Source organism: Caulobacter sp. GW821-FHT12A07 (assembly GCF_058807655.1).
The window spans coordinates 109,407-163,239 of the sequence record NZ_JBXAQX010000002.1; the positions used below are offsets into that span (position 1 = coordinate 109,407).

Consider the following 53,833-nt stretch of genomic DNA (forward strand, 5'->3'; position numbering starts at 1 on the left):
CCAGCGCCTGCTGGCCTATGTCTACGGGCCGCGCATGCCCGGCTCGTTCTTCTTCTACGACAAGCAGGCCAAGCGCTTCGAGGCGCTGGGCGAGCGCCAGCCGTGGCTGACCGAAGCGCGCCTGGCGCCGATGGAGACCCTGGACGTCGCCACCCGCGACGGCGTCAAGCTGCGCGCCTACCTGACCCGGCCGCTGAAGCCCGGCCCCCATCCGCTGGTGGTGCTGCCGCACGGCGGGCCGGAGATCCGCGACAGCGTCGAGTACGACCTCTTCGTCCAGAGCTTCGCGGCCCAGGGCTGGATGGTGCTGCAGGTCAATTTCCGCGGCTCGTCCGGCTATGGCCGCGCCTTCGTGGAGGCCGGCCGGCGACGCTGGGGCGACCGCATGCAGGAGGACATCGAGGACGCCGTCGAGCAGGTGGTCAAGGCCGGCGGCGTGGCGCCCGGCAAGGTCGCCATCTGCGGCGCCAGCTACGGCGGCTACGCGGCCCTGATGGGCGCGGTGCGCAAGCCCGAGCTCTACAAGGCCGCCGTGTCGATCGCCGGGGTGAGCGACCTGCTCGACATGCTCTCCTACGAACGCGAGGACGGCGACGACTCCCCGTCCTACAAGTACTGGGTCGAGACCATCGGCGATCCGGCCAAGGACAGGGCCATGCTGGAAGCCGCCTCGCCGGCCCGCAACGCAGCCAAGGTGGCCGTTGCGGTGCTGCTGATCCACGGCGCCGACGACTGGATCGTGCCGGCCCGGCAGTCGCGGATCATGGCCAAGGCGCTGCGCGACGCCGGCAAGACCGTGCAGCACGTCGAGCTGCGCGACATCGGCCACCGCAACTGGGACGAGGCCGCCTTCAAGGCGGTGCTGAACCCCGCCATCGCCTGCCTGAAGACGGCCTTCGCCTGAAGACGGCGATCGCCGCACCCTGTAATTGCAAAGCTTGCGAAAACTCGCGAGTGTGCCGACGCGCGGATCGTATCGGTTCGCGCCTGTATCCAGTCGCGACCGGGGGGCCGCCGCTTTGCTTACTCGACGTCACCTGATGGCGGCCGCTTCGGCGGCCCCGCTGCTCATCGATCGCGCCCTGGCCGGCGACGACAAGACAGCCAAGGCAGCGCCGGTTCCACACAGCATCGACGACCTGCTGAAACCGCCGGTCATGCTGGACGTCGCGCTGTCGCCGGACGGCACGCGGCTGGCCTTCCTGGTCGAACGCCGGCTCGGCGACAACAAGCGCGACCTGCAGCTCGTCTATCGGCGGACCGTGGAGACCGAGGCGCCGAAGGGTCCGATCAGCGTGGGTGATTTCGCGGGCGAGAAGATCGTGTGGGCCAGCAACGACCGGCTGCTGGTCTGGCTGCGCAGAGAATTCGAGATGCGCTATTCGAAGGGTCGAACCAACGCGTTCGGCTCCTATGTCGAAAAGAGCTACACACAGCACGTCATGGCCATCGGCGAGAACGGCGCCGACCCTGTGCTGCTGCTCTCGCCAGGGAACGGAGGGACTGTCTGGCTCGGCGACAGAGGCAAGGTCGCCGACATGATGATCGACGATCCGCGCCATATCCTCATGCAGCCCGGCAACAGCCTGGTGAAGGTCGATATCCTGACCGGCGCGACGGAAGAATTCGAACGCGGAACTTCGGACACCGTGGGCTGGGTGACCCAGCGGGGCACGCCGATCATCCGCTACGACACCAACAACACCGGCTCCAAGCTCGCGGTGATGACCCGGCCGCCCGGCGCGAAGGCGTGGAAGCACTACCGCACCATCCGCCGCGACGAACGCTACGAAGCGCCGGAACTGCGCTTCATCGCCCCCACGGCCGAGCCCGGTATGCTGCTGGTGCTCGACAATGACGAGACCGCCGACCTGCCGGCGATCCGGCTGTTCGACACCCGGACCATGACCATGGGCGAGGTGTTCGCCCACCACAACAAGCGCCCTATCACCGGCCTGTTCATGGACGACGAGAACCGGCCGATCAGCATCAGCGTCAGCGACGACCGGGCCAAGGACTGGTTCGTCGACCCCGACCTGGCGGGCCACTACGAGCGGGTCGTGGCCACCTTCGACAAGACCGAAAGCGTCAGCCCCTACGAGGTCAGCCGCGACCGCAAGTGGCTGGTCTTCGCGGTCAGCGGGCCACGCAATCCCGGATCCTTCTGGCTGTACGACGTCACGCGCGGCTCCCTGAAGTTCCTGGCCGACCGCCAGCCGTGGCTGACCGCCGAACGCCTGGCGCCGATGGAGGCGTTGCGGGTCGAAACCCGGGACGGCGCGACGATCACCGCCTATCTGACGACGCCGATCGTTCCGTCGGACAAGCCACGCCCGCTGGTGGTGTTGCCGCACGGCGGACCCGAAGTGCGCGACACCCTGGCCTTCGACATCTTCGTCCAGGCCTTCGCCGCCCAGGGCTGGATGGTGCTGCAGCCCAACTTCCGCGGCTCGAGCGGTTATGGTCGCGCCTTCGCCGACAAGGGCCGCCGCCACTGGGGCGACCTGATGCAGGCCGATGTCGAGGATTGCGTGGCCAAGGTCCTGGCCTCGGGCGCGGCGGATTCGAACAAGGTGGCGATCTACGGAATGAGCTACGGCGGCTATGCGGCCCTGATGGGCGCTGTGCGCAAGCCCGACCTCTACAAGGCCGTGGTCTCGGTGGCCGGCGACGCGGAACTCTCCAAGACCCTGTCCTTCGCCCGCCAGCAGGAAGGCTACGATTCCGACGCCTACGCCTACTGGATCCGGACCATCGGCGATCCCAAGACCGACAAGGCCATGCTGGCCGAGGCCTCGCCCGCCCTGCGCGCTGGCGAGATCAAGGCGCCGGTGCTGCTGATCCACGGCGTCGACGACACCATCGTCGGCGTCGAACAGTCACGGATCATGGCCAAGGCCCTGAAGGCGGCCGGCAAGCCCTGCGACCTGGTCGAGATGAAGGGCGTCGGTCACCGCGACTGGGGCGATGAAAATCTCAAGATGGTCCTGGAGAAATCCATCGCCCACATCGGCAAGGCCTTCGCCTGACGCTTAGGACCGCATCGACCCCGTCTCCATGAACCGCTGGTGCCACGACAACGCCTCGCCGGGCAGGGTCGGGGTCTGGCGGCCGTAGGCGCCGGCCTGGGCGCGCTGGAAGTAGTCCTCCAGGCCCGGGCGGAAGTCGGGGTGGGCGCAGTTGTCGATGATCACGCGGGCCCGCTGCTTGGGTGACAGGCCGCGCAGGTCGGCCAGGCCCTGTTCGGTGACGATCACTTGGACGTCCTGGTTGATGTGGTCGACGTGGCTGACCTGCGGGACGATGGCCGAGATCTTGCCGCCCTTGGCCGTCGACGGGGTCATGAAGATCGAGACATAGGCGTTGCGGGCGAAGTCGCCCGAGCCGCCGATGCCGTTCTGGATGCGCGAGCCCATGACGTGGGTCGAGTTCACCGCCCCATAGATGTCGGCCTCGATCAGGCCGTTCATGGCGATGCAGCCCAGGCGCCGGATCAGTTCGGGGTGGTTGGAGATCTCCTGCGGCCGCAGGATCATCTTGTCGCGGAACCGGGCCATGTCGGCGTTGAGGCCGGCGGCCGCCTCGGGGCTCAGCGAGAACGCCGTGGCCGAGGCCATGCGCAGCTTGCCTGCCGCCAAGAGGTCGAGCATGCCGTCCTGGATCACCTCGGTATAGGCGGTCATGTTCTCGAACGGGGCGTCGACCAGACCGGTCAGCACGGCGTTGGCGATGTTGCCCACACCCGACTGCAGCGGCAGCAGGGAGGGCGGCAGACGGCCCTTGGCGACCTCGTGGGCGAAGAATTCCAGCAGATGGCCGGCGATCGCCAGGGCCGAGGCGTCGGGCGCGGCGAAGGGCAGGTTGCGGTCGGGCGCGTCGGTCTCGACCACGGCGACGACCTTGCTGGGATCGACCCGGAAATACGCCTCGCCGATACGGTCGTCGGGCTTGACCAGCGGAATCGGCACGCGGCTGGGGGGCAGGGCGGTGCCGTAGTAGATGTCGTGCATCCCCTCCAGCGCCGGGTTCTGCCAGGCGTTGACCTCAAGGATGATCCTGGAGGCACGGTCCAGCCAGGTCTTGTTGTTGCCCACCGACGAGGACGGGATCAGCGAGCCGTCGGGACGGATCCCGGCGATCTCGACGACGGCGGTGTCGAGCGGACCGAGGAACCCCTGCCAGGCCATCGGGGCGACCTGGGACAAGTGCATGTCGAAATACTCCATCTCGCCGCGATTGATCTTCTCGCGGGCGATGGGGTCGGAATTGTAGGGCAGGCGGAACTCGACGCCGTCGCTCTTGGCCAGGGCGCCGTCCAACTCGGGACCGGTCGAGGCGCCGGTCCAGACCTTGACGCGGAAGGGATCGCCGGCGGCGTGGGCCGCCTCCATCCGCTCGGCCAGCGCCATCGGCACGGCCTTGGGATAGCCCGAGCCGGTGAAGCCGCTCATGCCGACGGTCGAGCCCGGCTCGATCAGGGCGGCGGCGTCCTGGGCGCTCATCGCCTTGGCGGCCAGGCCCGGATGGGCGATGCGGGGGTTGGTCATCGGTCTCTCCCTGCGGCCGACCGGCGCGCGAGGGGAGGTCCGCCGGGACCGGCGGCGGCGAACCTAGACCAAACGTCCCAGGCCCTCACCTACGTAAATACCCGTAACGACAAGGTTTTCGCCGAACGCCGCTATCGTCCGCAGCTGGGGCAGGCCGGGTCAGCGCCGATCCGCACCGTGCGGGTCTCGGCCGCCAGGGCGTCGTAGATCAGCAGGCGCCCGGACAGCGGCTGGCCCGCCCCGGCGATCACCTTCACCGCCTCCAGCGCCATCATCGAGCCGATGACGCCCGCCAGGGCCCCAACCACCCCGACCAGGGCGCAGGTCTCGGCGTCGGGCGGAACCTCGGGAACCAGGCAGCGATAGCAGGGCTGGCCATGGAACACCCCGACCTGGCCGGTCCACCGGCCCAGGGCGCCGCTGACCAGGACCTTGCCCTCGGCCAGGCAGGCGTCGCTGACGGCGAAGCGGGTGGAGAAATCGTCGGTGCCGTCCAGCACGATGTCGTAGTCGCGCACGATCTCGCGGGCGTTGGCCGCGTCCAGCCAGACGGGGTGGGGCACGACCGTCACGTTCGGATTGAGTGCCGCCAGATGATCGGCGGCCGCCTCGACCTTGGGCTTGCCAACGTCGGCCTCGGCATAGAGCACCTGGCGCTGCAGGTTCGACAGCGACACCGCGTCGGCGTCGGCGAGACCAATCGTCCCCACGCCGGCGGCGGCCAGGTAAAGGGCGGCGGGCGCGCCGAGACCACCAGCGCCGACCAGCAGCACCCTGGCGGCCTTCAGCTTCTGCTGCCCCGGTCCGCCGATCTCGCGCAGCACCAGATGGCGGGCGTAGCGCTCGACTTCGCGTTCCGAAAAGCTCATGGCGCTTGACCCTCCAGGCCGGCCTCGCCACATGCGAAGCCATGCAAAGCTCGAACTCGTTCCCCGACTGGCACGGCACCACCATTCTCGCGGTGCGCAAGAACGGCCAGACCGTGATCGCCGGCGACGGACAGGTCTCCATGGGGCCAACCGTCGTCAAGGGCAACGCCCGCAAGGTGCGCCGCCTGGCCGGAGGCGCGGTCGTCGCCGGTTTCGCCGGGGCCACGGCCGACGCCTTCACCCTGATCGAGCGGCTGGAAGCCAAGCTCGAGCAGTATCCCAACCAGCTGGCCCGGGCCTGCGTCGACCTCGCCAAGGACTGGCGCACCGACCGCTACTTGCGCCGCCTCGAGGCCATGCTGCTCGTGGCCGACAAGGACGCCATCTACACCGTCACCGGCGTCGGCGACGTGCTGGAACCGGGCGAGAGCCCCGGCGGCGGGGCCGTGGCGGCCATCGGCTCGGGCGGCAACTATGCGCTCGCGGCGGCCAAGGCGCTGATCGACCAGGACCTGACGGCGGAAGAGATCGCCAGACGTGCGATGGCGATCGCCGCCGAGATCTGCGTCTACACCAACGGCAACCTGACGGTGGAAGGCCTCTAAACCCAAGGAACCTCCCCCTCTGGGGGAGGCGGCCGTAGACCGGAGGGGGGCCGTTTTCAGCTTCCGAAACGCCGGCCGATTTCGAAACCTCTCCCCCCACCGATCGCTGCGCGATCGCCTCCCCCAAAGGGGGAGGTTCCTCGCGACCGGCGACGCGCTAGGGTGAGGCGGCAGGAGGCCCGACCATGTTCAAGCTTCTTTCCCCCGCCCTGATCGCCATCGCTCTGGCGACCCCCGCGCTTGCCCAGGAGATCTCCGCCGCTCCGGTCGAGGCCGCCGAGCGCGCCTTCGCCGCCGACGGCCTGGCGCTGGGGATAAGGGGCTCGTTCCTCAGGCACATGGCCGACGACGCCATCGTCTTCGCCCCCGGCCCCGTGAACGCCCGCGAGTTCTACGAAAAACGTCCGGGGACCAACGAGCCCAAGCTGTTCTGGTGGCCGCAGAAGGTGGTCATCGCCCGCTCGGGCGATCTTGGCCTGTCGCTGGGCCCCTGGAGCATCGACGACAAGCGCGGCGGCTACTACGCCACCATCTGGCGCAAGGGCGCGGACGGCGTGTGGAAGTGGGTCTATGACGGCGGGGCGCAGGCCGATCCCGGCAAGGCCCCGGGTCCCGACGCCGCCGCCCAGGCCGGTCCGCTCGCGCCCGCCGGCGCGGAATCCCAGGCCAAGGGTTTCGAGGAAGCCCGCGCCGCCGAAGCGGCCCTGGCCTTGGCGGCCGCGACCGACGCCCCGGTCGCCTACAAGAGCGTTCTGACGGACGACGCCTGGCTGCTCGGCCCGAAAGAGACCAAGGCCCTTGCTGGAAACGATCTTTCCGCCCGCCTGGCCCTGCGTCCGGCCGCCATCGCGCTGCGCCCGCAAGGCGGCGGCGCGTCCGGGGCCGGGGACCTCGTCTGGACCTATGGCGAAGCCAGTTGGGGCGGACCGGATAACAAACCCGTGGCGGCGCACTATATGCACGTCTGGCAAAGGCGCGCCGAAGGTTGGCGCCTGATCTTCGAGACCCTGATCAACGACACATGACCGAGTTCTCCCCCCGCGAAATCGTCTCCGAACTGGATCGCTTCATCGTCGGCCACGCCGAGGCCAAGCGCGCCGTCGCCGTGGCCCTGCGCAACCGCTGGCGCCGCCGCCGCACGCCGGCCGACCTGCAGGACGAGATCACCCCCAAGAACATCCTGCTGATCGGCCCCACGGGCGTCGGCAAGACCGAGATCGCCCGGCGCCTCGCCCGCCTGGCCCAGGCGCCGTTCCTGAAGGTCGAGGCCACCAAGTTCACCGAGGTCGGCTATGTCGGCCGCGACGTCGACCAGATCGTCCGTGACCTGGTGGAAAGCGCGCTGGGCATGGTCCGCGACAAGCGGCGGGCCGGCGTGAAGGCCAAGGCCGAGGCGGCCGCCGAGGATCGCATCCTCGACGCCCTGACCGGTCCTGGCGCCACCGCCGCCCGCGACAGCTTCCGCAAGAAGCTGCGGGCCGGCGAGCTGGACGACAAGGAGATCGAGCTGCAGCTGGCCGACAGCGGCGGCGGCGGCATGTTCGAGATCCCCGGCCAGCCGGGCGCCTCGGTGCTGAACCTGTCGGAGATGATGAAGTCGTTCGGCGGTGGCCGCACCAAGACCCACAAGACCACGGTCTCGGGCGCCTGGGCCCCGCTGATCGCCGAGGAAAGCGACAAGCTGCTCGACCAGGAGGCCCTTACGCAAGAAGCCCTGTCCCTGGCCGAGAACCACGGCATCGTCTTCCTCGACGAGATCGACAAGGTGGCCAGCTCGTCGCAGCGCTCGGGCGCCGACGTCTCCCGGGAAGGCGTGCAGCGCGACCTGCTGCCGCTGATCGAGGGCACGACGGTGTCGACCAAGTACGGGCCGGTGAAGACCGACCACATCCTGTTCATCGCCTCGGGCGCCTTCCACGTGGCCAAGCCCAGCGACCTGCTGCCGGAGCTGCAAGGCCGCTTGCCGATCCGCGTGGAGCTGAAGGGCCTGACCCGCGACGACCTGCGCCGCATCCTCACCGAACCGGAAGCCAACCTGCTGCGTCAGCACCAGGCGCTGATGGCCACGGAAGGCCTGACGCTGGTCTTCACCGACGAGGCCATCGACGCCCTGGCCGACGCGGCCGTGGCCGTGAACGGCTCGGTCGAGAACATCGGCGCCCGCCGCCTGCAAACGATCCTGGAAAAGGTGGTCGAGGAGATCAGCTTCTCGGCGGCGGATCGGGGCGGCGAGACAGTCACCATCGACGCGGCCTATGTGAAGGAACGGGTCGGGGCCCTGGCGGCCAACGCGGATCTGAGCCGGTATATTCTCTAGAATCCCTCTCCCCTTGCGGGAGAGGGTGGCCTCCGAAGGAGGTCGGGTGAGGGGTCTACAGGCCTGTCCGCCGCGACGGCGGAACGACCAAGCGCGACCTCAACCTTTTGAGAGACCCCTCATCCGACGGTCTTCGACCGCCACCTTCTCCCGCAAGGGGAGAAGGAACACAGCACGAAGAAAGGCCCGGGCGTCGCCGTCCGGGCCTGAAGTCAGAGGGGACTTACTAGGGGGATACGAGGGTGAAATGCGCATGGCCGCGCTTTCGTTCCACAACCCCTGCGACATTAAGTCTTTGTTCTCAAACCGCCCCGACGGCTCGGCTCGGTAAACGGCTCTTAACCAAACCGGCCCACAAGATCGCTCCGTAGGACTCTGGAGTGGTTCATGGCGCGAGTGGCGCGGCGATCGAATGTGGAGCTGGTCTGGGAGGCGGTCCGCTACGGCTGGGCGCAACCCTGGACGGCCCGGTTCCGGGGCGGCGTGCTGGCCGTGCTGGGCGCTGGCCTGTTGCTGTCGCTGGCCACCTATGACGCGGCCGACCCCAGCTTCAACGCCGTCAGCAGCGCGCCCGCGACCAACGCCCTGGGCGGGGCGGGCGCCATGGTGGCCGACGTGGTCGTGCAATCGCTGGGGCTGGCCGGCTGGATCGCCGCGATCATGATGCTGGTCTTCGGCCTGGCGCGCACCGCCCAGCCCGATCCCGACGCCCACCGCAAGGAACTGCGCGTGCGCGCCGGCGTCGGCGTGGCCGGCCTGCTGGCCCTGGCCGGCTTCCTGACCATCCTGGCGCCGCCCGCCGTCTGGCCGCTGGCCAAGGGCCTGGGCGGCTTCTGGGGCGACGGCCTGTTGAACCTGATCGGCGGGATCTTCGGCTTCGCCCACATTCCCGGCGCGCGGATCATCGCCGCCCTGCTGCTGCTGGTCGGGGCCGTGGTCGGCGTCGGCTACGCCCTGGGCGTTCGCCGCGTCGATCCCGAAAGCCTGATGGCCCTGATCGCCCGCCTGACAGCGCCGCGTGAACGCGCCCCGCGCCAGCCCGAGCCCGAACCCGTCCGCGCGCCCCGCACCAAGACCGCCGCCTCGCCCCGCCGCGCCGTGCGCGACGCCATCGAGGCGATCGACGATCAGCCCGCGCCGACCCAGCGTCGCGGCGCCCGTGCGCCCGCCCCGGTAGAAGACGACGCCGGCGACGTCGCCGCCCTGCCCCAGCCCGCGCCCCGCGCCGCCAAGGCCGCTCGCCCGGCCCCGCCGCCGGTGGACGACGAGGACGATTTCGCGCCCAGCTTCGACGCCCGCCCGCTGGCCATCCGCCAGCCCAAGGCCCCGGCCGCGACCAGCAACCGCGAACTGCGCGAGCAGCAGAAGACCTTCGATTTCGAAGAGGACGAAGACGGCTTCCAGCTGCCGGAACTGGCCATGCTGGCCAAGTCCAAGCCGCGTTCCTCGGAATTCGACGAAGGCGCCCTGCGCCAGAACGCCCGCCTGCTGGAAAGCGTGCTGGCCGAGTTCGGCGTGAAGGGCCAGATCGACCAGATCCGCCCGGGTCCCGTCGTGACCATGTACGAGCTGGTGCCGGCCCCGGGCGTCAAGACCGCCCGCGTCGTTGCGCTCGCCGACGACATCGCCCGCTCGATGAGCGTGATCTCGTGCCGCGTGGCCGTGGCCCAGGGCCGCAACGCCATCGGCATCGAAATGCCCAATTCGCGTCGCGAGACCGTCTATCTGCGCGACCTGCTGTCGAGCGCCGACTACGACAAGGCCAGCTCGATCCTGCCCATGGCGCTGGGCGAAACCATCGGCGGCGAGCCCTACATCGCCGACCTGGCCAAGATGCCCCACCTGCTGATCGCCGGCACCACCGGCTCGGGCAAGTCGGTCGGCGTCAACGCCATGATCCTGTCGATCCTCTACAAGCTGCCGCCCGAGAAGTGCCGCTTCATCATGATCGACCCGAAGATGCTGGAACTGTCGGTCTATGACGGCATCCCGCACCTGCTGGCCCCGGTCGTGACCGATCCCAAGAAGGCCGTCGTGGCGCTGAAGTGGACCGTCCGCGAGATGGAGGACCGCTATCGCCGGATGTCCAAGATCGGCGTGCGCAACATCGGCGGCTACAACGAGAAGGCCAACGAGGCCCTCGAAAAGGGCGAGCACTTCGAGCGGACCGTGCAGACCGGCTTCGACGACGCCGGCCGCCCGATCTACGAGACCGAGCAGATCCGCCCCGAGGCCATGCCCTACCTGGTCGTGGTCATCGACGAGGTCGCCGACCTGATGATGGTCGCCGGCAAGGACATCGAAGGCGCCGTCCAGCGCCTGGCCCAGATGGCCCGCGCCGCCGGCATCCATCTGATCATGGCCACCCAGCGCCCGTCGGTCGACGTCATCACCGGCACCATCAAGGCCAACTTCCCGACCAGGATCAGCTTCCAGGTCACCTCCAAGATCGACGCCCGCACCATCCTGGGCGAGCAGGGCGCCGAACAGCTGCTGGGTCAGGGCGACATGCTCTACATGGCCGGCGGTGGCCGCATCACCCGTCTGCACGGCCCGTTCGTGTCGGACGGCGAGGTCGAGGCCGTGGCCAAGTTCCTGCGCGACCAGGGCATTCCCCAGTACCTGGAGGAAGTCACCGCCGGCGGCGACGAGGAGCAGGAAGAGGCCATCGAGGGCGCCTTCGCCGGCGAGGGCGGAGCCAACGACCTCTACGACCACGCCGTGGCCGTGGTCACCCGCGACCGCAAGGCCTCGACCAGTTACATCCAGCGCCGCCTGCAGATCGGCTACAATCGCGCCGCCTCGCTGATGGAGCGGATGGAGAAGGAAGGCGTGGTCGGCGCCGCCAACCACGCCGGCAAGCGCGAGATCCTGGCGCCCCCGCCACCGGCTCTTTGATCCCTCTCCCCTTGCGGGAGAGGGTGGCCTCCGAAGGAGGTCGGGTGAGGGGTCTCTCAGAACTCAAAGCCGCGTGCAGCGGTCAGGCCGGGTGGAGCGTCTCATGTTTGAGAGACCCCTCATCCGTCGGCTTCGCAGGCCACCTTCTCCCGCAAGGGGAGAAGGATCCGAACGAAACCTCCACCGTCCCGCCGACGTTCTCCCCAGCCCCAACCTGAACGGCCCTTCATCGCAGCGCCGGAAAACGGCCGCGCCATGGCCTTTCCCGCGACGCGCGCACAGGGCAAAGGTGGAGCTGAAGGAGTTCGCATGACCCAGACGACCGATCAGAACCGTCGATCCCTGCTCGCCGCCGGCGGCGCGGGCCTGCTGGCCGCCGTGATCGGCGCGCCCGCTTTCGCCCAGACGCTGTCGGACGAAGACAAGGCGCTGATCGCCAAGGCCACCGCCTATATCCAGGGCCTGTCCAACGCCAAGGGCCGCTTCGTGCAGACCGATCCGCGCGGCGTGACCACGCAAGGCACCCTGTGGCTGCAACGTCCCGGCAAGGCGCGGTTCGAATATGACGGTCCGGGCGGCCTGCTGGTGGTCAGCAACGGCAGCAACGTCAACATCTTCGACAGCCGGCTGAAGACCTTCGAAAGCTATCCGCTGAGCCGCACGCCGCTGGCCCTGCTGCTGGCGCGCGAGGTTCGCCTGGATCGCGGCGTGAAGATCACCGGCGTGCGCAAGCTGGCCGACGGCTTCACGATCGTCGCCCAGGACGCCCGCCGCCAGACCCTCGGCCGACTGGAGATGAACTTCAGCAACGAACCCGAACTGATCGGCTGGACCATCAGCGACGTGAAAGGCGGCCAGACCCGCGTGCGGCTGTCGGGCCTGGAGAAGGTCGGCGCGATCGACTCGAAGTTGTTCGTCCTGACCGATCCTCGCCGCAGGGTGGGTAAGGGGCCGACCGGATAGGCTTTGGACCGGTCGGTTTTGTGACATTCTCACAACATGCAAGTATGAAGCGCTTTTTCCCTTGAACTAAAAATTTCGACGTGGCACTTTTACCACGCATGGCGATGAGCGCCCGACCCGCTCTTCGCAAACCGTGCCGGATCTATCCCCTCCCGGCGGCGGCATGAGAGACCTGACTTTCGCCCGGACGCCTCGTGCGTCCGGGCGTTTTTCTTTGTGGTCCGCCCACGGCGAGGGTAGGGGAGCGGCATGCGCCTCCGTATCGCCACCTGGAACGTCAATTCCGTCCGCCTGCGCGCCGAACAGGCCGCCCGCTTCGTCGACGAAGCCGCGCCCGATGTCCTGTGCATGCAGGAGATCAAGTGCCAGGAAGGCGAGTTCCCGCGCGAGGCCTTCGAGGCCATGGGCCTGCCGCACCTGAAGATCGCCGGCCAGAAGGGCTGGCACGGGGTGGCCATCGCCTCGCGCCTGCCGATCGAGGACGTCCCGACCCTGATGAACTGCCGCGAGGGCCACGCCCGCTGCGTGGCGGTGAAGGTGGCCGGGGTCGAGATCCAGAACTTCTACATCCCGGCCGGCGGCGACCTGCCCGACCGGGCCGCCAACCCGAAGTTCGACCACAAGCTCGATTTCTACGAGACCCTGACGGCCGCCCTGAAGACGCGCGATCCCAAGGCGCCGCTGATCGTCACCGGCGACCTGAACATCGCGCCGGGCGAAAACGACGTCTGGAGCCACCGCCAGATGCTGAAGGTGGTCAGCCATACCCCGGCCGAACTCGAGGCCTTCGACACCTTCATCAAGTCGATGGACCTGCTGGACCTGCCGCGCCTGGCGACGCCGGAACCGGAAAAGCTGTTTTCCTGGTGGAGCTACCGCGCCGCCGACTTCCGCAAGTCCAACCGCGGCCTGCGCCTGGACCATATTCTAGCAAGCCCCGGCCTGCGCGAGGCGGCGATCGTCGACGGCAAGGTCTCCTCGCGCGTCCACGACAACGTCCGCGAATGGGAACGCCCGAGCGACCACGCGCCGGTGACGGCGGATTTGAAGATCTAACCCTCTCCCACAGGGAGAAGGATTACTCGGAGGCCGGGGCCAGTTCCGGCAGGTCGAACTTCAGCCAGACGGCCTTGTCCTTCAGGGTCGACTTGACCCAGTCGGCGTGCACCGCGCGTTCCGCATCGGTCGAGCGGAAGGGCAGGGGACGCGGGCGGGCGCCGTAGCCGCCGGCGCGGGCGGCGCTGACGGCGTTCACCGCCACGGCGTGGGTCAGCTCGAGGGCGCGCTCCTTGCCGCCCTGCAGTTCGAGATAGACCTCGGCCAGCAGGTGGGAGTCGATCAGCGCCCCGTGCTTGTCGCGGCTGTCGAGGCTGATCTTGAAACGCTTACAGAGCGCGTCGAGCGAGTTGTACATGCCCGGGAAGCGCTTCTTGGCCATGGCCAGGGTGTCGACCCAGCGCTCTTCCGGCAGCGGCGCGCGGCCGCACTTTTCCAGCTCGAAATTGACGAAGCTGCGGTCGAACGAGGCGTTGTGGGCCACGACGACGCTGTCGCCTACGAATTCCAGGAACTTGTCGGCGATCTCGTGGAACTTCGGCTTGCCGGTCAGGAAGGCGGCCGACAGGCCGTGCACCTTCTCGGCCTCGGCCGGCATGTCGCGCAGCGGATCGCAATATTCGTGGAACGAGCGGCCGGTGGGCATGAAGTCCACCACCTCGATGCAGCCGATTTCGACCAGGCGGTCGCCCGTCTTCGGATCGAAGCCGGTGGTTTCGGTGTCGAGGATGATTTCCCGGGCCATGGCCTTTCAATGGGCCGCTTCGAGTCGCGCATCAAGCGTGGGCGGAGGTTCTCAACAGGGTCAGGATGTCGCGCACCTGGTCCTCGGCGGCCTCCAGGCCTCGGCCCGTATCGATGACGAAGTCGGCGCGGACCCGCTTTTCGGCGTCGGGCAGCTGGCGGGCCAGGATCGCCTCGAACTTCTCCGCCGTCATGCCGGGCCGGGCCAGCACCCGCTCGCGCTGGATATCGGCGGGCGCGCTGACCACCACCACCTTGTGGACGTTCTTCTGACCGCCGGTCTCGTAGAGCAACGGCACGTCGAGCACGACGATCCCATGCCCGTCGGCCTGCGCCTTCTCGAAGAAGCCGATGCGATGGGCGCCGACCAGCGGGTGGACGATGGCCTCCAGCTTCTCCAGCGCCTCCGGATCGCCGACGACCTGGGCGCTGAGCCGCGCGCGGTCGATCGCGCCGTCCAGGACCACGCCCGGAAACGCCGCCTCGACCGGCCCCACAGCCGCCCCGCCAACGGAATACAGAGCGTGCACGGCGGCGTCGGAGTCGTAGACCGGCGCGCCCTGGGCCTCGAACATCTTGGCCGTGGTCGACTTGCCCATGCCGATGGAGCCGGTGAGGCCGAGGATGATCACTTCACCGAAGCTCCCAGATGCGCCAGGGCGATGGCGCGCACGTCCACCTGCGCCGGCGGCGCCTGGCCGAAGAAGGCCTCGAACGACGGCACGGCCTGCAGCAGCAGCATCTCCAGGCCGTCCACGGTCGCACGGCCGGCGGCCTGCGCGCGTTGCAAGAACTCGGTGAGCAGCGGCTTGTAGACCATGTCCATCACCACGCAGCCTTGCGGGGTCAGGGAAAGGTCGGCCGCCGGACCTTCGCCGCCGCCCAGGCCAAGCGAGGTGGCGTTGATCACCAGGCCGGCGTCGGCCAGCAGGGCGGGCAGAGCGTCCTCGCCGGCGGCAGAGACCTTGTCCCCAAGCGCGTCGGCGACGGCCTGGGCCTTGGCGAGCGTGCGGTTGACGATGCGCACGGCGGGCGCGCCGGCCAGCAGCAGGGCCGCCGCCGCGCCCCGCGCCGCGCCGCCGGCCCCGAGGATCACGACGGGCGAAGCGGTCACGTCGAAGTCCGGCGCCTGGGCGGCGATCGCGCCCAGCAGGCCGGGGCCATCGGTGTTGTCGGCGAAGATCGTGCCGTCATCGCGGAAGCGCAGAAGGTTGGCGGCGCCGGCCAGGCGGGCCAGATCACTGGCCTCGTCGGCGCAGGCCAGGGCCCGCTCCTTGAAGGGAATGGTGACGTTTAGCCCCCGGATCACACCGCCACGAAAGCCGTTCACGAAGGCCTCGAACCGGTCCTCGGCCGGGCCCATCGGCACATAGGCGCCATCGATCCCCGCGGCCGCCAGCCAGGCGTTGTGCAGGATCGGGCTCATCGAATGGACGATCGGCTGGCCGCAGACGCCGGCCACCAGGGCCGCGCCCGTGATCGCCTGCCCGTGTTGAGAACTCATGCCTGGAGGGCTCCGTGCAGGCGCAGAAAGTCGAGCAGGCCGGTCATCGGCAGCCCGAGGATGGTGAAATAGTCGCCGTCGACGCGGTCGAACATCTGCAGGCCTTCGCCCTCCAGCATGTAGCAGCCCACCGATGAGAGGATCTGCTCGCCGTTGCGCTCCAGATAGCCGTCGAGCCAGGCGTCGCTGAACGGACGCACCGACAGCTTGGCGGTCTCGACCACGCGCCAGATCGGCCGGCCGTCGCGGGCGACGACAACGCCCGAATGCAGCTTGTGGACCTCGCCGCGCAGCTCCAGCAGGCGCGCGCGGGCTTCTTCCACCGTGCCGACCTTGTCGAACAATCGGCCTTTCAGCTCCAGGGTCTGATCCGAGCCGATCACCAGGCCCGGCCGCTTGCCCGAAACCTTGACCGCCTTCATCTCGGCCAGGGCGTCGGCGATGTCGCGCGGGGAGACCTCTTCGGCCAGCAGGCCGGCCTTGGCGGCGTCTTCGTCCACACCGGCGGCGACGGCTTCGAACGGCACGCCGGCGTTCTTGAGGATCGTCTGGCGCGTCCAACTGGTGGAGGCCAGCGTGATGGGGGTAGGGGAGGCGCTCATCCCAGCACCTCGACCTGGCCGCGCCCGCCCGAGAGCAGGTTGATGATCGCCGCCGCGGTTTCTTCCACCGACCGGCGGGTGACGTCGATGATCGGCCAGCCGTTGCGTTCGAACAGGCGCCGGGCGGCGATGATCTCGGCCCGCACGCTGTCGGTGTCGATATAATCGCTCTCTCTATTCTCCTTGAGGGAGAGCAGGCGGTTGCGACGGATCTGGATCAGCCGTTCGGGGCTGGTCATCAGACCGACGATCAGGGTGTTCTTCAGCTCGAACAGCTGGTCGGGCGGTGGACGGCCTGGAACCAGCGGCACATTGGCCGCGCGCACGCCGCGATGGGCCAGATAGATGCAGGTCGGGGTCTTCGACGTGCGCGACACCCCCACCAGGATGACGTCGGCCTGGGTCAGGTCCTGGCCGCCCTGGCCGTCGTCGTGGGCGATGGCGTAGTCCAGGGCCTCGATGCGGTCGAAATAGTCGTTGTTCAGCGCGTGCTGCGCGCCCACGCGCGTGGAGATCTTGGCCCCCAGATAGCGCGACATGGCGCTGACCACCGGGTCCAGCGCGGCGATGCACGGCATTTCGAGCTTGCGGCAGCCTTCTTCCAGGGCCGCGCGGAGGTTCGGGTCGATGATGGTGTGCATGACCACGCCCGGCGCGCCGGCGATCTCGTCGAGGGCGCGATCCAGCTGACGCGTGGAACGAACCAGCGCGTAGATGTGTTCGATGGGCAGGATGTCGGTGAAACGGGCGCAAACCGCGCGCGCCATGGCGTTGAGCGTCTCGCCCGTGGAGTCCGACACCAGGTGGATGTGGAAGTAGGTGGCGAACCGCGCGGTGTGGCGATCGGTCTCAGCCGAGGCGCCTTCCTGTGGATCGTCCGTTAAAGATTGCTTTACCACTCTGGGCGCCCTCTGGGGACAAGCGGGCGCCAAATACGCCCTGCCGCGGCCACGCGCCGCGCCCCTGTGATAAACGGCCTCATTGACGCCGGACAATCCCCAGCTTGAACCTGCCCTTCAGGACATGTGCCTGAGCGTTCGTCCACGCCTGTGGAAACTCCTAACAGATGGTTAATTTCGCTTTTACCAGCATCTGGGTTCCTTAGGGATTCCAGGGCCCTGGCGGCTTGTCCACGGAGTTCACAAGGTATGACCCCCATGTGGACCAAGCTTGGGCATACCGAGTAGGGCCTGTTGGACTCCTCCACACGGGCGGACTTATCCCCGTGTTGCACTTGCCCTCCTCCTTCCTCCTACCTTTCTAAGAATCTTATTTTTAAGAAGAATAAGAGGGTACGGGGTCTCCCGGACTTGAGTGGGAAGGCTCGCCGGGATTTAACGCCGGTATGACGAGCGCCCCGATCCCGAAGTTTCTCTCCGTGCTGGCTGGCGAGACCGCCGAGCGTCCCCCGGTCTGGTTCATGCGCCAGGCGGGACGGTACCTTCCCGAGTACCGCGCCGTGCGCGCGACGACCCCGGACTTCATCAGCTTCTGCCTGAACCCCGAAAAGGCGGCCGAAGTGACGCTGCAGCCCCTGCGTCGCTTTCCGTATGACGCGGCCATCGTCTTCGCCGACATCCTGCTGATCCCGGGGGCTCTCGGCCAGAAGGTCTGGTTCGAGGCCGGCGAGGGTCCCAAGCTCGGCGAGCTGCCCGATCTGGACGCCATGGCCGACAAGGTGGGCCAGGCGGGCGAGGCCCTGAAGGCCGTTGGCGAGACGCTGTCGCGGGTTCGCGCTGACATCGATCCCTCCAAGGCCCTGATCGGCTTCGCCGGCGCGCCATGGACGGTGGCCACCTACATGATCGAGGGCGGCTCCAGCGATCGCTCGGGCGCGCGGACCTTCGCCTACCAGCACGCCGACAAGCTGGACCGGCTGATCCAGATCCTGGTCGACGCGACGGTGGACTACCTGGCCATGCAGGCGGCCTCCGGCGCCCAGGCGCTGAAGCTGTTCGAGAGCTGGGCCGAAGGCCTGTCAGAGCCGCTCTTCGAGCGTCTGGTGACTAGGCCCCACATCGCCATCGTCGAGGGCCTGCGCGCCCGCGGCGTGACCGTGCCGCTCATCGGCTTCCCCCGCGGAGCCGGAACGCTCGTAGAAGCCTACGCGCAGGCCGTACCGGTGGACGCGGTGGCGCTCGACACCTCGGCCTCGGCGAAGCTGGGTCAGACGATCCAGAAGACCAAGACCATCCAGGGCGCCCTCGATCCGCTGCTGCTGCGGGCCGGCGGGGCGGCGCTGGACGAACGCGTCGACCAGATGCTCGCGCAGTGGGGACAGGGCCCCTATATCTTCAACCTGGGTCACGGCATTCTGCCCGACACGCCGATCGCTCATGTCGAGCAGGTGCTGAAGCGGGTGACCGGCCAGTGAGCCAGCAGAAGAACGGTCGCAAGATCGCCGTCGTCCTGTTCAACCTGGGCGGACCCGATCGTCAGGAGGCCGTGCGGCCGTTCCTGTTCAACCTGTTCCGCGATCCGGCGATCATCCAGGCGCCGTTCTTCGTCCGCTATCCGGTCGCGGCCCTGATCTCGACCACCCGGGCCAAGTCGGCGCGCGCCAACTACGCCCTGATGGGCGGCGGCTCGCCCCTGCTGCCGGAAACGCAGAAGCAGGCGGCGGCGCTCGAGGCGGTGCTGGCCCAGCGGCTGCCGGGCGATACGGTCAAGATCTTCATCGCCATGCGCTACTGGGATCCTTTGACCGGCGAGACCGCCAAGGACGTGAAGGCCTTCGGGCCCGACGAGGTGGTGCTGCTGCCGCTCTATCCGCAGTACTCGACCACGACGACGGCCTCGTCGCTGAAAGCGTGGAACCGCGCTTGGCGCAAGGTAACGGGTCGTAAAGGCCCGGGCCGGACGACGACCGTGTGCTGCTATCCCACGGCTGAAGGGTTCGTGCAGGCGCACGCGGATTTGATCCGCCAGGACTATCTCAAGGCCGGCGCGCCCAAGCCGGCTCGGATCCTGTTCTCGGCCCATGGCCTGCCCGAGAAGGTGATCATTGCCGGTGATCCCTACCAGCGCCAGGTCGAGGCGACGGCCACGGCCGTGGTCGCCAAGCTGGGCGACATCCTCGGCGAGGGCGTCGACTGGAAGATCAGCTACCAGAGCCGGGTCGGTCCGTTGAAGTGGATCGGTCCGTCGACGGACGACGAGGTCAAGGTGGCCGCGCAGGCCGGTCTGGCCCTGGTGGTCGCGCCGATCGCCTTCGTCTCCGAGCACATCGAGACCCTGGTCGAACTCGACGTCGAGTATCGCGAGCTGGCCTACGAGCACGGCGGCTCGATCTATGTCCGCCCGCCGGCCCTGGGCGTGACGCCGGCGTTCATCGATTGTTTGGGGACTCTGGTCACGCAGGCGCTTGCTGATCCGTCGTCGCTGATCTGCGAAGAAGACCAACCCTGCCCCAAAGTCCATTCGGGAGCCGCCGCGTGACCGACTTCCTGGTCGAGCATTTCAACCTGATCCGCGGCCTGCACATCCTGGCCGTGATCGCCTGGATGGCGGGGATGCTCTACCTGCCGCGCCTCTACGTCTACCACACCGGCGCCACGCTCGGCTCGGAGATGGATGCGACCTTCAAGGTCATGGAGCGCCGGCTGCTGCGCGGGATCATCAACCCTGCGATGGTTGCGGCCCTGATCTTCGGCCTGGGCCTGATCATGGCCGACGGCGCCATCCGCGGCTGGGACTTTCTGCTGAAGCCCTGGATGCTGGCCAAGCTTGCCGGGGTGTTCTTCCTGTTCGGCTGGCACGGCTTTCTGTCGAAGGCCCGCCGCCAGTTCGAGGCCGGCCAGAACACCCGCTCGGAAAAGTTCTGGCGCGCGACCAACGAGCTGCCCTTCGTGGCGGCGATCGTCATCGTGCTGTCGGTGACGACCAAGTACCTGAACTAGCGGGAAGGGGGCCTGGCCCCCGCAATCTCCCACCTTCATCCTCAGGCAGGATGACGAGCGCCCACAGGACTGCTCCGGTAGCGCTTGACCCCGGGGCCGCCTTGTGGTTCCCGTCTTGGTCAGACGTTGCGGTCATACCGCTGCGTTCCCGCCTTTCACGGATCGCGCCCGTCCTGGTGCGCCTCATGATCCGTTCCCCTGATCGATCCGCGCCGTCGTCAATGGCGCGACCCCATCGCCGCTTCCACGTGGAAGCCGGCTGAATTTCTACCCAAGCCCGGATCGTATCCGGGCCACCGTGAGTCCATGCATGTCTGAAGAGACCGACCCGCAAGTCCCCGCCGAGCTGGAAACCTCGCTCGACACCGTCGAAACGACGGAAGACGCCGCGATCGACACCACTGCTGAAGCCTCCGCCGACAACGCCGCCGAAGGCGACGCCGGCGACGAGGACGACAACGCCGAGATCACCGCGGCCATCGCCGCCATGGGCCTGACGCGCATGTCGCTGCAGGAACTGAAGGAAAAGTCCCCGGCCGACCTGCTGGCGTTCGCCGAGACCTTCGAGGTCGAGAACGCCAATTCCATGCGCAAGCAGGACATGATGTTCGCCATCCTGAAGACCCTCGCCGAAGAAGGCGTGGAGATCTTCGGGTCGGGCACCATGGAAGTGGTCCAGGACGGCTTCGGCTTCCTGCGTTCGCCGGAAGCCAACTACCTGCCGGGTCCGGACGACATCTACGTTTCGCCCTCGCAGATCCGCAAGTTCGGCCTGCGCACCGGCGACAGCGTCGAGGGCGCGATCCGTTCGCCCCGTGAAGGCGAGCGCTATTTCGCCCTGACCAGCGTCTCGAAGATCAACTTCGAAAGCCCCGAAAACGTGCGCCACAAGGTGCACTTCGACAACCTGACGCCGCTCTATCCCGAAGAGCGCCTGAACATGGAACTGCCCGATCCGACCATCAAGGATCGCTCGGGCCGGGTCATCGACATCGTCGCCCCGCTCGGCAAGGGCCAGCGCTGCCTGATCGTCGCCCCGCCGCGCGTGGGTAAGACGGTGATGCTGCAGAACATCGCCAAGTCGATCGAGACCAACCACCCCGAGTGCTATCTGATCGTCCTGCTGATCGACGAGCGCCCGGAAGAAGTCACCGACATGCAGCGCACGGTGAAGGGCGAGGTCATCGCCTCGACCTTCGACGAACCGGCCACGCGCCACGTGCAGGTCGCCGAGATGGTGATCGAGAAGGCCAAGCGCCTGGTCGAGCACAAGCGCGACGTCGTCATCCTGCTGGACTCGGTCACCCGTCTGGGCCGCGCCTACAACACCGTGGTGCCGTCGTCGGGCAAGGTCCTGACCGGCGGTGTCGACGCCAACGCCCTGCAGCGCCCCAAGCGCTTCTTCGGCGCCGCGCGCAATGTGGAAGAGGGCGGCTCGCTGTCGATCATCGCCACGGCCCTGATCGACACCGGCAGCCGGATGGACGAAGTCATCTTCGAAGAGTTCAAGGGCACCGGTAACTCGGAAATCGTCCTGGACCGCAAGGTGGCGGACAAGCGCATCTTCCCGGCCATCGACGTGCTCAAGTCGGGCACCCGCAAGGAAGAGCTCATCACCCCGCGCGACCAGCTGCAGAAGACCTACGTGCTGCGCCGGATTCTCAATCCGATGGGCGCTTCGGACGCCATCGAGTTCCTGCTCGAGAAGCTGCGCCAGTCGAAGACGAACGGCGATTTCTTCCAGAGCATGAATACTTAAGCTTGGTGTTTCACGTGAAACACGAGAAAGGCCCCGGAGCGATCCGGGGCCTTTTTTGTTGGTCGGTGGGGATCAGATCCTCCCCCTTGGGGGGAGGTGGCCCGGAGGGCCGGAGGGGGACTTCCACGGCTGGCGCCGCCCCCTCAGTCGCTCCGCGACAGCTCCCCCAGAAGGGGAGCATCTTACGGAACCAGCACCGTCGCCCCGGTCGTCTTCCGCCCTTCCAGCGCCTCATGCGCCGCCCGGGCCTCAGCCAGAGGGAAGCGCTGGCCGATCTCGATCTTCACCGCGCCCGAGGCCAGGACATCGAACAGGGCCGCGGCGCTCTCGTCGAGCTCTTCGGTCGTGACGATGTAGTCGAACAGGCGAGGGCGGGTGATCCAGGCCGACTTGGCGCCCAGCTCCAGCGGGGCGAACGGCGGCACGGGTCCCGAGGCGTTGCCATAGGTCACCAGCACGCCGCGACGGCCCAGGCTCTTCAGGCTGCCCTGGAAGGTGTCCTTGCCGACGCCGTCATAGACGACCGGCACGCCGGCCCCGCCGGTGATCTCCGCCACCCGGGCGGCGACGTCCTCGTGGTCGTAGAGGATCACGTGGTCGGCGCCGAGGTCGCGGACGATCTGCGCTTTGGCCTCCGAGCCGACCGTGGCGATCACGCTGGCGCCCAGGGCCTTGGCCCACTGCACCAGGATCTGGCCGACCCCGCCAGCGGCGGCGTGGACCAGCACGGTCTGGCCGGCCTTCACGGGGAAGCAGCGACGGACCAGGAACTCGGCCGTCATGCCCTTCAGCAACACGGCGGCGGCGACCTCCAGGTCGACGCCATCGGGAACCTTCACCGCCCGGTCGGCCGGCACGACCGACGCCTGGGCATAGGCGCCCATCGTGCCGTTGTAGGCGACGCGATCACCGATGGTGAAACGCGTGACACCGTCGCCAACAGCTTCCACGTGGCCGGCGGCTTCCAGGCCCAGCACCTGCGGGTACTTCAGCGGATAGAGGCCGGAGCGGTGATAGGTGTCGATGAAGTTCAGACCGACGGCCGCGTGGCGGACGAGGATCTGGCCGGGGCCGGGGGAGGGCAGGTCGCGCTCGACGACCTCCAGCACTTCGGGGCCGCCGGCGGCCTTGGCTTCGACGGCCAGCATCAGGCGAGGGTCTTCTTGAAGAAGGCCAGGCTGCGGCCGTTGGCGAGGGACGCATCGGCGGCGTCATAGTGCTCACCACCTTCACGCGCGAAAGCGTGGTCGCGGCCGGCGTAGGTATGAAGCGTGATCTGCGGGTGATCCTTCAGCGCCGCGAAGATCACCTGCTGGGCTTCCTTGGGCACGAACTTGTCCTCCTCGGCCACGTGCAGCAGCAGCGGCTTTTCCAGCTTCTCGGCCTCGCCGACGTGCTTCTCCAGGCCGACGCCGTAATAGGAGACGCTGGCGTCCGCGTCGGTGCGGGTGGCGGTCAGAAAGGCCAGTAGGCCGCCCAGGCAGTAGCCGACCGCGCCGACCTTGCCCGACGACTGCGGGCGGATGGCGTCGATGGTCGCGTCGATGTCGGCGACCCCGGCGTCCACGTCGAACGCGTTGAAAAGTTCGAAGGCCTTCTTCCACTCGGCCTCGGACTTGTCGGTGATGTCGATGCCGGGCTCGATCCGCCAGAAGAGGTCGGGACATACGGCCAGGAAGCCTTCGCCGGCGAGCTTGTCGCAGATGTCGCGCATGACCTGGTTGACGCCGAAGATCTCCTGGATGACGACGATGGCCGGCGGCGCGGCGTCACCCGTGGCGGGACGCGCCACATAGGCCATGAAGTCGCCGTCGGGCGTGGTGATCGTGAGGGTCTCGCTCATTGGGCTTTCTCCGTACTCAAGGCCACCATGGGGGCCACCCTTGGGCCGTCGATTGGGACTTTCGACCGAAGCGCTCTAACCTGTGGCGAGCAGGGTGCGACGTCACAATCTCGTGGCCCGCCGCCAGGGAACCTTTTCGATGAAGATGACGATCGAGATCGACTGCACCCCGGTCGAGGCGCGGGCCTTTCTGGGCCTGCCGGACGTGAGCCCGCTGAACGAACATCTCGTGAAAGAGATGCAGGCGCGCATGGACTCCAACATGGCGATGCTGGCTCCGGAGGAGCTGCTGAAGAACTGGATGGCGTTCGGGGCCGGCGCCCAGGACAGCTTCCGCAAGCTGATGACGGCCGCGGCCGGAGCGGCGGTCGGCAAGCGCGACTGATCTGATGGTCGATACGATCTACGCGCCGGCCACGGCGGCCGGTCGCGCCGCCGTGGCGGTGATCCGCGTCTCCGGTCCCGCCAGCAGCGACGCCGTTCGGGCGCTCACGGGAAACCTGCCCAAGCCGCGTCAGGCGGCCCTGCGCAGCCTCCGCCACGACGGCGTGGCGCTCGATGACGCCCTGGTGCTGTGGTTCCAGGGGCCGGCCAGCTACACCGGCGAGGACGCCGCCGAGTTTCACGTGCATGGCGGCCGGGCGGTCGTCGAGGCGCTGCTGTCGGCGCTGTCGGCCCTGGGCCTGCGCCTGGCCGAACCCGGCGAGTTCACCCGGCGCGCCTTCCAGCACGGCAAGCTCGACCTGGCCCAGGCCGAGGCCGTGGGCGACCTGATCGACGCCGAGACCGAAGGCCAGCGCAAGCAGGCGCTGGGTCAGCTGGGCGGCGCCTTGGGCCGCCGCTACGACGCCTGGCGCGATCTGCTGGTCCAGGCCCTGGCCATGCTGGAGGCGGCCGTCGACTTCCCCGACGAGGAACTGCCGGAGGACGTGGCGGCTCGCGCGCGGCCGGGGCTGGAGACCCTGAAGGTCGAAATCGACGCCGCCCTGGCCGATGTCGCACGTGGCAGGCGGGTGCGGGACGGCTTCCGCATCGCCCTGGTCGGCGCGCCCAACGCCGGCAAGAGCACCTTGCTCAACGCCCTGGCCGAACGCGACGCCGCCATCGTCACGGCGACCCCGGGCACCACGCGGGACGTCATCGAGGTTCCCCTGGTGCTGGGCGGCTACAAGGCCTTGCTGGCCGATACTGCCGGCATCCGCGAGACCGCCGACGACATCGAGGCCGAGGGCGTGCGCCGGGCGCGGGCCTGGGCCGAAGACGCCGATCTGCGTCTGTGGGTCGTGGACGCGGCGGAGTTTCACGTGAAACATTCCGAACACCACGCAATAATCCGTAGCGGCGATTGGATGGTGGTCAACAAGACCGATCTGGTAGCGCCAGACGTCGTGGCGGCCATACGCGCTGAGGCCGAGGCGCTGGGGTTGCACGTGGCGGCGCTGTCGGCGCGGGAGGAGGGGGCCGATCCCATCCGCGCCGTTCTGACCGATCACGTGGTCGAGGCGCTGTCCGGCGCGGAGTTCCCGGCCGCCACCCGGATCCGTCACGCGGAACGTCTGGGAGAGGCGAGGGCCTATCTGGAGCGCGCTTTGGCTGAAACCGACGACGTGGAACTGGCCGCGGAGGACGTTCGGCTGGCCGCCCGTGCGCTTTCCCGGATCACCGGCCGGATCGACCCGGAAGACGTGCTTGACCGTGTCTTTTCAAGCTTCTGCATTGGGAAGTGAATGTTTCACGTGGAACACCGCCTTGAACGGTCCACAGGCTGACCACAGATACGCACACGGCGTTTCACGTGAAACGCGCCGGTCTCGACTCGCCCACAGGGCGGCTTGCGGCTATAAGTCTGGACACGCCCCCGCCGCGACGGGGGCGTTCCGCATTGAGGCGCTTCTCCCTTGTCCACTATCTCGCCCCCCAATGGCCAACAGGCCTGGGACGTCATCGTCATCGGCGGCGGTCATGCCGGCTGCGAAGCTGCGGCTGCCGCGGCGCGCACGGGTGCGCGCACCCTGCTGCTGACCCACAAACGTGAAACCGTCGGCGAGATGTCGTGCAACCCGGCCATCGGCGGCCTGGGCAAGGGCCACCTGGTTCGCGAGATCGACGCCCTGGACGGCCTGATGGGCCGCATGGCCGACAAGGCCGGCATCCAGTATCGGATGCTGAACCGCTCCAAGGGCCCCGCTGTACGTGGCCCGCGCTCGCAGATCGACCGCAAGCTCTATCGCGAGGCCATGCAGGCCGAGCTGTTCGCCTATCCGAACCTCAACGTCATCGCCGCCGCCGCCGAAGACCTCATCGTCGAGGACGGCCACGTGGCCGGCGCCGTGGACGGGGAGGGGAGCGTCTATCGCGCCCCCAAGGTCGTGCTGACCACCGGCACCTTCCTCAAGGGCCTGATCCACCAAGGCGAGACCCGCATCCCGGCCGGCCGCGTGGGCGACCAGCCGTCCATAGGCCTGTCCGACCGCCTCTACGGCCTGGGCTTCGACATGGGCCGCCTGAAGACCGGCACGCCCGCCCGTCTCGACGGCAAGACTATCGCCTGGGACCGCCTGGAGATGCAGGCGGCCGACGAAGAGCCCGTGCCGTTCTCCTTCCTCAACGACCGTATCGATGTGCCGCAGATCCGCTGCGGCATCACCTATACGACCGAGGAAACCCACAAGATCATCGCTGAGCGCCTGGGCGAATCCGCCGTCTATGGCGGCCGCGCCACCGGGATCGGCCCGCGCTATTGCCCGTCGATCGAGGACAAGGTCGTCCGCTTCGCCGACAAGACCAGCCACCAGGTGTTCCTGGAGCCCGAAGGCCTGGACGATGACACCGTCTATCCGAACGGCGTCTCGACCTCGGTCTCGGCCGAGACCCAGCTGCTCTTCCTGCGCACCATCCCCGGTCTCGAGGCCGTGGAGGTGATCCGCTACGGCTATGCGATCGAATACGACTATGTCGATCCGCGCGAGCTCTACGCCACGCTGGAGACCAAGCGCCTGCCGGGCCTATATCTGGCCGGCCAGATCAACGGCACCACGGGCTATGAAGAGGCCGGCGCGCAAGGGCTGGTCGCCGGCATGAACGCCGCGCTGTCGGCGCTGGGCCGCGAGCCGGCCGTCTTCGCCCGCGACGAGGCCTATATCGGCGTGATGATCGACGACCTGGTCACACGTGGCGTGACCGAGCCCTACCGCATGTTCACCAGCCGGGCCGAGTTCCGCCTGACCCTGCGCGCCGACAACGCCGACCAGCGCCTGACCGGGCGCGGCGTCGAACTGGGCGTCGTCGGCGAGACCCGCGCCGCCGCCTGGGAGGCCAAGGCCGCCGAGTTGGACGCCGTTCGCGCCCGTGCTCGCGCCCTCAATATGACTCCGGCCGAAGCGGTCAAAGCCGGTTTCAAGGTCAATGCCGACGGCCAGCGCCGCGACGTCCTGGCCATGCTGGCCTATCCCGACGTCGGCCTCGACGATCTGGTCCGCGTCTGGCCGGAGATCGCCGACTGGAGCCCGATGGCCCGCGAGCAAATTGAGATCGAGGCGGCCTATGCCGGCTATCTCGACCGCCAGCGCGCCGACGCCGAATCCCTGCGCAAGGACGAGGACCTGCGCCTGCCGGCCGACCTCGACTACCGCGACATCGGCAGCCTCTCGAACGAGGTGCGCGAGAAGCTGATCCGTGTGAAGCCCCTGACCCTTGGCCAGGCCGCCCGCATCGAGGGGGTGACCCCCGGCGCGCTGACGGCCCTGCTGGCCCACGTCCGTCGGGGTCGCGCCGCCTGATGGCTGTTTCGGAACTCGTCATTGAGGCGCTCGACCCGGTCGACGCCCCGGCCTTCCAGAGGCTGACGGGCGCGACCGACGTCCAGATCGCGGATCTCGCCCGCTATCGCGAACTGCTGGCCGAGTGGAACGCGGTGATGAACCTGGTGGGCCCGGCCTCGATGGCCGCCTATTGGAACCGCCACGCCTGGGACAGCGCCCAGCTGCTGACCTTCGCCCCCCAGGCCAAGGTCTGGGCCGACCTGGGGGCCGGCGCCGGCCTGCCCGGCGTGGTGCTGGCCATCCTGCTGAAGGACGTTCCGGGGGCCAAGGTCCACCTCGTCGAGAGCATGGCCAAGCGCTGCCGCTTCCTCGAGGCCGTTTCCCGCGAGCTCGACCTGCCGGTCGAGATCCACAACGCTCGCGCCGAGAGCCTGGACCTGAAGGTCCAGGTGGTCACGGCCCGGGCCTGCGCGCCGATGCCGCGCCTGCTGGAATTCGCCCAACCCTATTTCAAGCGCGGCGCGGTCGCCTGGCTCCTGAAGGGCCAGGAGGTCGCCGCCGAGATCGCCGAAGCCGAGAAGACCTGGAAGTTCGAGTCGGACGTGCGGAGCTCCAAGAGCGATCCGCGCGGCCATGTCGTGCAAATCAAGGGGCTGAGCCGTGTCCGCAAAGTCTGAGCTGAGAGTCCTGGCCGTCGCCAACCAGAAGGGCGGGGTGGGCAAGACCACCACGGCCATCAACCTGGGCACCGCCCTGGCGGCCTGCGGCGAGCGCGTGCTGCTGATCGACGCCGACCCGCAGGGCAACTGCTCGACGGGCCTGGGCATCGGCCGCCTGCAGCGCAAGAAGACGCTGTACGACGTGCTGATGGGCGAGGCGCCGGTGATCGAGGCGGCCGTCCAGACCTCGCTGCCGGGCCTGGACGTGATCCCGGCCGACGCCGATCTGTCGGGCGTGGAACTGGAGCTGGGTCAGGTGGCCCGCCGTTCCTACCGCCTGCGCGACGCCCTGGAGCCGCTGCGCGCCAACGGGCCCTACACCTATGTGCTGATCGACTGCCCGCCGTCGCTGAACGTGCTGACGGTCAACGCCATGACCGCGGCCGACGCCGTGTTCGTGCCGCTGCAGTGCGAGTTCTTCGCCCTGGAGGGCCTGACCCAGCTGATCCGCACCATCGAGCGCGTGCGTGGCAGCCTCAATCCGCGCCTGGAGATCCAGGGCGTGGTGCTGACCATGTACGATCGCCGCAACAGCCTGTCCGAACAGGTGGCCAAGGATGTCCGGGATCACTTCGGCGACAAGGTCTATGACGCGGTCATACCGCGCAACGTCCGGGTGTCGGAGGCGCCGTCGTTCGGCAAGCCGGTGCTGCTGTACGATCTCAAATGCGCCGGATCGCAGGCCTATCTGCGCCTGGCCCGCGAGGTCATCAGCCGCGAGAAGGACCGTCAGGCCCAGGCGGCCTGATCCACAGGGTGAAGACGACCTGAGGATACGGGTCGAAGTCGTTATCGAATTTGAAGTTTCCAGGAGACGGTCGTGGTCGGTGAAGCGGGGATGTCGGAAGGCCGTCGGGGTCTGGGTCGCGGTCTGTCGGCGCTGCTGGGCGAGGTCGATGCGGCCCCCGCACAGGCGCCGGGCGACAATACCGGCGGCTCGCGCGAGGCGCCGATCGAGCTGCTGAAGCGTAATCCCGATCAGCCCCGCCGGACCTTCCGCGAGGATGACCTGGTAGAACTGGCCAACTCGATCGCCGAGAAGGGCGTGCTGCAGCCGATCCTGGTGCGGCCGGCGCCGGGCGCTCCGGGCGAGTACCAGATCGTCGCCGGTGAGCGTCGCTGGCGCGCCGCCCAGCGGGCCGGCCTCAAGACCGTGCCGATCATCGTGCGCGAGCTCGACGACCTGGCCGTGCTCGAGATCGGCATCATCGAGAACGTCCAGCGCTCGGACCTCAACATCCTCGAAGAGGCGCTGAGCTACCGCGTGCTGATGGACAAGTTCGGCCGCACCCAGGACGCGATCGCCCAGACCATCGGCAAGAGCCGCAGCCATGTGGCCAACACGCTGCGCCTGCTGGCCCTGCCGGAAGCCGTGCAACAGCACCTGGTCACCGGGGCTCTGACCGCCGGCCACGCCCGCGCCATCGCCACGGCGGCCGATCCCGGCGCCCTGGCCCAGCAGGTCATCGACGGCGGCCTGTCGGTGCGCGAGACCGAAGCCCTGGCCCGCGTCGCCCAGACCGGCGATGCGACCCCGCGCGCCAAGGCCGGTGGCGCGCCCAAGGCGCCGCGCGCCAAGGACACCGACACCCAGGCCCTGGAAGCCGACCTGTCGTCGGTGCTCGGCCTCGATGTCGAGATCGACCATCGCGGCGGCGCCGGTTCGCTGATCGTCCGCTATGCGACGCTCGAGCAGCTGGACGACCTCTGCAACCGCCTGACCCGGGGCGCCTGAAACGGGGCGTCTTGAGGGTCTTCTGTCACGCACGGAAGAAGGCGCGGCCGTATAATCGGGCCGCGCCGTTCGCCACAGGCGAGGGCGGGGCGGCGCTGATTTCGCGCTAAACCCTTGCTCAGCAAGATGAAAGTGGAATTCGGACCGTCAAATCGGTCGTCCGTTTCCAGACGACTTTCCACAAGATCGACGGCGGGCCTGACGAAAAGGCTTTGCCGTTCGGAGCGAATCTCGATCTCGCGTCTTCCGGCTTGCGGAGTTCGGTCTGGGTCCCCGTCTTCGCGGGGATGCTCGGCGTAAGACGTTACAGCCCCAGCCGCCGCGCGCGGCCGGCGATCTGCAGGGCCAGGCGTTCGGCGATCAGCTGGTCGGGCGAGCCGGAGGTCTTGCAGGCCTTGTCAGCGGTCAGGATGTCCTGCTGCACGGTCAGGAGATGTTCGAGCGACCAGGCGCGGGCCTGGCGCAGAAACTCGCGCTCGGTCTTCCAGAACACGCCCGAGGCCTTGGCGGCGGCCCCGAGATCCACGCCGTTCTTGTGCAGGGTCAGGGTGCGGCGCAGGCGGCCCAGATAGTAGCCCATGGCCCGCACGGCCGCGGGGCCGCCTTCACCCTCCTGGGCGGCGCGGCGCAGGCCGGCCTGGGCGGGACCGATGCGGCCGCCGAAGGCGTCGGCGGCGGCGTCGCTCAGCGAAGCCTCGGGCTCGACGCCGAGAAAGTCGGTCAGGTCGGCCGGCGTGGCCACCACGCCGCTGTTGGGGCCGAGATACAACGCCAGCCGTTCGATCTCGGCGCGGGCCACGCCGCGCTCCTTGGGCAGGCGGTTGACGAACAGGTCGAGCGCCTCGCCGTTGAGGCTGACGCCGTCCCTGGACAGCGCGTCGCGGGTCAGGCGCGCCATGTCGCCGACCTCGTCCTCGTAGCAGGGGATGACGTAGCAGCCGTTGGCCTTCTCACCCGTCTTGCGCAGGGCGGAGTCGCGGCCCAGGGCCCCGGCCTCGACCAGGAAGAAGGCCTCGGGGTTCAGGCGGCCCTCGACATGGGCGGTGAGGGCCTCGGCGGCCTGCTTGTCGGGACCGGCCTTCTCGCCCATCAGGCGCAGGCGCACCAGGCGCTTGCCGCCCATCATCGACAGGGCGGCCAGCTCGTCTTCCAGACGGCCCGGCTGGCTGTCGAGGTCGCCCTCGGTCAGCAGGGCGGTGTCGAAGGGATCGTCGGGCCGCTCGACCACCTTGTGGGCGAGCTGGGTGGCGCGGTCGCGCACGACGCCGCGATCCTTGCCGTAGATGACGACGGCCCGGACGTCGGGGGTCGGATCCTTCAGGAACCGCTCGACGTCCTGCCGCTTGGAAAGAATGGCCACGAGGTCAGGCGGGCGCCTTGCCGGCCAGCCAGGCGGCGAGGTCCAGCTGGATCTTGCGCGCCACCTCGGCGGCGGCCCGTTCCTGGCCGTCCTGCTGGGCGGCGATGGCCGCATAGGGCTGGTCGGCGGAATCGTAGGTCACCACGGCGATCGTCTGGCCCTTGCGGACCTCCGAGCCGGTCGTGGCGTCGACCAGCTTCCAGTCGACCTTCATGTTGAGCTCGTAGCGGTTGGCCACGTTGTCCACGCGCACGCCGCGGGCGTAGCGGTTTTCCTTCACCGTGTAGCTCAGGCGGTGCGAGGGCAGGACGCTGGGGTTGCGCGCCAGGGCGTCTTCCAGCTGCTCGCGCAGCAGGTAGCCGGCGCGGCCCTCGGCGGCCACCACCTCGATCGCGCCGAGCCCGCCGGTGACCCCGTGCTGGGCGTAGAGCGGGGTGAAACCGCAGGCCGAGAGGGCCAGGGTCGAGAGGAGGGCGGCGGCCGTCAGGAGACGCTTCATGGATCAGTTCGCCACGATGTTGACGATGCGGTCTTTGACCACGATCACCTTGCGGACCGTGACCCCCTCAAGGTGGGCCATGACGCCCGGATCCGCCAGAGCGATTTTCTGCACCTCGTCGTCCGGGGCGCCGGCCTTGACCTTGATCTCGCCGCGGCGCTTGCCGTTGATCTGGATCGGCAGCACGCGCTCGTCGTCGGCGGCCAGGGCCGGGTCGGCCTTGGGCCAGGCGGCGTCGACCACCATGCCCTCGCGACCCAGACGCACCCAGGCCTCTTCGGCCAGGTGAGGGGTGAACGGGGCGACCAGGCGGGCCAGGATGTCCAGGGCCTCGGCGCGGGCCGCCAGCACGGCTTGCGAAGCGCCTTCAGCCGGAGCGGCCTTCAGGGCGTTCAGGAACTCGTACAGGCGCGCCACGCCGCTGTTGAAGCGGAAGCCCTCGATGCTGTCGGTGACGAAGCCGATCAGCTTGTGGGCCGCCTTGCGCAGGGCCAGGGCCGTCTCGTCGGCCTCGTCGTGGGCGAAGTCGCCGGCCGGCTGGCTGTCGAACTCGTTCCACAGGCGGTGGGTGAAGCGCCAGGAGCCCTCCACGCCGCTGTTGGTCCACTGCACGTCGCGCTCGGGCGGGCTGTCGCTCATCACGAACAGGCGCGCGGCGTCGACGCCGTAGGCCTCGAAGATGTCTTCCGGAGCGACGACGTTCTTCTTCGACTTCGACATCTTCTCGATGTCGCCGATGACGATCGGCGCGCCGGTCTTGGCGTGCTTGGCGGTGCGGCTGGCGCCCTCGGCCGTGATCACCACGTCCGACGGCTCGACCCACTCGCCGGCCTCGTTCTTGTAGGCCTCGTGGGTGACCATGCCCTGGGTGAACAGGCCCGCGAACGGCTCGTCCACCGACAGCAGGCCCTCGTCCTTCAGCGCCTTGGTGATGAAGCGGGCGTACAGCAGGTGCAGCACCGCGTGCTCGACGCCGCCGATATACTGGTCGACCGGCATCCAGTGGTCGGCGCAGGCCTTGTCGATCGGCTCGGCCGCGGTCGGATCGGTGAAGCGGGCGAAGTACCAGCTGCTGTCGACGAAGGTGTCCAGCGTGTCGGTTTCGCGCTCGGCCGGGGCGCCGCACGACGGGCAATTGACGTGCTTCCAGGTCGGGTGCCGCACCAGCGGGTTGCCCGGCTTGTTGGGATCGAAGGTGACGTCCTCGGGCAGCACCACCGGCAGCTGGTCTTCCGGCACCGACACCGGGCCGCAGGCCTCGCAGTGGATGACCGGGATCGGGCAGCCCCAGTAGCGCTGGCGCGAGACGCCCCAGTCGCGCAGGCGGTAGACGGTCGCGCCCTGGCCCTGACCGGCGGCCTCGATGCGGGCCACCGCCTCGGCCTTGGCGGCCTCGACGTCCATCCCGTCCAGGAACTCCGAATTGAAGATCTTGCCGGGGCCGACATAGGCCTCCTTGCCGACCGTGAACTCGGCCGGATCCGCGCCCGCCGGCAGCACCACCGGCTTGACCGGCAGGTCGTACTTGCGGGCGAAGTCCAGGTCGCGCTGGTCGTGGGCCGGGCAGGCGAAGATCGCGCCGGTGCCGTAGTCCATCAGGATGAAGTTGGCGATCCAGACGGGCAGGGTGATCGACGGGTCCAGCGGGTGCTTCACCCGCAGGCCGGTGTCGCGACCCAGCTTCTCGGCGCCCTCGATGTCGGCTTCCGAAGTGCCGCCCTTGCGGCATTCGGCGATGAAGGCCTGCAGGTCGGGGTTCTCGACCGCCAGCTGCTCGGCCAGCGGGTGCTCGGGGGCGATGCCCACGAAGCTGGCGCCGAACAGGGTGTCGGGACGGGTGGTGTAGACCTCCAGTCCCTCGGCCAGGCCGTCCGGAGCTTCGCCCTCGAACTGGAACTTGAACCGCAGGCCCTTGGACCGGCCGATCCAGTTCTCCTGCATGATGCGGACCTTCTCGGGCCAGCGATCCAGGGTCTTCAGGCCGTCGATCAGGGCGTCGGCGTAGTCGGTGATGCGCAGGAACCACTGGGTCAGCTTGCGCTTCTCCACGGTCGCGCCCGAGCGCCAGCCCTTGCCGTCGATGACCTGCTCATTGGCCAGCACGGTCATGTCGACCGGGTCCCAGTTGACCGAGGCTTCCTTGCGATAGACCAGGCCGCGCTTCAGCAGGCGCAGGAACCAGGCCTGCTGCTTGCCGTAATATTCCGGGTCGCAGGTGGCGAACTCGCGCGACCAGTCGACCGACAGGCCCAGGGCCTTCAGCTGCTCGCGCATGGCGGCGATGTTGTCGTAGGTCCAGCCCTTGGGGTGGACGCCGCGCTCCATGGCGGCGTTCTCGGCCGGCATGCCGAAAGCGTCCCAGCCCATCGGGTGCAACACGTTGAAGCCCTGGGCGCGCTTGTAGCGGGCCACGACGTCGCCCATGGCGTAGTTGCGCACGTGGCCCATGTGGATGCGCCCCGACGGATAGGGGAACATCTCGAGCACGTAGTATTTCGGCCGCGCATCCGGGGTGATCGGCGTCAGGAAGGTCTCGGCTTGCGCCCAGCGTTCACGCCACTTCGGCTCGGTGTCTTTGGGATTGTAGCGGGCCATGGAAACCAGAGATGCTTGCGGTCGATGCGCCTCGGGCGCGTTCCGCAATGGTCATAAGCGGTTTCGCGGTCCGGGCGCGCCTAAATATGCGAACGGGAGCCCCTTGTCGCCAGGGAGCTCCCGAAAGGCGTGCGAAGGACGAAAGGTCCTTAGTTCTTGATGTTCGAGAGGCGAAGCTGGCGCGCGCGCGTCAGGATGGCGTTCTCGATGTCGGTCGCGGTCTGGTCCGCGGCCGCCGTGTCGACCCAGGCGCCCGAAGCGTCCTTGGCCTGCTTGAAGATGGTCACGTTCAGACCATCGGCGCGCAGGCGGGTGTCGAGGATGTAGACGGTCGCCTTGAACCGCTCTTCCGGCTTTTCGGGGTTCACGTACCAGTCGGTGACGATCACGCCGCCGTACGGGTCGGCCGAGGCCAGCGGCATGAACGCCAGGGTGTCCAGCGACGCGCGCCACAGGAAGCCGTTAACGCCGATCGAGCCTTCGCTCGGGGCGGTCTTGGGCGCGCTCTTCTTGAAGAGGCCAAAGGGCTGGAAGCCCGGCTCTTCGCTCTGGGTCGTGAAGGTCTTGGGCGGCTTGTTGCTGCTGCAAGCGCCAACGCCGAGAACCGACAGCGCCAGAACGCCAGCGGCGACGCCGCGCAACACCGACCCACGCTCAAACGCCATAGTACCTTGCTCCAAATGTCTGCCGGCGCGTGCGCGCAGCCCAGGCGCGCCCCCGCAGCCGGAACGGCTCTATAGCATGGCCGCGCCGCGTCAAAACAGGAATCGCGTGACATGACCGCCACAGGCGCCGCTTGAATCGTAACCTGCGACGATCCGCGTGATCCAAGCCCTGTTGACCGCGTTGTATTCAGGCCTTTATTCGGCGTTCAGGGTGTCCGTGCCTATATAGGGTTCGGGCAGGGGTAATTTTGGGGACAGGTGTCGAGTGACGAAGGTCGCGACCCAATTCGTAATGGCAGGCGCCGCCGCCGCGCTGATCCTGACGGGATCGGCCTCGATCGCGCACGCCCAGACGAAGACCCGCACCGCGCCCGCCACCGCCGACTTCTCCGTCAAGAACGACTTCACCGGTTCGCAGGGCGCGCCCTTCAGCCCGCAAGGCCCGAAGAAGACCCTCGAATTCGACGCCCGCAAGGGCAAGTGGGGCCTCAAGCTCGACCTCGACCAGCCCGTCGGCCGCGACATGGAGCTGAAGGACGTCCAGGCCGGGGCCTACTTCAAGGTCACCCCGTCGATCCGCGTCGGCGGCGCCGTGGCCCTGGGCGAGAACAACCCCGCCGTGGCCGCCCGCAAGAACGAAACCCGCGAGCCCGCCCCGCGCGTGAAGCTCGAGACGGCGTTCAAGTTCTGATCCGAGCTTCGCGCTCGATCCCCAACCTATAAAACTCCCGTCATTCCCGCCCTTGTGGCGGGAACCCCTGGTTCCGTTCGCAGGTGAAGCGCCAGCGGACTGCTCAGCAGTCCGCCCCATCCGCCCTTGCGGTTGACCGAGGGGTTCCCGCCACAAGGGCGGGAATGACGGAATGAGGGGCGGCTCTAGACGCCGAACCCTTCGATCCCCGCCAGACCATAGACGCCCGCGCCGACCAGCGCGTCGGCGGTCCGCGCATTGACGCCCCCCAAGGCATAGGCGGGCAGGGCCGTTTGCGCGGCGATCGCGGCCAGACCCTCGACCCCCAGTGGCGTCCCTGCCGAGGGGCTGTTGCTGGCAAAGACCGGAGAGACCACCAGCGCTTCGACCCCGGCCAGTTCGGCCGCCCGCGCCGCGGTTGCATCGTGCGCCGCCGCCGTCAGCCGCCAGGTCGGATGGGCCGTGCGGATCGCCGGGGCGGTCTTGGCCAGGCGCTGGGGCAGGTGCACCCCATGCGCGCCGATCGCTTCGCCCAGGGCCGGATCGGCGCCGGCCAGCAGCAGCAGGCCGCGATGGCGAGCGATCTCGGCGAGACGCAGGCCGCGCTCGATCGCGTCGGCGGCGTCGAACGGGCGGTAGACGATCCCGGCTCCCGCCGGTAGGCGCTCGGCGACGCCTTCCGGATCGGGCGTGCGGACCGGATCGGTGAAAAACAGCAGCCGGGGCAGGGGATCGCCGGACCAGGCCCATGGGCGAAGCCGCGCGACCGTTCTAGAGAGGGTCTCCAGACTGTCCGTTTCCTGGTCCGCCATGTCCGAAGCCCTGATCTCCATCCAGTCCCGCATCGCCGCCGCCGCGAAGGCCGCCGGCCGCGCCGCCGACGCCGTCCAACTGGTGGCGGTGTCGAAGCTGCAGCCCTGGGACCATATCGCCCCGGTCTTCGACGGGGGCCAGCGGGTTTTCGGCGAGAACCGCGTGCAGGAGGCCAAGGAGCGCTGGAGCGCGCGTCGCGGCGAGATCGAACTGCGCCTGATCGGCCCCCTGCAGACCAACAAGGCCCGCGACGCGGTGGCCTTCTTCGACGTCATCGAGACCCTGGATCGGGAAAAGCTGGCCCGCGTGCTGGCCGACGAGGTCCAGGCCCAGGGCAGGGCCCCGCGCCTCTACGTCCAGGTCAACACCGGCGAGGAGCCGCAGAAGGCCGGGATCAACCCCGCCGACGCTGATACCTTCATCGCCGTTTGCCGAGGGACCTACGGCCTCGCCGTGGAAGGCCTGATGTGCATCCCGCCGGCCGACGAGGATCCCGCGCCGCACTTCCGGCTGCTGGCGCAGATCGCCGCCCGCAACGGCCTTGCGAAGCTCTCCATGGGCATGAGCGACGACTTCGAAACCGCCATCGCCTGTGGAGCCACCTCGGTGCGCGTGGGCTCGGCGCTGTTCGGGGCGCGGTAGAGGTTTCTCCGCTTGAAGGGAAAGCCCCAGCGCCTGACCGCTTCCTCCTCCCGTAAAATCCCCGCGAAAGCGGGGACCCAGGCTTTTTCTGAAACCCACGACCGCTGATCCCTCTCCCCCTGCGGGAGAGGGTGGCCTGCGAAGCAGGTCGGGTGAGGGGTCTCTCAAAACTGAAAACCGCGTGCGGCGGTCAGGCCGGGCGCGATGTCCGATGTCTGAGAGACCCCTCATCCGTCGGCCTTAGGCCGCCACCTTCTCCCGCAAGGGGAGAAGGGTCGAGGGATACGCACGCTGCTCACACGGCGAATGCGGAAAAGAGTTCAGCGAACTCAACGCCCTACAACTTTATAATCCCAACTTATCCTCCCCCACTCAACCCGCCCCATAATCAAAGCCATCCCAGCCATGGGGAGGGCTCTTGGTACCGGCCCGAGTTAGCGGCTGTGGATCGCATCGAGCGGGGCCGCTTGGGGCGTCATGGGAAGGGCGGGTTTGCAGGATCGCTCAGAAGGCGTGATTGGGCCGCCAAGCCGTTCCGTGACGAGACTTGCGGGTCGACAGGGCCGGGATCGTTTCAAACCGGCCTAACAGGATCAGCCGAGGCGCCGCCGGATCACCGCGGGGCTATTGATCCTGCCCGTCCGAGGGACAACCGGGTCCAGGGCTGAAAGAGGCCCGCGCCCCCGGTCCTTCGAGCCTACGATGCGGCGGAGCGGTCTGACGAAGCCGAAACGCAAACAAACCATACGGTCTCCGGGCTCCGCCCGGTCGCTCCGCGCCTCCCCGCCAACTTTCGTGGATCGCCACGGGAGGCCGCCGACCCGTGCCCTCTCCCGCAAGGGGAGAAGGATCACCTCACAGGGCCAGACGTCTTGAGCTCACGCCTCCGAGATCCCGATCGCATCCCCCGGCTGGGCCTTCGCCAGCAGCGCCTCGATGTCCGCCCGCGCCAGGGCCACGCAGCCTTCCGTGCCCGGATATCCCTCCCGCGCCAGGTGCAGGAAGATCGCCGAGCCCATGCCCGGAACCGGCGGATCGTCGTTGTGGGCCAGGACGCCGACCAGGTCGTAGACCGAATCCTCGCGCCACATCCGCTCGGCGCTGGCCGGGTAGGGCAGTTTCACCGGTCGATTGTAGTTCGGGTCGCCGGGCGCATCGCACCAGCCGTCGTCCGGCGCGATCGGCGCGACGGGCAGGGCCGTCGCGGGGCCGTTTGGATAGACGTCGGGGCGGTAGAGCACCTTGCGGATGCTCCAGGTCCCCAGCGGGCTTCGGTTGTCGCCCTCGCGCTTGTCGGTTGCGGCGATGACGCCGGCCTTGCCGAGGGCGCAGCGCACGCTCCGGCCGTCGCCCAGATCGATCGTTCCGTCCGAATACGCCTGGAAGATCATCGCAAACCCCGCTCCCGCAAGCCGCGCCCCTTGGCGCCGGGCCTCGCAGCGGTCATGTTCCGGCTCATGGCGCAACGCAAGACCCTGCTTCTCATCGACGACGACGACGATCTGCGCGGCGCCTTGGCCGAACAGCTCGCCCTGCACGAGGAATTCGCCGTGGCCGAATGCGCCACCGCCGGCGAAGGCGTGCGCCAGGCCCGCGAGATCAAGCCGGACCTGATCCTGCTCGACGTCGACCTGCCCGACATGGACGGCCGCGAGGCCTGCCGGCTGATGCGCAAGAACGGCGTCACCGCGCCGGTGATCATGCTGACGGCCGCCGCCAGCGACAGCGACACCATCCTGGGCCTGGAATCGGGCGCCAACGACTATGTCACCAAGCCCTTCCGCTTCGGGGTGCTGCTGGCCCGCATCCGCGCCCAGCTGCGCAGCTACGAGGCCTCGGAGGACGCGCTGTTCCGCATCGGTCCCTACGAGTTCCGGCCGTCCGCCAAGCTGCTCGTCGACGACAAGCAGAAGAAGGTGCGGCTGACCGAGAAGGAAACCAACATCCTCAAGTACCTCTACCGCGCCGGCTCCAAGCCGGTGTCGCGCGAGGAGCTGCTGACCGAGGTCTGGGGCTACAACGCCGGCGTCACCACCCACACGCTGGAGACTCACGTCTATCGCCTGCGCCAGAAGATCGAGCCCGATCCGGCCGTGGCGCGGATCCTGATCACCGAGGCGGGCGGCTACCGGCTGCAGCCGTAGCCGCGCCGCCGACGGGCGAGCAAAAAGAAAGGCCCGGGGCTTTCGCTCCGGGCCTTCTTCAATTCAGCGATCGCGCCTGGATCAGGCGTTGCCGATCGGCGCGCCTTCGGCCTGGGCCTTGCGCGCGGCGTAGACGCCGCCGAAGTCGATCGGGTCGATCAGGAAGGGCGGGAAGCCGCCTTCGCTGGTCACGTCGGCGATCAGGCGACGGGCGAACGGGAACAGGAAGCGCGGGCACTCGATCAGCAGGACCTGCTCGAGGGCTTCTTCCGGCACGCCGGTGATGTGGAACAGGCCGCCGTAGACGACCTCGACGTGGAACACGGCGGTCTCGCCGCGCGTGGCGCGGGCCGACAGCTTCAGGTCCACTTCGAACAGGCCGTCATTGCGGCCGCGGGCGTTCATCTCGACGCCCATGTCGATGGCGGGCTGGTCGGCGGCGGCGCGGAGCGAGTCCGGAGCCAGCGGGTTTTCGAACGAGAGGTCGCGAACGAACTGGGCGACGATGCGGATGCCGGCGGCGGCCGCTTCGTTGTCGTCCTGGGCGGCGGGCGGAGCGCCGATGGTGTCGGTCATGAACGTTTTCCGTGTTCGGCGCGGGTCGCCCGGCCTTAGGCGTGAGCGGCGCTGCTAACATGTGCGAGAACGCCGTGCAACGTCAGGCGCCTGACGCGGGCGGTCGCTTCGCCTATATAGGAAGGCTGTCGTCGCCATCGACGGCCCGATGCGGAATTTGTCGTGACTGAACTGATCGTCTTCGCGGTGCTCGCCGCTGTCGTCCTCTACCAGCTCTACGCCGTGCTTGGCCGGCGGATCGGGCGTCAGCCCGAGGACACGCCCGCCGCCGTGGCCGCTCCAGCCGCCGGTCGCCCGGCCGAAAACCCGGAGACCGTGGCCCCGGTGGCCGCCACCGGCGTCGCCGCCCTGCGCGCGCGCCAGCCCGACTTCGACGTCGGCCGATTCCTGGTGGGCGCCCGCCAGGCCTACGAGATGATCCTCAAGGCCTTCGCCGCCGGCGATCGCGAAACCCTCCGGCCGTTGCTGGCGCCTGACGTCATGGCCAATTTCGAGGGCGCGATCGTCGCTCGCGAGGCCGAGGGCCGCACCGAGAGCGTCGAGCTGCTGACCCTGCCGCGCGTGGATCTCGACAGCGCCTCGGTCGAGGGCGACGTGGGCCGCGCGGTGGTGCGGATCCTCGGCGAGGTGCGCACCCGCTCGACCAGCGCCGCCGGCGAGGCGGTGGACGATCGCCGCACGGCCGACATGTGGACCTTCGAGCGCGATCTCAAGAGCCGCAATCCCAACTGGACCCTGGTGCGCGTCGCGGTCGCCGAGGCCTGATGTTGCGTTCCGTCCTGACCGCCGCGGCGGCCGCCCTGGTTCTGGCCGCCTGTACGACGGCCGCGCCGCCCCTGCCGATCACTCCGACGGCGCCGATCCCGCCCTCGACGACCCCGACGCCTCGGCCGCAACCCACTCCGCCGGTCTCTTCAGGGGCCGGCTTCTCGGCGCTGCAGGGCTGGAACGAGGAAGACCACGCCGCCGCCCTGCAGGCCTTCCGCGAGACCTGCGGCGTCGCCAAGGATCCGCCCACGGCCGAGGTGTGCCGGAAGGCCAAGCAGGCCGGGCCGGTCGACGACGCCCGGGCGCGCCTGTTCCTGGAAGCCAATTTCCGTCCCGAGCCGATCGCCGGCCAGGGCTTGCTGACCGCCTATTTCGCGCCGGAATACGAGGCGCGGATGTCGCGTTCGGCCGAGTTCAGCGCCCCGATGCGCGGGCGTCCGGCCGACCTGGTCATGCTCGACCTGGGCGCCTTCGATCCGACCCTGAAGGGCAAGACCGTGGCCGGCCGCGTCGCCGGCGGGACCTTCACCCCCTATGACGACCGCGCCGCCATCGAGGCCTCGCCGCTGGACCGGCCGCTGGCCTGGCTGCGGCCCGAGGACCTGTTCTTCCTGCAGATCCAGGGCTCGGGCGTTCTGACCCTGCCCGACGGCCGCCGCGTGCGCGCGGCCTTCGCCGCCCATAACGGCAAGCCCTTCACCGGCATCGCCACCGCCATGCGCGATCGTGGCCTGCTGGCCGACGGCGACACCTCGGGCGAGGCGATCCGCGGCTGGCTGGCGGCCAATCGCGGTCCCAAGGCCGACGAGATCATGCGGCTGAACCCGCGCTACGTGTTCTTCCAGACCCTGCCCGACGACGGCCGCCAGGCCACCGGCGCCGCCAACGTGCCGCTGCCGGCGGGCCGCGCCATCGCCGTCGATCCCAGCCAGAACGCCCTGGGCGGCCTCTACTGGATCGACGCCAGCGCTCCCAAGCTGACCGGGGCCTTCCCGACCTATCGCCGGGCCGTGGTGGCGCTGGACACCGGCGGCGCCATCAAGGGCGCGGTGCGGGCCGACCTCTACATGGGCACCGGCCAGGCGGCGGGAACCGAGGCCGGCCGCGTGCGTCACGACCTGCGCCTGTGGCGTCTGGTCCCTCAGCCGCAATCCTGATCCCCGGGGCCTGATCCGATGAGCAAGCGGCCGCCCGACGACGACGGCCAGCGCCTCTGGCGGCTGGTGGCCTCCACGGTGCGCGCCAAGGCCGGCGAGACGCCGTTGAAGATGCGCGCCAAGGTCAAGGTTCGTCCGGCCAAGGCCGAGCTGATGGGTCACGCCGCCGAGGTCGCTCCGCCGACCCGCCTGGCCTCGATCGCCCCGCTGCGCATCGATCCGGCCGACATTCCGGCGCTCAAGCCCAAGCCCAAGGCGTCCAAGCCGCCGCCCGAACGCATCGAGCCCAACCGCCATCGCCGCATCGCCAAGGCCCACGATCCGATCGGCGCTCGCCTCGACATGCACGGCCTCGATCAGGACCAGGCCCGAGCGACCTTGGAGCGGTTCATCCGCCGGGCGTTCGACGACGGCCATCGGGCGGTGCTGGTGATCACCGGCAAGGGCAAGGTCGGCCACGGCGTCCTGCGCCAGCGCACGCCCGAATGGCTGGCCGCTCCGGTCCTGCGCGAGATGATCGCCGGGGTGTCGCCGGCCGACCAGCGCCACGGCGGCGAGGGCGCTCTCTACGTGGCGCTGAAGCGTAAGGGGTAGATGGGCAGGTCTGCTCCCTCTCCCTCTGGAGAGGGGTCAGGATCAGCTGCCTCGCGACGCTTTCTCCGCGTGCCCAGAGGTCCCTTCGCGGGCTTCCAGCTTCTCGGCCACGGCGTCCAGCGACACGCCGGAAGCCGCCATCAGCGCCAGCCAGTGATACAGCAGGTCGGCGCTTTCCGAGGCCAGGGCCTCGGGACCCTGCGCCACGGCGGCGATCACCGTCTCGACGGCTTCCTCGCCCAGCTTCTTGGCGGCCAGGGCCGGATCGTTCAGCAGCTTGGCGGTGTAGGACGCGCTCGGATCGCCACCCTTGCGGCTCTCGACGGTGGCGGCCAGCCGCTCCAGGACTTCGAACAGCCGGCTCATGCGACCGCCCGCGCCGGATCCAGGCGCACCGGCACGCCGGCGGCGGCCATGGCGGCCTTGGCCTCGCCGATCGAGATCTCGCCGAAATGGAAGATCGAGGCGGCCAGCACGGCGGCGGCGTGGCCGTCGCGGGCGGCTTCGACCAGGTGCTCGGTCTTGCCCGCGCCGCCCGAGGCGATCACCGGCACGTTCACCGCGCCCGTCACCGCCTGCAGCAGCGGGATGTCGTAGCCGATCTTGGCCCCGTCGCGGTCCATCGAGGTCAGCAGGATCTCGCCCGCGCCGCGCTCGACCACCTTGGCGGCCCAGTCGACGACGTCGAGGCCGGTGTCCTTGCGGCCGCCATAGGTCCAGACGTTCCAGCCGGAGCCGTCCGGCCGGGCCTTGGCGTCGATGGCAACCACCACGCACTGGGCCCCGAAGGCGTCGGCGCCGGCGGCGATCAGGTCGGGGTTCTCGACGGCGGCGGTGTTGGTCGAGACCTTGTCGGCGCCGGCCAGCAGCAGGCGGCGCATGTCGGCCACCTGGCGCACGCCCCCGCCCACCGAGACGGGCATGAAGCAGACCTCGGCGGTGCGCGAAATGACGTCCAGGATCAGGCCGCGGCCTTCGCTGGACGCGGTGATGTCGAGGAACATCAGTTCGTCGGCGCCGGCCGCGTCATAGGCCGCGGCCTGCTCGACGGGGTCGCCGGCGTCGCGCAGGTCGACGAAGTTGACGCCCTTGACGACCCGGCCGTCCTTGACGTCGAGGCAAGGAATGATCCGGGTCTTCAGCATCAGAGCGCCGCCGCGACCAGGGCTTCGGAGGGCTTGATCGTGCCGGCGTAGAGCGATCGGCCCAGGATGGCGCCGGCGACCTCGACGCCCTTGCGGGCCTTCAGTCGCTCGATGTCGGCCACCGAGGCGACGCCGCCCGAGGCGATGACGGGGATCGAGACCGCGTCGGCCAGTTCGCCCACGCCCTCGACGTTGACGCCGGTCAGGGCGCCGTCGCGGCTGATGTCGGTGACGATCAGGGCGGCCACGCCCACGTCCTCGAAGCGCTTGCCCAGGGTGATGGCGTCGATGTCCGACAGGCCGGTCCAGCCGTCGATGGCGACCTTGCCGTCACGCACGTCGACGGCCACGGCGATCTGCTCGGGCCACAGGCGGGCGGCCTTGCGGACCAGGTCCGGATCGTGGACGGCCACGGTGCCGAGGATGACGCGCGACACGCCGGCCTCGATCCAGGCCTCGATGCCTTCCAGGGTGCGGATGCCGCCGCCCAGCTGCACCGGGATCGAGATCGACTCCAGGATCGACTGCACGGCGGCGGTGTTCACCGACTTGCCTTCGATGGCGCCGTTCAGGTCAACGACGTGCAGCCACGAGAAGCCGTCCTTGACGAAGCGCTGGGCCTGGTCGGCCGGGCTGTTGTTGAAGACCGTGGCCTTGTCCATGTCGCCGTGTAGCAGGCGCACGCACTGGCCGTCCTTCAGGTCGATGGCGGGATAGAGGATCATGGGCGCCATTCCAGGAAGTTGGCGAGCAGGGCGAGCCCGGCGGCTTGTGATTTTTCGGGGTGGAATTGTACGCCCGCGACATTCCCCTTGGCCACCGCCGCGACGAACGCGCCGCCGTGGTCGCTGGTCGCCACCACGTCGGCCGGATCGGCCGCCGCCAGGGCAAAGGAATTGGCGTAGTACATGTGGGCGCCGTCCTCGATGCCCGCGAACAGGGCGTGAGCGCGCGAGAAGGCGATCGCGTTCCAGCCCATGTGCGGGATGGTCAGCGAGGGATCGGCCGGGTGAAGCTTCTTCACCTGGCCGCCGATCCAGTCGAGGCCCGGCGTGACGCCGAACTCGAGACCTTCGGTGGCCAGCAGCTGATGGCCGACGCAGATGCCCATGAACGGCGCGCCGCGCTGGTGCACGGCCTCGTTCATGGCCTCGAACACGCCCGAGGCGTCCAGGCCCGCGCGGCACGAGGCGAAGGCCCCGACGCCGGGCAGGAACACCCGGTCGGCCTTGGCCACGAGGTCGGGATCGGCGGTGACGACGATGGAGGCGGCGACGCCGCGTCGGCGGGCGGCCTCGTTCAAGGCCTTCTCCGCAGATCGCAGGTTGCCCGACCCGTAGTCGATCAGGGCGAGAGTTTGCATGGAACCTACAGCACGCCCTTGGTCGACGGCGCCTGGCCGCCGGTCTTCGGATCGAACTCCACCGCCTGACGCAGGGCCCGGGCAAGCGCCTTGAAGCCGCTCTCCGCCACGTGGTGGGTGTTGTCGCCGTACAGCGTCTCCAGATGGATGCACGCCCCGCAGTTCATGGCGAACGCGTGATGGAACTCCTTGAAGAGCTCGGTGTCCATCTCGCCGACCTTGGGCCGCTTGAACTCGACCTTCCAGATCAGATAGGCGCGGTTGGACAGATCGATGGCGCAGCGCGTCAGGGTCTCGTCCATCGGGATGTAGGCGTGGCCGAAGCGCCGGATGCCCTTGAAGCCGTCCAGCGCCTTGTTGATCGCCTGACCCAGCACGATCCCGGTGTCTTCCACCGTGTGGTGCATGTCGATGTGCAGGTCGCCCTTGGTCTCGATCTTCAGGTCGAAGCCGCCGTGGCGCGCGAAGCTCTCCAGCATATGGTCGTAGAAACCAATGCCGGTGGAGATCGTCGAGGCGCCGGTCCCGTCGAGATCGATCCAGACCCGGATCTGGGTCTCTTTCGTCTCGCGGACCACTTCAGCGGTGCGGGCCATGCTTCGTCCTTGAAGGCCCGGGCGGGCCTTGGGTGGTTAGAGTCCGTTCTGGGCGGCCAGGTCGCGCAGCTTGACCTGCGGACGCGGACCATAGTGGGCGATGACCTCTGCGGCGGCCAGGGAGCCCAGCTTGCCGCAGTCGGCCAGCGAGCGGCCCTGGGAGAGGCCGTAGAGGAAACCTGCGGCGTATTGGTCGCCCGCGCCCGTCGTGTCCACGACTTTTTCCACGGGGAAGGCCGAGATTTCATGGACGCTGTCGCCTTGGGCGACCACCGAACCCTTTTCGCTTCGGGTGACGGCGGCGATCTCGACCCGCTTGGCCAGTTCCTTCACGGCCGCATCGAAATCGTCGGTCTGGAACAGGGCGCACACTTCGGAGGCGTTGGCGAAGACGATGTCGCACTGGGTCTCGACGAAGCCCAGCAGGGCCTCGCGGTGACGATCCACGACGAAGCTGTCCGAAAGCGTGATGGCGATCCTCCGGCCCGAGCCATGGCTCAGAGCGGCGGCCTTGGCGAAGGCGCGGCGGGCTTCCAGCGGGTCGAACAGATAGCCTTCGAGATAGGCGTACTGGGCGGCCTCGATGATGGCCGGGTCGACGTCGGCGGCGGTCAGTTCGACGCAGGCGCCCAGATAGGTCGACATGGTGCGCTGGGCGTCGGGGGTGACGTTGATCAGGCACTGGGCGGTGGCCGGGCCTTCCGCCAGCGGCGGGGTGGTGAAGGTGCCGCCGATGGCGCGCATGTCGTGGGTGAAGACGCGGCCCAGCTGGTCGTCGGCGACCTTGCCGATGAAGGCGGCCTTGCCGCCGAAGCTGGCCACGCCCGCCACGGTGTTGCCGGCGCTGCCGCCCGAGGCCTCGATGCCGGCGGCCATGGCGTCGTACAGGCTGGTCGCGCGCGTCGTGTCGATCAGCGCCATCGAGCCCTTGACCAACCCTTGCGCGTCCAGGAAGGCGTCGTCGCACTGGGCGATGACGTCGACGATGGCGTTGCCGATGGCGGCGACGTCGTAGAGGGCGGTCATGAGGGGTTCCGATAGGGACTGCGAAAAGAGAACCGTTGGCAAGTAAAGGAACGGGGCCGGCAAGGCAACGCGGGGCTTGCCCGATACGGTGCGGCTTTCTAACCCTGGGGGCATGAGCACCGCCCGCCCCGACGTCCTGATCCTGGTCCCCGCCGCCGACGAACCGCGCTTCGCCCAGAGCTGGCCGCCGCTGTTCGAGCGTCTGGCGACGCCCTTACGCACCCTGGGCCTGACCGTCGCGTCGCGCTCCTGGACAGATCCGGTCGATGCGGACGGGCAGGGGATCGTCCTGCCGCTGCTCAGCTGGGGCTATCACCATCGCGAGCCCGAATGGTACGCGCGGCTCGACGCCCTGGAGGCTGGCGGCATGCGCACGGCCAACCCGCCGTCGCTGCTGCGCTGGAACACGGCCAAGACCTATCTGCCGGAACTGGCCGCCAAGGGCGCGCCGGTGGTGCCGACGATCACGCTGGACAAGGTCACGCCCGAAGCCGTCGTGGAGGCCCGCGATCGCTTCCAGGTCGATGTCGTCGTCGCCAAGCCCCAGGTTTCCGGCGGCTCGCACCAGACGGTGAAGCTGGGTCGCGACTTCGACCTCTCCGGCGCGCCCACCGGCCCGGCCCTGATCCAGCCGTTCCTGCCGGCGGTGGGCGAGGAGGGGGAGCTGTCGCTGTTCTTCTTCGACGGGGTCTTCAGCCATGCGGTGACCAAGGTGGCCGTGCCCGGCGACTTCCGGGTGCAGCCGCAGTACGGCGGCAAGGTCAGCGAGATCGCGCCCGAGCCCGAGGCCCTGCACGCCGCCCGCATGGTGCTGGACGCCGTCGGAGCGCCCCTGACCTACGCCCGCGTCGACCTGATCCGCGGCCTCGACCACACCCCGCAACTGATGGAGCTGGAGATCATCGAGCCGGATCTCTTCCTCGAGCACGCCCACGACCACGGGGCGGCGTTCGCCAAGGCGGTGAAAGCGGCGCTTTAGGGGAGGGCAGGGAAGGGCATGGGCGTTCTTTAGGCGCTGGATGGGCCGCGGGCGACATGCGCACGATCGTTCGCCGGCGACGAGCCCGAAATCGGTTCGATTGCTTTTGGAGTTTCGATAGAGGCGGCCTATATCGTAAGCCATGCTCCCGACCCTTCGCCAGATGCAATATCTGAAGCTCCTGTCCGAGCACGGCTCGTTCAGCCGGGCCGCCGAGGCCTGCTATGTCACCCAGCCCACCCTGTCGGCCGGGATCCAGGAACTGGAGAAGATCCTCGGCGCGCCGGTGGTGGACCGCGCCCGCTCGGGGGTGATCCTGACCGCCGCCGGCCAGGAGGCCGTGCGCCGGGCCACCGCCATTCTCGCCCAGACCGAAGACCTGGTGCAGGCCGCCCGCGGGGCGGGCCAGCCGCTGGCCGGGCGTTTCCGGCTGGGCGTGATCCCGACCGTGGCGCCCTACCTGCTGCCGCGCGCCCTGCCGATGCTGCGCGACCAGTTTCCCAAGCTGCGCCTCTTCCTTCGCGAGGACCTGACCCAGCGCCTGATCGCCTCGCTGAAGGCCGGCTCGCTGGACGCGGCCCTGATCGCCCTGCCCTACGACATGAGCGGTCTGGACTGGGCCCATGTCGAGGACGACGAACTGCTGGCCGCCGCGCCGGCCAATCACCCGATGGCTCTGCAGGAGCGGGTCGATCCTTCCAGCCTCGACGGCCAGGAGCTGATCCTGCTCGAAGACGGCCACTGCCTGCGCGACCACGCCCTGTCGGCCTGCGGCCTGGAACCGCCCAAGGCCAATGGCGAGGACGAAAGCTTCGCGGCCACCTCGCTGCCCACCCTGGTGCAGATGATCGGCTCGGGCCTGGGCGTGTCGTTCCTGCCGGCCATGGCGGTGCAGGCGGGCCTGGCCGAGAACGCCCCGGTGACGGTGCGACCGCTGAACACGGCCCAGTCCAGCCGCGAGATCGTCGTCGCCTGGCGGGCCGGTTCCAGCCGCGCCGCCGAGGGCCGCCTGCTGGCCGAGACCCTGCGGGCGGCCTGAGGCCTCGGCGTCCCCGCCTGCGACAGCCCGTCGCATTCGATAGCATCAGATATATCTAAATAGCTCTTGACCGTCCGCGATTTCGATATATCTATCATTTCGATATAACGAAACTGCATCGAAAGAGCATACATGTTTGGACGTCATCATCATCCCCACCACGGCCGCCACGGCGGTCATCACAGCCGCCATCCCTTCGGCTTCGACGGTCGCGAACACGGCGGCGGCATGGGCGGTCGGGGCTTCGGCCGCGGCGGTCCGCGCGGCGGCGGCCGGTTCTTCGACCACGGCGACCTGCGCCTCGTGGTCCTGAAGCTGATCGCCGAGAAGCCCAGCCACGGCTACGAACTGATCAAGGCGGTCGAGACCGCGGCCGGCGGCGCCTACAGCCCCAGCCCCGGCGTGATCTACCCGACCCTGACCCTGCTGGAAGAGCTGGGCTACGTGGCCGCGACCGACGCCGGCGGCGGCAAGAAGCTCTACACCATCACCGACGAAGGCCAGGCCTTCCTGGAAGCCAACGCCCAGCCGGTGAACGGCCTCTTCGCCCGCATGGCCGAAGCCGCCTCGCGCAGCGCCGCCTTCGCGCCGCAGATCCTGCGGGCCCGCGAGAACCTCAAGACCGCCCTGCGGCTGAAGCTGCACGCCGGCAGCCTGTCGGCCGAGCAGATCGCGGCTGTCGCCAAGGCCCTGGACGACGCGGCCGCGGCGATCGAAGCTGTCTGACGTCGGGGAGCCAAGGAGCAGAGCCATGCAGAGCCACGCCCGCCTCGTCACCGACAAGGCCGCCCGCTACATGACCCAGCTGGCCAAGCACTGGGGCCACAAGTTCGAGGTCGAGTTGACCGAGACCACGGCGGCCTTTCCGCTGCCGCTCGGGCCCTGCCGCATGACCGCCGACGCCGAAGGCCTCGACATGACCGTCGAGGCTGACGACTTCGAGGCCCTGGAGAAGCTGGAGCAGGTGGTCGCCGACCACATCCTCCGCTTCGCCTTCCGCGAAAACGTCGAAAAGCTGAGCTGGACCCGCGCCCGCGAGGCCGGCCACATCAACCCGCCCAAGGCGCGGGGCGGACTGGGGCTGGGGCTCTAGGCGCCCCTACTCCGCCGCGAGTTTCGGTACAGCTAGTCGGCCGTTGATGGCGGCGAGAGCGTGAACGGCCTCGATGAAGGGCGGGCTTACACCCGTCTTTGAGAATTCCAGCAATTCGTTGAGACCGGACGCGCTGTTGAAGTGCAGCACTTCATAGCGACAAATCGGAATTTGCCGATTGTCCTTAAAGCGCCGATCTGGGCCGCCGTTTTTGTTGGGATGCTTCCAAGTCTGACCAATGACCGCGGCGTCCCTCGGCACCATTCCCTCCTCGATGAAGTTCGAGTCCTGCCATCGAAGCGTGAGATCCGCATAACCCACCGCGCCGACACTTTTGCCATGAACGACCAAAACCACGTCGGGCAGGAAGTAGAGGGTTTGAACTCCGACCTTGGCTGAAGGTGGGGTGAGGTTAGAAGCGAGGATGTTGGGTAGTTCGTAAGTAAGCGTGGTCGGCTTTTTGTTGACGATGTGACTGGCGCCGGCGTTTCGCTTCCAAGTCGTCAAATCACGCACCTCACCGCCAGCGGCGATGTGCCATTTCCCCGCACATCCGGTCATTGAATCGAAGGTTTCGGTCAGTCGCTCGTAGGCGGACCGGGCCTGTGGCTCGAGTTCGTAATAGAGAACCGACCGTCGCTGATAGCTGTCCAGCCATCTTGCAAAGAGCCAAGCCGGCAGCGTGAGAGCCCAAACGGCCATGGCTACGGTCGCGTCGGCGAATAGCAGAAGGCCTCCAAGGGCTATGCCGCACCAGCCGACAATCTTGCCGAGCGGTGTCTTCGCCAGCTTCATGTTGATATCGTCGAGTAGGTCGCCGACGCTGGTTTCTCGCATCAACAGGACGTCACCGGACTCCACTTCAACCATATCGACGCCGTCGATGGTTGTCGAAATAGGCTTGGGGGAGGTGTTCGCGGGTGGCCGACGTTCACCCGGCCGTCCAATTGTGGAGCGATAGCGCAGTCCACCAATCCCCGCTTGAACATAGTGGCCACGTGGTCCGACGCCTACGCGAAACCCTTTCACGCCAACCGATGCGCCGACGCCACCTTTTGAGAAATTGAACCTGAACGGCCCGGCGCTAACGCTCTTGCGGAAATAGAACGGCATCCGACCTGCCCCCCAGCCAGCGGACATTCATCTCAGCGCATGCCAACGCTTTGGGCAATGCTCAGGGTTGAAAATTCCCGCTTTGCTCTCGCCGAGAAAGATCAGTGAGCTTTCTCCAGCCCCGCCAGCAGCTTGGCCAACAGGCCATTCAGCGTCTGCTGCTCCTCGCCATCGAGCGCCGCCAACAAGCCCCGTTCGTTGTCGATGTGCAGCGGCAGGATCCGGTCCAGCAGCGCCAGCCCCTCGTTCGTCAGCGCGACCAGCGTGCCCCGCCGGTCGCTGGGATGCGGGCGGCGCTCGACGAGGGCCATCTTCTCCAGTCTGTCGATGCGGGCGGTCATGCCGCCCGACGAGACCATGGCCGTCTCGTAGAGGTCGGTCGGGGTCAGGGCGAAGTCGCCGCCCGCCCGGCGCAGGGTCGCCAGCACGTCGAACTCGCCGCGCTGCAGGCCGTGGGCCGAAAACAGCGGCGCCAGCCTGTCCTTGAGCACGATCTCGGCGGCCTCGCAGAGCCGGCCGATCAGCTCCATCGGGAACGGATCGAGGTCCGGCCGCTCACGCCGCCATTGGACCGAAGCCGCGCCTGCGCGGTCGTGACGCTTGGCTTTCGCCGTCATCGGATATATCTCACCGTCAAGATACTTACTTTCGAGATATATCGTGGTCCTCGCTTACGAAGAAGACGCCAAGTCGCGCGAACATGCGCTTCTTGCCGCCCGTGCCGCCAAAAGCGGCACCGTGCTTACCATCGCGGCGATCGTCGTGGCGGCCCTGAACCTGCGCCCTGCCCTGGCGGCGCTGGGTCCGGTGCTCGACACGGTGAAGGCCGCCACCGGCGCCTCGTCGGCCGCGGCGGGCCTGCTGACCACCCTGCCGATCTTCCTGATGGGTCTGGGCGCCCTGCTGGCAGCGCCGCTTCGGCGGATGCTGGGCGAGCGCATGGGCGTGGCCGCCGGCCTGCTGGCCATCGCGCTCGCCTGTGGCCTGCGCGCCCTGTGGCCCAGCCTCGGTGGCCTGTTCGTCAGTGCGGCGATCGTCGGGATCGGCGTCGCCGCCGTCCAGGCGCTGATGCCCGGTTTCATCAAGCGCTTCGCCGGCGATGACGCCGCCCGCCTCACCGGCCTCTACACCACCGGCATCATGGCCGGCGCCGCCGTCGCGGCCGCTGGCGCCTCGGGCCTGACCCGTCTGGCCGGCTGGCAGGCGATGTTCGGCCTGTGGGCCCTGCCGGCCGTGCTGGCCCTGCTGTTGTGGACGGGCGCGACCAAGCGCTCGGTCGCCGTTCCGGCCGGCGGTCCGCGCGTCGTTCGCCGCCACGCCCTGTGGAAGAGCCCCCGCGCCTGGCTGCTGTTGACCTTCTTCGGCGTCGGCACCGGCGCCTATACCCTGGTGCTGGCCTGGTTCCCGCCGTTCTACGCCAGCCGGGGCCTGACCGCCGACCAGGCCGGCTATGCGCTTTCCGCCCTGACGGTGTGCGAGGTGCTGGCGGGCCTGACGGTTTCGGCGGCCATCGCCCGCCGTCCGGATCGCCGTCCTCTCCTGATCGCGGCCCTGACCTCGCTGCTCAGCGGCATCGCTTGCCTGCTGCTGGCCCCCTGGCTCGTTTTGCCGGCCGTCTGCCTGCTGGGCGCGGGCATCGGGGCGATCTTCCCGCTGTCGCTGATCGTCACCCTCGACCACGCGGCCGACCCCGACCAAGCCGGCGACCTGATGGCCTTCGTCCAGGGCGGCGGCTACGTCATGGCCAGCGTCATGCCGTTCCTGGCCGGCTGGGTGCGCGACGCCTCGTCGGACCTGTCGGGCGCCTGGCTGCTGATGGCGGTCGGCGTGGTGGCGATGATGGTGATGATCGCGCGGTTCAAGCCGGGCGCGCGGGTCGGCTAAGAGCTAAAAAAGCCCGATCGACGGGCACAGGTCGGCGATCTTGCAGATCTCGCACTTGGGCTTGCGGGCGATGCAGACATAGCGGCCGTGCAGGATCAGCCAGTGGTGGGCGCGGGTCTGGTAGGGCCCGGGCACGATCCGCATCAGGTCGTCCTCGACCGCGTCGGGGGTCTTGCCGGCCGAAAGCTTCAGGCGGTGCGAGACGCGGAACACGTGGGTGTCGACGGCGATGGCCGGTTCGACGTCCAGCTCGTTCAGCACCACGCTGGCGGTCTTGCGGCCCACGCCGGGCAGGCTTTCCAGCGCCTCGCGGTTCAGCGGCACCTGCCCGCCATAGCGGTCCATCAGGATGTGGGCCGAGGCGATGACGTTCTTGGCCTTGGTGCGGAAGAGGCCGATCGAGGCGATGTACTTGATCAGCCCCTCTTCCCCGAGCTCCAGCATCTTTTCGGCGCTGTCGGCGACCTGGAACAGCGGGCCGGTGGCCTTGTTAACCTGGACGTCGGTGGCCTGGGCCGACAGGGCGACGGCGGTGACCAGTTCGTAGGGGTTGGAGTAGTTCAGCTCGGTCTTGGGGCGCAGTTCCAGGCTCTCGAAGCGCTCGAACAGGATGCGCACGCGTTCGCGCTCGGCGGGCGATATCCGCTTGGCGGCGGGGCGTTTCTTGACGAGGGGTTTTACGGCGGCCATCGGCGCGACCATGCCGTGATGCGGCCGGCTCGCCAAGGCGGCGCAAGCGGCGTAAATCCTGGTCATGGCCGCAGCCCTCTACATGGACGCCGTCATTCGCCCCAACCGGTCGCTCGGCAGGACCGGCATGGCCGTGGTGCTGGGCGTCGTCATCGCCTTCAACCTGATGGTGGCGGTGTTCCTGCTGGTGCTGGGCGCGCCGCCGGTGCTGCCGTTCCTGGGGCTCGACGTCCTGGCCCTGTGGCTCGCTTTGCGCGCCAGCAACCGGGCCCTGTCGCGCTCGGAGCGGGTGCGGGTCACCGCCGAGGCGATCACCGTCAGCCGCGAGGACGCCAAGGGCGCCAAGGTGGTCTGGACCTCGCCGACCGCCTTCACCCGTGTCGACCTCGACCAGCCCGGCGAGCACGAAAGCCGCGTGCGCCTCTTCATGTCGCGCCGCCGCCTGACCCTGGCACGGGCGCTCAGTCCGGACGAGCGGGTGGCCTTCGCGCATGCTCTGGAGCGGGCGATCAAGAGCGCGAGGGCCGAGCGGTGGTCTTGAGTCCAAGCCGCAAGAACCGGGCGGACGCCCTGCCCTGCC

At 68.6% G+C, this 53,833-nt stretch carries 55 protein-coding genes (1 of these 55 running past the window's edge); 30 read left to right on the forward strand and 25 right to left on the reverse strand.

Annotation, left to right across the window (positions count from 1 at the left end):
* A protein-coding gene (locus tag AC1RRS_RS04240; RefSeq protein ID WP_492854085.1) for an alpha/beta hydrolase family protein crosses the window boundary here: on the forward strand, positions 1–904 show its end. It extends 1,103 nt beyond the left edge of the window; the window shows 904 of its 2,007 coding nt (coding positions 1,104–2,007); its start codon lies beyond the left edge, outside the window; it ends in the stop codon at positions 902–904.
* 136 nt (positions 905–1,040) lie between these two features.
* Positions 1,041–3,029, forward strand: coding sequence for an alpha/beta hydrolase family protein (locus tag AC1RRS_RS04245; protein ID WP_492854086.1), 1,989 nt, complete (start codon positions 1,041–1,043; stop codon positions 3,027–3,029).
* Between the two features lie 3 nt (positions 3,030–3,032).
* Here the strand turns inward: AC1RRS_RS04245 and scpC are convergent, their stop codons facing one another.
* Both scpC and AC1RRS_RS04255 read right to left on the reverse strand, forming a co-directional pair.
* Positions 3,033–4,547, reverse strand: coding sequence for a succinyl-CoA:acetate CoA-transferase ScpC (gene scpC, locus AC1RRS_RS04250; protein WP_492854087.1), 1,515 nt, complete (start codon positions 4,545–4,547; stop codon positions 3,033–3,035).
* Between the two features lie 131 nt (positions 4,548–4,678).
* Positions 4,679–5,416, reverse strand: a complete 738-nt coding sequence (locus AC1RRS_RS04255; RefSeq protein ID WP_492854088.1) for a HesA/MoeB/ThiF family protein — start codon at positions 5,414–5,416, stop codon at positions 4,679–4,681.
* A 5-nt stretch (positions 5,417–5,421) separates the two neighbouring features.
* Between AC1RRS_RS04255 and hslV the strand changes: the two genes are divergently transcribed.
* The 6 genes from hslV to xth all read left to right on the forward strand — a co-directional run bounded on the left by hslV (position 5,422) and on the right by xth (position 13,255).
* The gene (hslV, locus tag AC1RRS_RS04260) at positions 5,422–6,021 is read left to right on the forward strand and encodes an ATP-dependent protease subunit HslV (RefSeq protein ID WP_161934963.1); all 600 of its coding nucleotides are present in this window, start codon (positions 5,422–5,424) and stop codon (positions 6,019–6,021) included.
* 185 nt (positions 6,022–6,206) lie between these two features.
* On the forward strand, positions 6,207–7,046 hold the full coding sequence (locus AC1RRS_RS04265; RefSeq protein ID WP_492854089.1) for a DUF4440 domain-containing protein: 840 nt from the start codon (positions 6,207–6,209) through the stop codon (positions 7,044–7,046).
* Positions 7,043–8,338, forward strand: coding sequence for an ATP-dependent protease ATPase subunit HslU (gene hslU, locus AC1RRS_RS04270; RefSeq protein ID WP_492854090.1), 1,296 nt, complete (start codon positions 7,043–7,045; stop codon positions 8,336–8,338). The genes AC1RRS_RS04265 and hslU overlap by 4 nt, the downstream gene beginning before the upstream one ends.
* 387 nt (positions 8,339–8,725) lie before the next feature.
* Positions 8,726–11,236, forward strand: a complete 2,511-nt coding sequence (locus AC1RRS_RS04275; protein ID WP_492854091.1) for an FtsK/SpoIIIE family DNA translocase — start codon at positions 8,726–8,728, stop codon at positions 11,234–11,236.
* Positions 11,237–11,545: 309 nt separating this feature from the next.
* Positions 11,546–12,199, forward strand: coding sequence for an outer-membrane lipoprotein carrier protein LolA (locus AC1RRS_RS04280; protein WP_492854092.1), 654 nt, complete (start codon positions 11,546–11,548; stop codon positions 12,197–12,199).
* A gap of 249 nt (positions 12,200–12,448) precedes the next feature.
* Entirely contained in the window at positions 12,449–13,255 is an 807-nt protein-coding gene (xth, locus tag AC1RRS_RS04285) for an exodeoxyribonuclease III (protein ID WP_492854093.1), read from the forward strand.
* Positions 13,256–13,277: 22 nt separating this feature from the next.
* Here xth and dnaQ read toward each other — a convergent pair whose 3' ends face one another.
* Genes dnaQ through AC1RRS_RS04310 form a run of 5 tightly spaced genes read right to left on the reverse strand, consistent with a single transcriptional unit; the run spans position 13,278 to position 17,004 of the window.
* Positions 13,278–14,000 (reverse strand): DNA polymerase III subunit epsilon, encoded by a 723-nt coding sequence (dnaQ, locus tag AC1RRS_RS04290; protein WP_487291654.1) that lies wholly within the window; start codon positions 13,998–14,000, stop codon positions 13,278–13,280.
* Between the two features lie 31 nt (positions 14,001–14,031).
* Complete coding sequence (gene coaE / locus AC1RRS_RS04295) at positions 14,032–14,631, reverse strand: dephospho-CoA kinase (protein WP_492854094.1); 600 nt, start codon at positions 14,629–14,631, stop codon at positions 14,032–14,034.
* Positions 14,628–15,503, reverse strand: coding sequence for a shikimate dehydrogenase (gene aroE, locus AC1RRS_RS04300; RefSeq protein WP_492854095.1), 876 nt, complete (start codon positions 15,501–15,503; stop codon positions 14,628–14,630). Before aroE ends, coaE begins: the two co-directional genes overlap by 4 nt.
* Positions 15,500–16,105: a Maf family protein gene (locus AC1RRS_RS04305; protein ID WP_492854096.1), complete on the reverse strand. Its 606-nt coding sequence runs from the start codon at positions 16,103–16,105 to the stop codon at positions 15,500–15,502. The genes aroE and AC1RRS_RS04305 overlap by 4 nt, the downstream gene beginning before the upstream one ends.
* Positions 16,102–17,004, reverse strand: a complete 903-nt coding sequence (locus AC1RRS_RS04310; RefSeq protein ID WP_487291650.1) for a pyruvate, water dikinase regulatory protein — start codon at positions 17,002–17,004, stop codon at positions 16,102–16,104. Before AC1RRS_RS04310 ends, AC1RRS_RS04305 begins: the two co-directional genes overlap by 4 nt.
* A 446-nt stretch (positions 17,005–17,450) precedes the next feature.
* Between AC1RRS_RS04310 and hemE the strand changes: the two genes are divergently transcribed.
* From hemE to rho, 4 genes are all read left to right on the forward strand, one after another.
* The gene (gene hemE / locus AC1RRS_RS04315) at positions 17,451–18,479 is read left to right on the forward strand and encodes a uroporphyrinogen decarboxylase (RefSeq protein ID WP_492854097.1); all 1,029 of its coding nucleotides are present in this window, start codon (positions 17,451–17,453) and stop codon (positions 18,477–18,479) included.
* A complete protein-coding gene (gene hemH, locus AC1RRS_RS04320) occupies positions 18,476–19,543 on the forward strand; it encodes a ferrochelatase (protein ID WP_492854098.1) in 1,068 nt (355 codons plus the stop codon). Before hemE ends, hemH begins: the two co-directional genes overlap by 4 nt.
* Complete coding sequence (locus tag AC1RRS_RS04325; RefSeq protein WP_492854099.1) at positions 19,540–20,004, forward strand: CopD family protein; 465 nt, start codon at positions 19,540–19,542, stop codon at positions 20,002–20,004. Before hemH ends, AC1RRS_RS04325 begins: the two co-directional genes overlap by 4 nt.
* A 310-nt stretch (positions 20,005–20,314) precedes the next feature.
* Positions 20,315–21,763, forward strand: a complete 1,449-nt coding sequence (rho, locus tag AC1RRS_RS04330) for a transcription termination factor Rho (protein ID WP_492854100.1) — start codon at positions 20,315–20,317, stop codon at positions 21,761–21,763.
* A 182-nt stretch (positions 21,764–21,945) separates the two neighbouring features.
* Here the strand turns inward: rho and AC1RRS_RS04335 are convergent, their stop codons facing one another.
* Both AC1RRS_RS04335 and AC1RRS_RS04340 read right to left on the reverse strand, forming a co-directional pair.
* Positions 21,946–22,911, reverse strand: coding sequence for a quinone oxidoreductase family protein (locus tag AC1RRS_RS04335; protein ID WP_492854101.1), 966 nt, complete (start codon positions 22,909–22,911; stop codon positions 21,946–21,948).
* Entirely contained in the window at positions 22,911–23,606 is a 696-nt protein-coding gene (locus tag AC1RRS_RS04340) for a dienelactone hydrolase family protein (protein WP_492854102.1), read from the reverse strand. The genes AC1RRS_RS04335 and AC1RRS_RS04340 overlap by 1 nt, the downstream gene beginning before the upstream one ends.
* A gap of 139 nt (positions 23,607–23,745) precedes the next feature.
* Between AC1RRS_RS04340 and AC1RRS_RS04345 the strand changes: the two genes are divergently transcribed.
* The 6 genes from AC1RRS_RS04345 to AC1RRS_RS04370 all read left to right on the forward strand — a co-directional run bounded on the left by AC1RRS_RS04345 (position 23,746) and on the right by AC1RRS_RS04370 (position 29,821).
* Positions 23,746–23,991, forward strand: a complete 246-nt coding sequence (locus AC1RRS_RS04345) for a DUF6489 family protein (RefSeq protein WP_110121131.1) — start codon at positions 23,746–23,748, stop codon at positions 23,989–23,991.
* A 4-nt stretch (positions 23,992–23,995) separates the two neighbouring features.
* Positions 23,996–25,333 carry a tRNA uridine-5-carboxymethylaminomethyl(34) synthesis GTPase MnmE gene (mnmE, locus tag AC1RRS_RS04350; RefSeq protein WP_492854103.1) on the forward strand — a complete coding sequence of 446 codons (1,338 nt, stop codon included), beginning with the start codon at positions 23,996–23,998 and terminating at the stop codon, positions 25,331–25,333.
* A gap of 180 nt (positions 25,334–25,513) precedes the next feature.
* Entirely contained in the window at positions 25,514–27,385 is a 1,872-nt protein-coding gene (gene mnmG, locus AC1RRS_RS04355; protein WP_492854452.1) for a tRNA uridine-5-carboxymethylaminomethyl(34) synthesis enzyme MnmG, read from the forward strand.
* The gene (rsmG, locus tag AC1RRS_RS04360) at positions 27,385–28,044 is read left to right on the forward strand and encodes a 16S rRNA (guanine(527)-N(7))-methyltransferase RsmG (RefSeq protein WP_492854104.1); all 660 of its coding nucleotides are present in this window, start codon (positions 27,385–27,387) and stop codon (positions 28,042–28,044) included. Before mnmG ends, rsmG begins: the two co-directional genes overlap by 1 nt.
* Positions 28,028–28,834 (forward strand): ParA family protein, encoded by an 807-nt coding sequence (locus AC1RRS_RS04365; RefSeq protein WP_110121127.1) that lies wholly within the window; start codon positions 28,028–28,030, stop codon positions 28,832–28,834. Before rsmG ends, AC1RRS_RS04365 begins: the two co-directional genes overlap by 17 nt.
* A gap of 90 nt (positions 28,835–28,924) precedes the next feature.
* Positions 28,925–29,821 carry a ParB/RepB/Spo0J family partition protein gene (locus AC1RRS_RS04370; protein WP_487291662.1) on the forward strand — a complete coding sequence of 299 codons (897 nt, stop codon included), beginning with the start codon at positions 28,925–28,927 and terminating at the stop codon, positions 29,819–29,821.
* A gap of 304 nt (positions 29,822–30,125) precedes the next feature.
* Here the strand turns inward: AC1RRS_RS04370 and holA are convergent, their stop codons facing one another.
* The 4 genes from holA to AC1RRS_RS04390 all read right to left on the reverse strand — a co-directional run bounded on the left by holA (position 30,126) and on the right by AC1RRS_RS04390 (position 34,955).
* On the reverse strand, positions 30,126–31,175 hold the full coding sequence (holA, locus tag AC1RRS_RS04375; RefSeq protein ID WP_233245169.1) for a DNA polymerase III subunit delta: 1,050 nt from the start codon (positions 31,173–31,175) through the stop codon (positions 30,126–30,128).
* 10 nt (positions 31,176–31,185) lie between these two features.
* On the reverse strand, positions 31,186–31,680 hold the full coding sequence (gene lptE, locus AC1RRS_RS04380) for an LPS assembly lipoprotein LptE (RefSeq protein ID WP_492854105.1): 495 nt from the start codon (positions 31,678–31,680) through the stop codon (positions 31,186–31,188).
* 3 nt (positions 31,681–31,683) lie between these two features.
* Positions 31,684–34,275, reverse strand: a complete 2,592-nt coding sequence (gene leuS / locus AC1RRS_RS04385; protein WP_492854106.1) for a leucine--tRNA ligase — start codon at positions 34,273–34,275, stop codon at positions 31,684–31,686.
* Between the two features lie 149 nt (positions 34,276–34,424).
* On the reverse strand, positions 34,425–34,955 hold the full coding sequence (locus AC1RRS_RS04390; protein ID WP_492854107.1) for a DUF3576 domain-containing protein: 531 nt from the start codon (positions 34,953–34,955) through the stop codon (positions 34,425–34,427).
* 277 nt (positions 34,956–35,232) lie between these two features.
* On the opposite strand from AC1RRS_RS04390, the gene AC1RRS_RS04395 reads away from it, so the two are divergent.
* Positions 35,233–35,631, forward strand: a complete 399-nt coding sequence (locus tag AC1RRS_RS04395; protein ID WP_492854108.1) for an NtrZ family periplasmic regulatory protein — start codon at positions 35,233–35,235, stop codon at positions 35,629–35,631.
* Between the two features lie 185 nt (positions 35,632–35,816).
* Here the strand turns inward: AC1RRS_RS04395 and AC1RRS_RS04400 are convergent, their stop codons facing one another.
* Positions 35,817–36,443 carry a thiamine phosphate synthase gene (locus tag AC1RRS_RS04400; protein WP_492854109.1) on the reverse strand — a complete coding sequence of 209 codons (627 nt, stop codon included), beginning with the start codon at positions 36,441–36,443 and terminating at the stop codon, positions 35,817–35,819.
* On the opposite strand from AC1RRS_RS04400, the gene AC1RRS_RS04405 reads away from it, so the two are divergent.
* Positions 36,442–37,086, forward strand: coding sequence for a YggS family pyridoxal phosphate-dependent enzyme (locus tag AC1RRS_RS04405; RefSeq protein ID WP_492854110.1), 645 nt, complete (start codon positions 36,442–36,444; stop codon positions 37,084–37,086). The genes AC1RRS_RS04400 and AC1RRS_RS04405 overlap by 2 nt on opposite strands.
* Before the next feature lie 878 nt (positions 37,087–37,964).
* Here AC1RRS_RS04405 and AC1RRS_RS04410 read toward each other — a convergent pair.
* Entirely contained in the window at positions 37,965–38,477 is a 513-nt protein-coding gene (locus AC1RRS_RS04410; RefSeq protein WP_492854111.1) for a L,D-transpeptidase family protein, read from the reverse strand.
* Between the two features lie 66 nt (positions 38,478–38,543).
* Here AC1RRS_RS04410 and AC1RRS_RS04415 point away from each other — a divergent pair, with 66 nt between their 5' ends.
* Positions 38,544–39,230, forward strand: a complete 687-nt coding sequence (locus AC1RRS_RS04415) for a response regulator transcription factor (RefSeq protein WP_198575488.1) — start codon at positions 38,544–38,546, stop codon at positions 39,228–39,230.
* 81 nt (positions 39,231–39,311) lie between these two features.
* On the opposite strand, the gene secB is transcribed toward AC1RRS_RS04415, so the two are convergent.
* Complete coding sequence (secB, locus tag AC1RRS_RS04420; RefSeq protein WP_492854112.1) at positions 39,312–39,806, reverse strand: protein-export chaperone SecB; 495 nt, start codon at positions 39,804–39,806, stop codon at positions 39,312–39,314.
* Between the two features lie 162 nt (positions 39,807–39,968).
* On the opposite strand from secB, the gene timA reads away from it, so the two are divergent.
* Genes timA through AC1RRS_RS04435 form a run of 3 tightly spaced genes read left to right on the forward strand, consistent with a single transcriptional unit; the run spans position 39,969 to position 42,325 of the window.
* Positions 39,969–40,571: a TIM44-related membrane protein TimA gene (gene timA / locus AC1RRS_RS04425; protein WP_487291635.1), complete on the forward strand. Its 603-nt coding sequence runs from the start codon at positions 39,969–39,971 to the stop codon at positions 40,569–40,571.
* Positions 40,571–41,731, forward strand: coding sequence for a murein transglycosylase A (gene mltA / locus AC1RRS_RS04430; protein ID WP_492854113.1), 1,161 nt, complete (start codon positions 40,571–40,573; stop codon positions 41,729–41,731). Before timA ends, mltA begins: the two co-directional genes overlap by 1 nt.
* Positions 41,732–41,749: 18 nt before the next feature.
* Positions 41,750–42,325 (forward strand): Smr/MutS family protein, encoded by a 576-nt coding sequence (locus AC1RRS_RS04435; RefSeq protein WP_492854114.1) that lies wholly within the window; start codon positions 41,750–41,752, stop codon positions 42,323–42,325.
* A gap of 42 nt (positions 42,326–42,367) precedes the next feature.
* Here AC1RRS_RS04435 and AC1RRS_RS04440 read toward each other — a convergent pair whose 3' ends face one another.
* Genes AC1RRS_RS04440 through AC1RRS_RS04465 form a run of 6 tightly spaced genes read right to left on the reverse strand, consistent with a single transcriptional unit; the run spans position 42,368 to position 46,455 of the window.
* Positions 42,368–42,691 (reverse strand): phosphoribosyl-ATP diphosphatase, encoded by a 324-nt coding sequence (locus tag AC1RRS_RS04440; protein WP_492854115.1) that lies wholly within the window; start codon positions 42,689–42,691, stop codon positions 42,368–42,370.
* Positions 42,688–43,470: an imidazole glycerol phosphate synthase subunit HisF gene (gene hisF, locus AC1RRS_RS04445; RefSeq protein WP_487291630.1), complete on the reverse strand. Its 783-nt coding sequence runs from the start codon at positions 43,468–43,470 to the stop codon at positions 42,688–42,690. Before hisF ends, AC1RRS_RS04440 begins: the two co-directional genes overlap by 4 nt.
* On the reverse strand, positions 43,470–44,204 hold the full coding sequence (gene hisA / locus AC1RRS_RS04450; protein ID WP_199228335.1) for a 1-(5-phosphoribosyl)-5-[(5-phosphoribosylamino)methylideneamino]imidazole-4-carboxamide isomerase: 735 nt from the start codon (positions 44,202–44,204) through the stop codon (positions 43,470–43,472). Before hisA ends, hisF begins: the two co-directional genes overlap by 1 nt.
* The gene (gene hisH / locus AC1RRS_RS04455; RefSeq protein ID WP_492854116.1) at positions 44,192–44,833 is read right to left on the reverse strand and encodes an imidazole glycerol phosphate synthase subunit HisH; all 642 of its coding nucleotides are present in this window, start codon (positions 44,831–44,833) and stop codon (positions 44,192–44,194) included. The genes hisA and hisH overlap by 13 nt, the downstream gene beginning before the upstream one ends.
* Before the next feature lie 5 nt (positions 44,834–44,838).
* On the reverse strand, positions 44,839–45,429 hold the full coding sequence (gene hisB, locus AC1RRS_RS04460) for an imidazoleglycerol-phosphate dehydratase HisB (RefSeq protein ID WP_101713144.1): 591 nt from the start codon (positions 45,427–45,429) through the stop codon (positions 44,839–44,841).
* A gap of 36 nt (positions 45,430–45,465) precedes the next feature.
* Entirely contained in the window at positions 45,466–46,455 is a 990-nt protein-coding gene (locus AC1RRS_RS04465; protein WP_492854117.1) for an adenosine kinase, read from the reverse strand.
* Between the two features lie 112 nt (positions 46,456–46,567).
* Here AC1RRS_RS04465 and AC1RRS_RS04470 point away from each other — a divergent pair, with 112 nt between their 5' ends.
* The 4 genes from AC1RRS_RS04470 (at position 46,568) to AC1RRS_RS04485 (ending at position 49,566) form a co-directional block, all read left to right on the forward strand.
* On the forward strand, positions 46,568–47,434 hold the full coding sequence (locus AC1RRS_RS04470) for an ATP-grasp domain-containing protein (RefSeq protein WP_492854118.1): 867 nt from the start codon (positions 46,568–46,570) through the stop codon (positions 47,432–47,434).
* Positions 47,435–47,576: 142 nt separating this feature from the next.
* Complete coding sequence (locus AC1RRS_RS04475; protein WP_492854119.1) at positions 47,577–48,473, forward strand: hydrogen peroxide-inducible genes activator; 897 nt, start codon at positions 47,577–47,579, stop codon at positions 48,471–48,473.
* Positions 48,474–48,605: 132 nt separating this feature from the next.
* Positions 48,606–49,199, forward strand: coding sequence for a PadR family transcriptional regulator (locus AC1RRS_RS04480; protein WP_492854120.1), 594 nt, complete (start codon positions 48,606–48,608; stop codon positions 49,197–49,199).
* Positions 49,200–49,224: 25 nt separating this feature from the next.
* Positions 49,225–49,566 carry a DUF2218 domain-containing protein gene (locus AC1RRS_RS04485; protein ID WP_110118394.1) on the forward strand — a complete coding sequence of 114 codons (342 nt, stop codon included), beginning with the start codon at positions 49,225–49,227 and terminating at the stop codon, positions 49,564–49,566.
* Positions 49,567–49,572: 6 nt separating this feature from the next.
* Here AC1RRS_RS04485 and AC1RRS_RS04490 read toward each other — a convergent pair whose 3' ends face one another.
* Positions 49,573–50,679: a DUF4236 domain-containing protein gene (locus AC1RRS_RS04490; protein WP_492854121.1), complete on the reverse strand. Its 1,107-nt coding sequence runs from the start codon at positions 50,677–50,679 to the stop codon at positions 49,573–49,575.
* 101 nt (positions 50,680–50,780) lie between these two features.
* On the reverse strand, positions 50,781–51,296 hold the full coding sequence (locus tag AC1RRS_RS04495; protein ID WP_492854122.1) for a MarR family winged helix-turn-helix transcriptional regulator: 516 nt from the start codon (positions 51,294–51,296) through the stop codon (positions 50,781–50,783).
* A 121-nt stretch (positions 51,297–51,417) separates the two neighbouring features.
* Between AC1RRS_RS04495 and AC1RRS_RS04500 the strand changes: the two genes are divergently transcribed.
* Positions 51,418–52,563, forward strand: a complete 1,146-nt coding sequence (locus AC1RRS_RS04500) for an MFS transporter (protein WP_492854123.1) — start codon at positions 51,418–51,420, stop codon at positions 52,561–52,563.
* Between the two features lie 3 nt (positions 52,564–52,566).
* On the opposite strand, the gene nth is transcribed toward AC1RRS_RS04500, so the two are convergent.
* Positions 52,567–53,265, reverse strand: a complete 699-nt coding sequence (gene nth, locus AC1RRS_RS04505) for an endonuclease III (RefSeq protein ID WP_492854453.1) — start codon at positions 53,263–53,265, stop codon at positions 52,567–52,569.
* Between the two features lie 52 nt (positions 53,266–53,317).
* On the opposite strand from nth, the gene AC1RRS_RS04510 reads away from it, so the two are divergent.
* Positions 53,318–53,794, forward strand: a complete 477-nt coding sequence (locus AC1RRS_RS04510; protein ID WP_110118391.1) for a DUF2244 domain-containing protein — start codon at positions 53,318–53,320, stop codon at positions 53,792–53,794.
* Positions 53,795–53,833: the final 39 nt, after the last annotated feature.

Excerpts from the sequence above, each read along its gene's own strand:
- AC1RRS_RS04245 (WP_492854086.1), top strand. The coding sequence starts at position 1,041 with ATGGCGGCCGCTTCGGCGGCCCCGCTGCTCATCGATCGCGCCCTGGCC.
- scpC (WP_492854087.1), bottom strand. The coding sequence starts at position 4,547 with ATGACCAACCCCCGCATCGCCCATCCGGGCCTGGCCGCCAAGGCGATG.
- AC1RRS_RS04255 (WP_492854088.1), bottom strand. The coding sequence starts at position 5,416 with ATGAGCTTTTCGGAACGCGAAGTCGAGCGCTACGCCCGCCATCTGGTG.
- AC1RRS_RS04265 (WP_492854089.1), top strand. The coding sequence starts at position 6,207 with ATGTTCAAGCTTCTTTCCCCCGCCCTGATCGCCATCGCTCTGGCGACC.
- hslU (WP_492854090.1), top strand. The coding sequence starts at position 7,043 with ATGACCGAGTTCTCCCCCCGCGAAATCGTCTCCGAACTGGATCGCTTC.
- AC1RRS_RS04275 (WP_492854091.1), top strand. The coding sequence starts at position 8,726 with ATGGCGCGAGTGGCGCGGCGATCGAATGTGGAGCTGGTCTGGGAGGCG.
- AC1RRS_RS04280 (WP_492854092.1), top strand. The coding sequence starts at position 11,546 with ATGACCCAGACGACCGATCAGAACCGTCGATCCCTGCTCGCCGCCGGC.
- xth (WP_492854093.1), top strand. The coding sequence starts at position 12,449 with ATGCGCCTCCGTATCGCCACCTGGAACGTCAATTCCGTCCGCCTGCGC.
- dnaQ (WP_487291654.1), bottom strand. The coding sequence starts at position 14,000 with ATGGCCCGGGAAATCATCCTCGACACCGAAACCACCGGCTTCGATCCG.
- aroE (WP_492854095.1), bottom strand. The coding sequence starts at position 15,503 with ATGAGTTCTCAACACGGGCAGGCGATCACGGGCGCGGCCCTGGTGGCC.
- AC1RRS_RS04305 (WP_492854096.1), bottom strand. The coding sequence starts at position 16,105 with ATGAGCGCCTCCCCTACCCCCATCACGCTGGCCTCCACCAGTTGGACG.
- hemE (WP_492854097.1), top strand. The coding sequence starts at position 17,451 with ATGACGAGCGCCCCGATCCCGAAGTTTCTCTCCGTGCTGGCTGGCGAG.
- rho (WP_492854100.1), top strand. The coding sequence starts at position 20,315 with ATGTCTGAAGAGACCGACCCGCAAGTCCCCGCCGAGCTGGAAACCTCG.
- AC1RRS_RS04335 (WP_492854101.1), bottom strand. The coding sequence starts at position 22,911 with ATGCTGGCCGTCGAAGCCAAGGCCGCCGGCGGCCCCGAAGTGCTGGAG.
- AC1RRS_RS04340 (WP_492854102.1), bottom strand. The coding sequence starts at position 23,606 with ATGAGCGAGACCCTCACGATCACCACGCCCGACGGCGACTTCATGGCC.
- AC1RRS_RS04345 (WP_110121131.1), top strand. The coding sequence starts at position 23,746 with ATGAAGATGACGATCGAGATCGACTGCACCCCGGTCGAGGCGCGGGCC.
- mnmE (WP_492854103.1), top strand. The coding sequence starts at position 23,996 with ATGGTCGATACGATCTACGCGCCGGCCACGGCGGCCGGTCGCGCCGCC.
- rsmG (WP_492854104.1), top strand. The coding sequence starts at position 27,385 with ATGGCTGTTTCGGAACTCGTCATTGAGGCGCTCGACCCGGTCGACGCC.
- AC1RRS_RS04370 (WP_487291662.1), top strand. The coding sequence starts at position 28,925 with ATGTCGGAAGGCCGTCGGGGTCTGGGTCGCGGTCTGTCGGCGCTGCTG.
- lptE (WP_492854105.1), bottom strand. The coding sequence starts at position 31,680 with ATGAAGCGTCTCCTGACGGCCGCCGCCCTCCTCTCGACCCTGGCCCTC.
- leuS (WP_492854106.1), bottom strand. The coding sequence starts at position 34,275 with ATGGCCCGCTACAATCCCAAAGACACCGAGCCGAAGTGGCGTGAACGC.
- AC1RRS_RS04395 (WP_492854108.1), top strand. The coding sequence starts at position 35,233 with ATGGCAGGCGCCGCCGCCGCGCTGATCCTGACGGGATCGGCCTCGATC.
- AC1RRS_RS04405 (WP_492854110.1), top strand. The coding sequence starts at position 36,442 with ATGTCCGAAGCCCTGATCTCCATCCAGTCCCGCATCGCCGCCGCCGCG.
- AC1RRS_RS04400 (WP_492854109.1), bottom strand. The coding sequence starts at position 36,443 with ATGGCGGACCAGGAAACGGACAGTCTGGAGACCCTCTCTAGAACGGTC.
- AC1RRS_RS04410 (WP_492854111.1), bottom strand. The coding sequence starts at position 38,477 with ATGATCTTCCAGGCGTATTCGGACGGAACGATCGATCTGGGCGACGGC.
- AC1RRS_RS04415 (WP_198575488.1), top strand. The coding sequence starts at position 38,544 with ATGGCGCAACGCAAGACCCTGCTTCTCATCGACGACGACGACGATCTG.
- secB (WP_492854112.1), bottom strand. The coding sequence starts at position 39,806 with ATGACCGACACCATCGGCGCTCCGCCCGCCGCCCAGGACGACAACGAA.
- mltA (WP_492854113.1), top strand. The coding sequence starts at position 40,571 with ATGTTGCGTTCCGTCCTGACCGCCGCGGCGGCCGCCCTGGTTCTGGCC.
- AC1RRS_RS04435 (WP_492854114.1), top strand. The coding sequence starts at position 41,750 with ATGAGCAAGCGGCCGCCCGACGACGACGGCCAGCGCCTCTGGCGGCTG.
- AC1RRS_RS04440 (WP_492854115.1), bottom strand. The coding sequence starts at position 42,691 with ATGAGCCGGCTGTTCGAAGTCCTGGAGCGGCTGGCCGCCACCGTCGAG.
- hisF (WP_487291630.1), bottom strand. The coding sequence starts at position 43,470 with ATGCTGAAGACCCGGATCATTCCTTGCCTCGACGTCAAGGACGGCCGG.
- hisA (WP_199228335.1), bottom strand. The coding sequence starts at position 44,204 with ATGGCGCCCATGATCCTCTATCCCGCCATCGACCTGAAGGACGGCCAG.
- hisH (WP_492854116.1), bottom strand. The coding sequence starts at position 44,833 with ATGCAAACTCTCGCCCTGATCGACTACGGGTCGGGCAACCTGCGATCT.
- hisB (WP_101713144.1), bottom strand. The coding sequence starts at position 45,429 with ATGGCCCGCACCGCTGAAGTGGTCCGCGAGACGAAAGAGACCCAGATC.
- AC1RRS_RS04465 (WP_492854117.1), bottom strand. The coding sequence starts at position 46,455 with ATGACCGCCCTCTACGACGTCGCCGCCATCGGCAACGCCATCGTCGAC.
- AC1RRS_RS04470 (WP_492854118.1), top strand. The coding sequence starts at position 46,568 with ATGAGCACCGCCCGCCCCGACGTCCTGATCCTGGTCCCCGCCGCCGAC.
- AC1RRS_RS04475 (WP_492854119.1), top strand. The coding sequence starts at position 47,577 with ATGCTCCCGACCCTTCGCCAGATGCAATATCTGAAGCTCCTGTCCGAG.
- AC1RRS_RS04480 (WP_492854120.1), top strand. The coding sequence starts at position 48,606 with ATGTTTGGACGTCATCATCATCCCCACCACGGCCGCCACGGCGGTCAT.
- AC1RRS_RS04485 (WP_110118394.1), top strand. The coding sequence starts at position 49,225 with ATGCAGAGCCACGCCCGCCTCGTCACCGACAAGGCCGCCCGCTACATG.
- AC1RRS_RS04490 (WP_492854121.1), bottom strand. The coding sequence starts at position 50,679 with ATGCCGTTCTATTTCCGCAAGAGCGTTAGCGCCGGGCCGTTCAGGTTC.
- AC1RRS_RS04495 (WP_492854122.1), bottom strand. The coding sequence starts at position 51,296 with ATGACGGCGAAAGCCAAGCGTCACGACCGCGCAGGCGCGGCTTCGGTC.
- nth (WP_492854453.1), bottom strand. The coding sequence starts at position 53,265 with ATGGTCGCGCCGATGGCCGCCGTAAAACCCCTCGTCAAGAAACGCCCC.
- AC1RRS_RS04510 (WP_110118391.1), top strand. The coding sequence starts at position 53,318 with ATGGCCGCAGCCCTCTACATGGACGCCGTCATTCGCCCCAACCGGTCG.